The organism is Vibrio cyclitrophicus, assembly GCA_023206055.1.
In the GTDB taxonomy this organism is placed as follows: Bacteria; Pseudomonadota; Gammaproteobacteria; order Enterobacterales; family Vibrionaceae; genus Vibrio; species Vibrio cyclitrophicus_A.
The window spans coordinates 288357-346027 of the sequence record CP065367.1 but is presented as its reverse complement, the minus strand read 5'-3'; the positions used below and the strand labels follow the sequence as shown (position 1 = coordinate 346027).

The following is a 57671-nucleotide window of genomic DNA, read 5'->3' as shown; positions in this document are numbered from 1 at the left end:
TGAGTTTAGTGCCAAACAACCAAGTGTGGATTGAAGCCAACTTTAAAGAAACACAGCTAAGCGGCATTCACAAAGGTCAGGCGGTTGAAGTGGAACTGGATGCATTCCCGGGGCAACCACTTGAAGGCGTGGTAGACAGTTTCTCCCCTGCGACTGGCGCCAAATTTGCGCTCTTGCCACCAGAAAACGCGACAGGTAATTTCACTAAAATCGTTCAACGTGTCCCTGTGAAAATTACGATTCCAGATCAGCAAGAGTTGAAAGGTCGACTGCTTCCTGGTTTGTCTGTGGTAGCGACCATCGATAAACGAGGCTAGATCATGAGTAACACTGGTGTTGTCACCCAAACTAATGAAGATGGAGAGGTTTCAAGACGCCACTGGATTGCCCTATTTGGCGGCTTGATCGGCGCATTTATGGCGATCTTGGATATTCAGATCACCAACTCGTCTCTCAAAGACATTCAAGGTGCGCTGTCTGCCACCTTAGATGAAAGCTCGTGGATCTCTACGTCTTACCTAGTCGCAGAAATGATCGCTATCCCGCTTAGTGGTTGGCTTTCTAAAGCGCTCGGTAAACGACGTTATATCACGTGGACGACGGCCATTTTCACCATTTCATCTTTGTTGTGTTCGTTCTCTTGGAACATGACCTCGATGATTGTATTCCGTGCGATGCAAGGCTTCAGTGGTGGTGCTTTAATCCCGCTTGCTTTCTCGCTAGTGATTCAGTTATTGCCTGTCAACAAACGCGCTGTCGGCATGGCACTGTTTGGTGTTACCGCGACGTTTGCTCCATCGATCGGCCCTACCTTTGGTGGTTGGCTGACCGAGAACTTCTCGTGGCACTATATCTTTTACATCAATATTCCGCCCGCTCTGCTCGTGATCACCATGATCCGCTATGGCTTAGACGATGAAAAACTCGATCTTGGTACGCTGAAAAAAGCAGACTGGTTCGGTATTGCGACCATGGCGCTAGGTTTAGGTTGCTTGGAAGTCGTGTTAGAAGAAGGCAACCGTGAGGAGTGGTTTAGCTCAAGCTTTATCGTTGGCTTGAGTATCGTGTCTGCGGTGAGTTTAGTTTACTTTGTGATAAACGAGTTACAACACAAGAAGCCATTGGTGAATTTGCGGCTATTGCGGGATGGGCAGTTTGCTATGTCTTGTATTGCCTATTTGATTTTAGGGATGGCGTTGCTCGGCTCTATCTATGTGTTGCCAATGTATCTCACTCAAATTCAACAATATAACGCAATGGAAATTGGTGAGGTGTTAATGTGGATGGGTTTCCCACAACTTCTGATATTCCCAATTGTGCCCAAGCTGACGAAAATCATTAAGCCTAAGTATTTGGTGACTTTTGGCTTCGCGATGTTCGGCTTCAGTTGTTACGTAAATACACACATGACAATCGATTTTGGTGGCCAACAGCTGATTTTATCTATGATTCTGCGTGCTATCGGTAGCCCATTTATTATGGTTCCGCTGTCTTTGGTTGCCATGAAGAACATCAGCAAAATGGACACGCCAGACGCATCAACCTTAACCAATGTGATGCGTAACTTAGGTGGTGCTTTTAGTATCGCGATTATTGCAACGCTACTTGATAACAAAACTCGTGAGCATCTTGCCCATATCAAAGAGTCTTTACCTTCAGTGAGTCAGTTAGGTTGGCAAACACTCAAAGATCAGCAAGCGTTCTTTATCCAATCAGGCAGTGATGCCGCGACAGCGATGCAACAAGCACAAGCGAGCCTGTTAGGAACAATGCAACGTGACGCCGCTATCATGGCCTATAACGATGTGTTCTTAATGATGACGGCATTCTTGGCTCTAGCTGCAGTCTTAATATTGACTATGAGGGATTAAACCTAAAACCAATGTCATTCTAGATTTAACCATACAAAAATATGAAGCCCGGTAACCAATCTGTTACCGGGCTTTTATTGTTTGAGTTGCCGTTTCTTAAGAGAAAACAGTTAGTACTTAAACAGTACTTTCACATCACCGCTCAACGCAGATTCGTCAACATAACCAATAGCATTGACGTTTGAAGAAACGTGATTAATAACGGCGCTGTAATCTGCAACTTGAACCGGGGCTTCTGCTTTTCCAGTAAATACCAAACGAGCCCACGCTGATTGCAGTTGAGATTCAGAGCGTCCCGTTGCTACTTCATGGAAAGCTATACGACCCGCAGCACCATCAACAAGCTCTACGATTTGCGCTTTGCTACCATTACCCAGTTGGTTTGATTTACCCATGAATAATTTTTTTACATCCGCGCTCGATAAAGCATCAACACCTGCGCTATTGCCGATAACAACCATACCTGCAGAAGCATTAAACGAAATGAATGTTGCCGCCATAAGCGTTAGTAACTTTTTCATACTGATACCTTAGAATACGAAGTCTAATTTAGCTGAATACAAGATTGAATCATCTTCAAAGAAATTGCCCGTTGCGACGAATGGATTTGCGGTAGTTTCTATATTCTCTTGGAAGCCACCACTGGTACCTTTGTAATCAACATAAGTCACATCGACTTTAAGCGACATGTTCTTAGCAAAGTCCCAGCGAGAACCAACTGCATAAGACAATCTCTCGTAGTTCATTGCTTCTCTTAGAGATGAAGAAGGTAGATTCACACGCTCTTCGTTATCTGTTGTTTCGACCCAGTTAACAGTAAAGTACGGGGTAAACTCATTCACTCTATAACCAATCAATGTTGAGATAGATTGGTAATCATAAAACTCACCATCAAGCTGTACATCCGCACCTTCGATGTTTGCGATTAAATCACCGTTATCATATTGCGCACCAAGTGAAATAAACTGGCCGTCTTTGCTATCCAACATCTCAGCCATTTGGCAGTAAGGATCAGAAGATGTCTTAAAATCACAAGATGGATTTGATTCAGCAACAAAGTAAGAACCACGGAATGTGAAATCGTTGATGTTCCAGTTAGCACTTAAACCCATCAATTTATCGAGCTTAACTTCACCAACCATCGAATCATCTTCATCGATCGTGCCGACACCCACAACAGGTTGAATCAGTAAGCTTGAATTTTCTAACTCCACAGGGATCAATAAATCAACACCGGTGTAGTTTTTTAGAACGATGTTTTCATATAGCTCTTGAGACGGGCGAATCATAGGATATGCGTAACCTAGATCTGTATAGTCAGAATAGAAAAACAGAGGCAAACGCAACTTACCAGCGCGAGCTGTAAAACTTTCAAAGTCGTATGATGCATAGGCCATCTCGATCTTTGGTTCATAATCATAGCGGCTGTTCGCAACGATCTGAGTAACGAATTTCGCTCTCTCATTCACCTGGAAGTCAAACTGAAGGCCAGCAAGCGTTTCTTGCTCCCACTGAAGGTTTTCACTCGTGTACCCCGCATAATTAACATCATTGTTCGCTTTGCCGATACCTACGGAACCAAAACCACTGATATTAATATCTTCCATACTTGCAGCATTAGCACCACAAGCAACACTTACTAGAGCAGCAATTACTGTCTTTTTCATAACGAACTCCACAGTTATGTTTTCATTTTTATAATTAGTAGCCCCAAATTCGAGGCAAACTCCCGCTGTCTTTCTTGGTTAAAATCAAGAAAAACGTGACTTAAAAAAACAGCGGGAAGAATTGAGGAAAGTTAACGAATCTTAAAATGACCCGTTAATTCAGTTAGGTTTCGTGTGATTTTTTGAATATCTTGAGCAACAGAATCAACTTGTTGAACGCTATCTGTCGTACCTTCAGCCATATCACGTATATCAGTGACAAAAGTTTCGATTCGAGAAGACGTTTGTTCTTGTTCTTCAGTCGCAGACGCAATGCTGTCATTACGTTGGCTAATATCCATAACATCATTAGTGATCTGTATAAGGGATTTTTCAGCAACTAACGATTGTTCAACACAATTTTCAGCTTTAATTGCGCTTTCGGAGATGATTTTCGACGCCATTTTCGCTTGCTCTTGTAGCTGAGAAAGCACTAACTGAATCTCTTGTGTAGAGCTTTGTGTCCTTGAAGCCAACGTGCGAACTTCGTCAGCGACCACAGCAAATCCTCTACCTTGCTCGCCAGCTCTAGCCGCCTCGATTGCCGCATTAAGAGCCAACAAGTTGGTTTGTTCGGCAATCGCACTAATTGAATCCAATATTGACCCTGCACTTTGAGTGTTTGTATCCAACTGACCTACAACTTGAGAAGCTTGTCGTACATCGGTAGTCAGCTCTTGTACCGCGAGAATAGTGCTTTTTACTTGAGACTCACCCATCGAAGCTTGTTCACTTGCACTGGTGGCAGATAAAGATGCGTCATTGGCATTCACGGCAATGTCTTTTGCCGCCATGAATAGCTGTTGTAATGATTGGGATACTTCTTCAATTGCCAAATGTTGATTCTTTGACAATGTGCGAGTGTTTTGGCTTGTACTAACTAAAAAACGCGATATAGAGTCTAGTTCGACAACGTTTTCTATGGTCTCTGACACATTACGCTGTAAATGAGAAACGAAAGAGTTGAACGAATCAACCAGAGGCTTTAGTTCGTCATTTTTTGCATGTACCAGGCGAACCGTTAAATCCCCCTCACCTTCGGCAATGTCTCTCATTTTGTCACTGATGTTCGCCAAATCTTTACGAATAGCATGCACAACGAACCATCCAAACAAACACAGTGCAATCAACGCCGTGATGCCAAGCACTGTCATTATTTTGTTTGAACTAAGGTTATTTTCCTCAAGTACCGTGACTGAGTTTTCAAAATCTGAGATTCGAGCTTCCGAGAAGTGGTTTATATCTTGGGTAAGCACTTCAAGCATGTCGCTATTTTGCTTGGCTAGTTTACCAACCTCTGTCAATGAGAGATCTCCATCGATCATGCCTTTAGCAATGCGATGTGCTAACTCAAAATATGTCGTGGTATTTTTCTGAAGTTCTATGATTGAATATTTGATTGATGGATCTAATTCTACCTGCATCTGAAAGTTAGCTACTATTTCCTTGTAGGTAGCAGCATTCATTTGAAGTAGTTCTTCGTCACCTAACGTGACGGCTAAATTAAATCGTTCGGCCAATTGAGAGATTAACACTCTGTTCATTGACGACGAATCCATGATTGGATAAAGAACTTTATCGATTCGATTTACTTGTTCGTTGTTATTACTTAAGGCCCCCTCGCCCACAAATAAAATACTACTGAAACCAGCAAAAGAGAAAAGGCACAATGCCAGAACTTTATTTTTTATAGAAAGCGAAAACATGAAACATCCTTATAAACGGAATAATATACCGTCGTTTATCTATAAGAATACTTTTAAGGCCAGCCGCCCACAATTCAGATTAAATATGATTACAATAAATAATTTCGATTAAATACATAAATACGGTAAATCGCAAATGTTTCAAATCTACTCCCTCAAATGCGATTAATCTTATTCCACGCTCTGTGTTACAACAAGCCAAGAACCTAGCCTAATGGTTTATCTTTAACTCCCAAAAATCTAATGAACAACAAAGAGTTAAACCTCAACCAATTTATGGTACGCAACCTTGACAATGTGCAACCTGACACCTAAATTAAAAATAACATTTGGTATTGAGGAAAATGGATTTGACCTTACCACCAGACCTACGGGTTTTGATTGTCGACGACTCTAAAAGTGCAACGATACTTATCAAGCAACAATTGGCGAGCCTTGGCATTTCGCGTAACTGCATCTTTATTGCAACCGATTATCGACAAGCCATAAAAGCGGTCGAGACGCACTCGTTTCATGTTCTCCTCATTGATTACCACTTAGAGCAATCATTCACAGGGTTTGAGTTGTTGGGCATTCTTTACCGAAATCGACTTATCGATCATACGGTTGCGACGATTCTACTTTCCGGTGACATGCGCCAAGAAACAGTACTAACCGCCCTATCTGGCGAAGCGCATCATTTCATTTCTAAGCCGATTCATACACAGTCGTTGGGTAAGAAAATCCAAAATGCAGTGTTCGAATCTCAGCAAATTGATCAGCTAAACCGCCTCTACCCGATTAACACACCTGAAGTGCTGAAACAGGCGCTAGCGCTCCCTAATAACCAAGTGAACGTACAATTCGAAGCGACACTGATCGAGCACTTAATCGCGGGTAAAAAGTGGGACTTGCTTTCAAATGTCCTCACGACTTCAAAAACAAAAATGCACCCGACCAAGTTGGTTGCAGAGGCATTAATTTTAGACAGCTTAGGTAAACCGAATCTCGCGATCGAGAAGCTGCACAGTTACTTGATTGTTCAGCCGTTGTCACTAAACGTGATTGATTGCCTAAGCTGCATCTATGAAAAACATAAGATGTTGCTGCCTGCGCTTAAGCTTGCGATCCGAGCATTTGAAATGACACCGAGTATCAGCCATCGCGCAATCAGAGCGATCGACTTGGCCGAGAACGTCGACAATACGCACATGTTGATTAAGCTTGGGGAAATGTACGCAACCCACATTTCGTCTGCTGATATTGATGTGATTAATTCGATAGGCACGCACTACGACTCTTTAAAAGCAACTTACCAACGAGAAACTCAAACAAGTAACAAACGCATGTTGCTTGAGCACGCTAACCAATTCACTGAGTTGGTGAATTTAAAGCTCCCAGCAAAGCTACAACAACAAGTTTTAGCCAGCCTTGCCCTATTCCAGAGCAGTATATTGCTGATAGAAAACAGCCCATTGGTTGCTCACAAGAAGGTGATACGAGCCACTAAGCTATTATCGAATAATTTTTTCAACCAACCGACTTCGCTGCTAGCTCAACTGTTGCCTTTGCTTAGTCACTTTGGCGAATACTCGTTGTACCATCTTGTAGCGGAATGCCTCAAATCTCGTGGTGAGCCAGTACAAGAACAACTGGCGTCAAACACAGCCGACCCGTCCACTTGCATCAATATCGGAAATTCGGGGTCGATCCAAGAATTAAAAGGTTACATTCACAATTACCCTTATTCAGTCGCCGCTAAGCTTGACTATCTATATGCCGTCAATAACGCTCACATAGAGGTAAACCTTAGTGACGAATACGTAGAAGAACTGACACAGCTAGAACTTCCACCAAGATGGAACCAATGGATCAGTGATTCATCAAGGTATGGTTTTTCCACTAAGCCACCTAGCCCATTCTCAACAAGCAGCCGACAGGAGTCTATATGCTAGATTTTGATGCTTTAAATGCCTACTTAGATAATGACAGAGAAGTGATTTACGCTGTGCTGTCGACTTACCAAGAAGACCATGGCAATTCACTCGAAGAGATAGAAGAATTAGTACAACAACAAGATTGGGGTAAGCTTCATTTTACCGTGCACACCTTGAAAGGCATCTTAGCCAGCTTTGGTGAAGGGACAGCAACTATTGCGTTAGAAAGAGTAGAACAAGACACACTCAATAAGCTTGCGCCACAAGATGATGACCTTTCCGTTATCTACAGCGAAGTGAAGATAATCAACCAGCAAATCGATGAGGTTCTTAGCACTTATTAGTCGATAGAATTAAGACTTTCGTGGCGATACTGAATAGCAAAAACAGCTGAAAGAGTTGAGGTACTTAGAAACATTGAACCTCAACTCTTGCCATTTCCTTCATCACTTCACGTCTATAAATTCATAACATTCATCTAGGTAAACCGATGCATAACACATGCTTTACAAACCCGCTATATTGATGTTTTAAATAAAAAAACAACCCACTTGATGAGATGCAAAAAGGTTAAATATTTGTAGACACTTTTGTGATATGAACATACAGAATCTCATTTTATTTGTTGGTAAAGAAGAAACTATTATCTACACTCTAATGAAACCAAGCCTTAATCACTTGGTGGCATAACAATAAAATAAAACGTTCAGTCGGCTAGATAAGGACAAGGAAATGAACAACAATAGTTTTGCTGCGTTTCAGGGGCTCACGGAAGAAACACCCATTAACGAATCATTTTCTACCAGTGCAGAACCTTATGCTCATTATCTGAAGGATATTGTAGGCATTGATCTGCTGTCACGTGAAGATGAGGTGTATTACGCAAAATTGAATCGCGCGGGTGATACAAAAGCGCGAGATGTGATGATCGAATCAAACCTACGCCTTGTTGTAAAAATCGCAAAGAGATACCTAAAACGTAAAGGCAATAATTTCACCCTGCTCGACCTGATCGAGGAAGGCAACATTGGCTTAATTAAGGCCATCGACAAATACGATCCAGAACCAGGCTATCGTTTTTCAACCTATGCTGTATGGTGGATCCGCGAAAACATTGAAGCCGCTTTAATGAACACGGGTCGTACCGTTCGATTGCCAGCTCACGTGTGTAAAGAAATAAACAGCCTCGCCTCAAAGAAGCTCGATGTGAGCAAAAAAATGAATAAAGAAGTTTCTATTTCTGAGTTATCAGACAGTTCTGGTGTTAAGGCCGAACGCGTTGATCAACTGGTGGCATTAAGCGGATTTATTGACGTGACGATAACAGTGGGAACTAGTCAAGCTCCTATGGTGCTTGATCAATGCGAAAGTGAGTATATCCCCGACCCTCAGCAATATTGTGAAGACCAATCCTTTACCCTAGCTCTAGAACAAATCATCAATACCCTTCCTCCAAAGTTACAAAAGGTACTCATCCACCGTTTTGGTTTCTTTGATAACAAGGTGAAAACGTTGTCTGAGATTGGACAAATGTCGGATGTGAACGTTTCTAATGAACGAGTTAGACAAATGCAGAAAGAAGCGGTCGAAAGAATTCAAAAACGACTCAAATTTGATGGTTGGGTGTAATTCGCAACCCTCTTTAGAATTAAGTGAAAATAACGCGAAACCAAAACAACAACGTTAAGTAAAACAAAGAACTTTAAGGGAGAGCCTCAAAGCTTGCCCTTTTTGTTTGCCTAGTTTCCTGGAAAAAGCTCGTAAGCACAGAGATGCTAAGTCACTAAGCTGAGCCATTAACGGGCCATTCGACAGTATTAACTTAGAGAAGTGACTCGCTCACTGCGTAAAATGAGGTAATTAATATAAGAGGTTTCAAGACAATCTTGTTCCCACACCGATAAAATCCGTTTGGCCGCAAAATAATAATCTTTGTTTCTCAACAACATCCCAACGGTGCGACTGAGCTTTTCAAATCGAACGTGATCGCTCGCTGAGATGTAGTCATCTTCACTTTCAATAATCGGTGCTAAACCATCAGCAAACCAATTGTTCAATATTTCTCGCATTTCTAATTCAGACTCAGGAACATCCACACTCGACAACTCTCGATGCTGAGGTGGTGGCACGATGTACTTCGATGCTAGCGGTGAACTGACATAACGATACATGTCGTCCCTCCTTTCTAACTGACTCTTCTAATAATTAAGGACATTTTTACCTGTTCTCAAGTTTATTTATCGAAACAAATAGCCAAAAAAACGAATAAAAAAGCCATGTATCAATGACTCTACATGGCTTTAGTGAGGGCAACTTTTTGCTACCCTATCTATTTGTCGGTTTAGACTAAAACTAAGCCCTCTCGATTAGATCGAGCTTTGGTCGAAGTCGTTGCTTTGGTCTGTTCCAGTTTGAGAATCTGAATCAAAGCTTCCAGAGTCGTCCGTGAAGTCAACACCTTGCTCTTGACCACCTGAACTTGTCCAGTCGCTGCCACCTGATTCCATACCTGCCATGTCTGTTTGCTGCTCTTGAGTAGAACCTTGCATGGTGTATTGATCATCAACTTCAACTTCAACAGAGCCACTTGCACCGTCTATCGAACTGCCCAACTCGTCGTAACCTTGGAATTGGATCTCGCTAATGCCCTCGTAACCTTCAGGAAGCTCAACCGATACCGGCTGCTCAAGGTTACCACTTATAGTGAAGCTACCATCACCGTTATCCAGCGCATTACTCACGCTAGAACCTTCAGGTAAACCGGACATTTCCGCGTAATCCACCGATTCGTTACCACTTACCTCATCAGGAATCGAGATAGAGATCGTATCACCAGGTGCGGCTGTCACATCTGCACTGCTTTCTTCTTCATCTACAGAATCACTTTGCGATTGCTCAGCTGTCTGTGTTGTATCAGTTTGTTGCTCATCGGTTGACTGTACTGTTTGATCCTCATCATTTTGCTCAAAATCGCCGGCAACTTGAATACTCAGATCATGACTAGACGTTACACCATTATCGTTAATTTCAACACTCATGGTTAAATTACCATCAAAGTCATCATTCGGCCAATATACCCACTCTGAATCACCTGACTCTGCAAAGAAGCCTGCATTGTTAGAATCCGTAATATCTAATATCTCTGATGAAGTATTAACACCTAGCTCATCTAATAGTTGCTCTGATGCAAATGTTAATGAACCATCATCCGAGATAATATAATCTTCTACAATATCCGAGGTTTTAACCAGAATGTTCTGCTCAAGTGTATTAGTACCATCGCTGACGGTAACCGTAAGATTGGCCAAGTTACCTTCACCACTTCCAGTCATAGTAAAGGTGCCGTCACCATTATTGGTAATGATTAATGAGCTGTCATCTGTCGTAACATCAGTTATCTCAATCTCATCACTTTCTACATCAGTAAACATACTCAGTAGTTGGTCGGTCTCGAGCGTAACAGAACCATCACTAGCGATATCCATGGTAACGTCAGGTTCAGGCGTTACATCAATAGCAGGAACTGCGCGGGTTGCTACTTCAGATGCACCGTTACTATTAGATGACCAGGTACCAATTAGCTGATCTCCATCAAAATGAATAACTGGACTATTTATACTTGAAACTCCATCTAGCATTGTAATGGTCTGAAGCGTTTCGCCATCATTGTATTGATTTACATAGAAACCATACTCATTTGAGCCTTGCGACCAACCGATTGCAAATGAACCATCACCCGTGTCAGCTAAGGTGTGGCTATTGGCATAACCTGTCACGCTGTCAGGTGGAGCTATCGCATAACTGGTTTCTGTCCCATCAGGATCAACCTGAACAGCTGTAAAGACTGTTTCACTTCCAATCCATTCACTAAAGATAGTTACGCTAGAGCCATCCTCTAACATGTCAGAGATGGCAATATTCGCACTCGAGCTCACACTGTTAATAGCACCAGTGTCGGTAATAATACCGGTTCCTGCATCAATACTTGTGATTTGCATTTGACCATTGTCAGATCCTACCATCGTAACATTGCCATCAGAACCAACAGAAACTTTAGTTGTCCAGTTCATCGCTCCCACGGGTATTTCTAATACAGAACCTTCTGGTTGGCCGTTGGCATCGAGAGTTTGCACATTGACGTGGTTACTCGCGCTTGATCCCCAACCTTCACTCGTTCCAAAGACCAAACTACTACCACCATCATTTTGTATCGTGATGTCTATTCCGTAAAAGCTACTAGATGTAGCAACGGTAACTTCTGGCGATGCCACAGCCATGTTTTCGTCGAACGACATGTATTTAAGCGCCTGACCACCTGTATCACTATCCCAAGCAGAATAGGCTACAGAGACCCCACCTGATTCGGTCGCGGCAACGGTTAGGTTTGAAGGCCAATTTTCAAACTCATTCACAGAGACAGGTGTCCCTTCTGATGTACCATCAGCAGCAAAATTCTGAGCCACCAATACCTGGTTATTGGTGACAGGATCAGATTGCAAGGTTAAAACCATCGATGAACCGTCGTCGAACGTGACCGTTTGAGGACTGCTTAAGGAAAAGTCTGTTAACACCTCTGTACCAGTCTCTGTGACATTTAATGTAGTATTAGGCGAAACAAATACAGGGGCGTCATTCACCGCTTGTACTGTCATAGTAATATCGACAGTCACACTATCAGCGATGCTGTCTGTTACCGTAAAGTTGATAGGTAAATCACCATTAAAGTTCTCGGCTGTAGTAACAGTCCAAGTACCGTCGCCATTGTCTTCGATAGTGGCTTTAGCCGCATCAGCAGACTCAACATTGAGCACTGTCATCGCATCATTTTCACCATCAACAACCGTTGCTAAGAGGTCTTCAGCGCTAATGATTGTTGCAACATCCTCTATACCGGTCAAGGTTACGCTATCGGTATCTTCAGGGGTTGTATTGACACGAATATTCAGATTTGCATCACCTTGAATAACCTCTACCCCATCGCTTATATCAAAACTCAACGATACATCACCAACAAAGTCAGCATCAGGTGTAAATGTCCAAGTACCGTCACCGTTATCAGACAAAAGGCCGTTACCATTTGCAGATACATTGCTTACCGATAACGCATCACCATCAATATCTGTCGTACTCGCTAGCAGTTGAGATTCATTTATAATAAAGGCAGCATCTTCATAACCTTGTAGGTTCAGTGTATTAGTAATCGGCGTATCGTTAACAGGGTCGACCGTTAAACTCATCGATACAGGGATAGAAACAGTGCCATCATTGACGTCAAAATTAAAGATGGTTAAACCGTTAAAGTCTGGCTCAGGGGTATAGTTAAATGTGCCATCCTCATTATCTTCAATCGTCCCATTACTACTAGAAATATTTTCAATGGTAAATGTATCACCATCAACATCTGTTACCGATGATGTCAGATCCTCAAGTGTTAGTACAATTACAGAGTCTTCTGCACCACTAGCATCCATTTGCGCGTGCTCTGGTTGCGGTTCAGCTAACGACACTGACTTAGTATAAGTTTGATTACTAGCACTCAAGCTGTCGTAAAGTGACCAGGTGGCTGTAATTTGGTCGCTATCGGAACTAAATGTAACACCATTCGGATAGTTACTGAGCTGAGCGACGGTCGACTCTTGTAAAACATTACCATCAGCATCATAGCCTGTCGCATAAACGGTTGTACTTTCGTTCCAACCAACTGCGAAGTTACCGTCACCAGTATCAATAAGGCTAAGGTTAGACATAGAGCCACTAGAACCATTATGCCCCTCAACGACAAGAGTGGTTACATTTAGATCTGGATCAATTTTAATTATGCCATTTTGTGTGCCTACTCCTGATACCCATTCACTAGTTAATAACAGCGTTGACCCATCTTCTAACTTAAGCGTATCGTTGATAGAAGCGTTGCCGCTAATAGCATCTAAAACAACAGTATTTTCAATGGTTCCACTATTTGTATCAATGACACTAAGTTGGGTTTCTTGTCCTGATTTACTCAATACTTGTACCGAGTCTTCATTGTTTATCAATAGTTTAGTATTCCAGTTGACATTCAAACCGCCAACTTCAGTAACAGAACCTATAACCTCACCTGTATTACTCAATGAAACAACATTAATTTCAGCTACTCCATCACTATCAGATCCACCGTAAGCCATTAAGAATGTACCATCCTCTTGGAGACTTACAGCAGGAGAGCCGTAAATGCTTGCTTCGTTATCAACAACAATAGGATCGCTAGATGTTTGTGTGTTCACATCAATCATTTGAACCTTAACAGAACTACCTCCAGAACTATCCCACTCTGTAAAACTTACTAACAGATCACCATTTGATGAAGCGGTTACATCTATGTTTGAAGGAGAACCGCTAAAATTCATAAGCGTTATGGTTTCTCCTTGCGGAGTACCATCTTCACCAATTAGCTGTGCTTTAAGTGATTGTGACATCGACATTGAGTCGTAACTCTGACTCACTATTAAAGTTTCACCACTCGGTAGTTCAACCCCTTGGGCATTATAGGTATTTAAACTGCTTGTTAGCTGCTCAGTATCTGTATAAGACTCACTGAACGTTACCTCTGGTACATTAAATACCGGTACATCATTAACATTCTGAACCAACATAGTGATATCAATCGATTCACTGGCACCAATATTGTCTGTCGCTGTAAAGCTGATTGGCACATCGCCATTAAAATCATCAACTGGCGTGAAGATCCAAGTTTCATCACCATTATCAACCAAAGAGCCGACTGAATTATCGACCAAGTTGAAATCGCTAATACTAATCGTATCGCCCTCGGCATCCGTTAACATAGACAAGATTTGCGCCTGCTCAATGATAACTGCTTGGTCTTCCGTTCCGGATAGCTGATCCGCTGAATCATGAACTGTTGGCGCGGTATTGATACGTATATTAAAGTCCGCGTCTGCAGGTGTTGTCGCCACGCCATCCGATACATCGAACGATACATTTAGGTCACCGTAAAATCCTGGTTCAGGTGTGTATGTCCAAGTACCATCGCCGTTATCTACTAGATCACCAGCACCTTCAACATCTAAATTGACCACACTTAGGTTGTCATCATCAACATCACTCGCTTCCGCAAGTAAATCGGCTTCAGTGATCGTGAGTGACGCATTTTCATAGCCTTGTAGGATTGCATTGCCGTCAACATCTGGCGCATCGTTGACGGAATTAATGGTCATCGATAGGTTAGTTGTCGAGCTATCATTGCCATCACTTAGCGTATAAGTGATATCAAAGTTGCCGTTATAATCAGCGTCAGGAATCAACTGATAACTACCGTCTTGATTGTCAATTAACGTCGCATTATCTAATGTCAGTTGTGGCTTCCCGTCATCGTTCGCAACTGCGTCACTCATATCTATAACGGCACTGATCGCATCGCTTTCAACATCTGTTGCATTGCCAATCAAGTCTGCTTGAGTAATTGTGATTACGCCATCTTCATCAACGTTCAGGCTGACACCATCACTGGTTGGTGCATCATTGATTGGCGTAATCGATAGATTAATCGACGAGGCAACCGTGTCAACGCCATCAGTAACATCAAAGCTAAGTGTAACATCACCGTTAAAGTCTTGGTTAGGCGTTAATGTCACTGTACCAACACCGTCGGTTGTAACCGTGCCGGCAGCGAACTCTACATTAGTTGCTTGTAGATTATCGCCATCAACATCACGGGCCTGACTTAACAGCTGCGATTGTGTCAGAGTCAGACTGTTGTCTTCATTGATTGTGTACGAAAGGTTCCCCGCAACAACCGGAACATCGTTCACCTCCGATACACTCACATTAATATTAGCATCCGTTGTTCCGGTACCGTCACTCACCGTAAAATCAAGTGCAACATCACCATTGAAGTTGTCATTCGGAGCAAAGCTGTAAGTGCCATTACCATTATTAGTAAACACACCATCGGTACCGTTGTAACTGACCGACTCAATCGACAGCGTTTCACCATCGGCATCTGACGCCCCCGCTAGAAGCTGCGCATCAGTGAACGTTAACGTACCATCTTCTTCAATGGTGTAACTAACATCACTCACCACCGTTGGGTCACTCATCGGATTGACCGTTAGGTCTGCCGTTGCGATCACCGTATCGGTGCCATCCGTTAGGTCGAAGGTGATATCAATATCACCATTAAAGTTCGCATTCGGTGTAATAGTGAAACTGCCATCATCGTTTTCCGTCACTGTCGCGTTACCACTAACAGACAAGTTTGCGGCCGTTAGGTCATCACTTTCCACATCGGTCGCTTGCGCTAATAGTTGCTCTTGACTTAACGTAATAGAGTTATCTTCATTAACGGTGTACGCCAAATCACCACTCACTGGCGCATCATTAACCGCCTCGAAATTAATATTGATGATATTGCCATCAGTGGCAACACCATCGGTTACTTGATAACCCAGCTCAACCTCACCGTTGAAGTTATTATCCGGTGTAATTATCCACGTACCGTCACCGTTATCGGTTAACGTGACGTACTCCGCGTTATCACCCACCAGTTCTATATTTTGAATCTCAAGAATGTCTCCATCGATATCACTCGCTTGTGCGAAGAGCTGTTCTTCTGTAATAACCACAGAGGCAAACTGCGTAGCCCCTCCGGTATCAATGGTCACATTTGGCAGGTCAGCGGTCAGTTCGATTTCATTGTCACCTTCACGGATATTAAGTTCTACCATTTCGGTCATTTCAGTGCCGTCCACACCAATAGATGTAAACACCGCTTCATCGTGAATAGTTTGAGAAAGCGTGATGTTTTGAAGTACGTAGTCACCATTACCTATATTCGAACCTAACTCAAAGTAAGACACTGGTTCGTTTACAGTTAAAGTAGCACTTGCCTCAAACCCTTGATAACCCTGATCTTTTTCTACAATCATTGAGTCGATCAAGTCACCATCTGAGTTAAATGCTCTAACTTCTACCTCTGTATAATAAGGAGATCCTTTATTATCAAAATATCCCCCCATACCGCCTAGCTGGAGGCTGATTTCGTTAATCTCCTGACCTTCAACGGTCATAGTAAGTTTTTCGTTTCCATTCAAACCAGTTTTGTCGTTATCACCGATACCATGACCAGTAGCGCCATCAGCATTCCACGCACTGAGTGGACCATCATTACTTTGGATAGTGACCTTCAAATCACCATCAACGAGTTCACGCGTATTAGGATCAACGGCAATGCCCCAATCATCAAGGCTAGCATTGTCATCAAAGGTACCGATTTGGCTAGTATGTGTAATATCATCATTATCATTTGGAATGAAGCGTACTTCCGTGTCCACAGGGACTTCTTGCCCTACCTCTAGCTCTACCCATTCGTCGTTCAAGTTCGCTTCAATGACACCGTTTTCAGGAGCTATGTCGAAACGTAACACAGGCTCTTCACGCAGAGAAACGCCCACTGTTTGATCTTCTTCCGCTTGGATAGAGATTTCATCGCCTGCTTCTGGCGTGTCATTCACTGCGACAACCGTTAAGTCAAGACCCGTAGCCACCGTTGCCGTGCCATCACTGACATCAAAGGTTAACGTCAAGTCGCCATTAAAGTGCGCTTCCGGCGTAACGGTAAAGCTACCATCCCCATTATCGGTAACCGTACCTCCACTCGCTAATTGCAAGTTCGATGCGGTCAATGCATCACCATCGATGTCACTGGCATTGCCCAACAACTGCTCTTGGCTAAGCGTGATGGTGCCATCCTCGTTCACATTGTACGCCACATTACCCGACACTATCGGCGTGTCATTCACCGCTATGACACCTACATCCGCAGTGGTTGTCGCAGTCGCCCCATCATCATCGACGACGGTGACATTAATCGACACATCGCCGTTGAAGTTGTCATTCGGTGCAAAACTGTAAGTACCATTACCGTTATTAGTGAAGATACCGTCTCCACCTGTGTAACTCACACTCTCAACAGTAACTGTACCGTCAATATCTGAACTGTTTGCCAATAGTTGTTCATCATTGAAGGTGAGCAAACCATCTTCATTTGCTTGATAACTGGTCGAGCCCGCAACAGGTGCATCGTTTACATCTGTCACGCTGACATTGATGTTCGCGTCCGTCGTGCTAGTACCATCACTCACCGTAAAATCAAGCGCAACGTCACCATTGAAGTTGTCGTTCGGTACGAAACTGTAAGTGCCGTTGCCATTGTCGGTAAACACACCATCGGTACCGTTGTAACTGACCGACTCAATCGACAAGTCGTCGCCATCAATATCTGTCGCGTTAGTAAGCAGTTGCTCGTCCGTGAAGGTCAACGTGCCATCTTCACTGACGGTATAGGTAGCATCACTCACCACGGTTAAGTCATTCACCGCGGAAACATCAAGCGTCACAGAACCTTCGGTCTCTGAAACACCATCAGTCACAACAGTATTAAGACTTAGTGTACCGTTAAAGTTAGGGTTCGGTGTGACAGTAAAAGTGCCGTTGCCATTGTCTACTACTGAACCATTTTCATTGATGTCAATTCGTACTATTGAAAGAGCATCACCTTCATGATCGCTAGCAGAGAGTGCAGTTAGAAGTTCATCGGAGCTAATAGTCACGCTACCATCTTCACTTACTTGTGATGTAGCGGCAACGATATCAGCAGAAACTTCAGGTGCTTGATTGCTGAAATCGAGATTAATGTGGCTAGAAATTGTTTTTGTACCATCAGAAGCAACAAACTGGATTTGTGCTAATGATTCAAATCCATCTTGTGGAATAAAGTTATATTCGCCTTCCCCTGTTATTTGCAATGTACCTTCACCCGATACGAGTTGAACAGACTCTATAGTCAATGTGTCACCATCAGCATCAGTAATCTGTGATAGCAGGTCTTGATCGGTAAAGACTAAGCTTTCTCCAGGTGTAAGCGTGGTGGTTGCAATACCCGAACTTTCAGGAGTTGAATTACCAGTAGCGTTAGGCTCCTCTGTAGCATGTACGGCAATTGAACTTTGTACATCATGCATCTCACCGTTTTGTATTACTACAAATGCAAAATCAACTTGGCCGTTAAAACCATCTGCCGGACTAAAAGTAAAAGTACCGTCACTATTTTCAGTTAATGACCCCTGACTTGGATCGACCAAATGGGCAAGGTCGATACTAACTTCGTCACTTGATGCAATTTCTAAGTCATCTGCCTGAGCGAGAAGGTCTTCCATGGTTAAGGTAATATCCTGACCGCTAGACGTATCGAAGTCACCTACCAAGTTATCGAGATCAGGTGCGACTAGGGAGCCTTCATCGCCATAATCTACTGTAGTGGCAGTTACCGTTACACTGAAATCACCGCTCCAGTTTTCGGGTGGCGTCATTTCAATTTGGTCAATATTCCATTGCGTAATATTGATTACTTGATCTGGAGATGTAATCGTAATTGTGTAATTACCATCGCTAACCGTAAATCCTACGGGGTAGCCTGTCATAATTAGATTACTTAGCATCTCAGAATCGTCTAACAGGTCTACATTTAAGCTTAATAACCCAGACGAATCTTCATTAAAGACTAGTGGACCTGAATGAGAAGAGGTTATCACTGCACCGTCGGCGTGTGGCCTAACAAAGACAGGCATATCTAAGACTGTCTCTGTTTCACCGTCGGTTACAACTAATTGAAGCCCAGATGTACCCGAGAAATCACCATTTGGTGTATAAGTCCATGTGCCATCACTGTTATCAACAATATTACCTTCATCAGGTTCACTTGCAATAACCCTAGATAAGGTAAGAGTGTCACCGTCAACGTCACTAAAGAGATTTAACATGTCCACTTGGTTAAACGTAATCGAGCCATCTTCGACTGTCGTTAAATGGGCGTTACCTGAACTAAATACAGCGTCATTAACGGGTGTGACATCGACCTCTAATGTACCCTCAACAGATTCGACCCCATCATTAATGATATATGCTAGCTCAACAAGCCCGTTAAAGTCGGCTGCTGCTAACATTTGATAGGTGCCGTCAGACTGCTGCGTAATCGTCGCGTTTTGAGGTTGACGTACTACGATTGACTCAAGTGTTAAATTATCACCGTCAACATCGGTAGCATTTGCAAGAATGTATTCTGGTTCAATGACTAACGCCTGATCTTCTTCACTAGTAAAGGTAACCGTAGGTGCTAATGGTAGATCGTTAATGGCATCGACAGTAATAGTGCTAGTAGCATCGGTAACACTGACACCATCTGAGACTGAGAAATCAAGATCAACTGTACCGTTAAAGTTTTCATTCGGCACGAAACTATAAGTGCCGTTGCCGTTGTCAGTAAAATCACCATCACTACCTGTGTAACTGACCGAAGAAATAGATAAGTCGTCACCGTCTACGTCAGCAGCACCAGCAAGTAACTGCTCGTCTGTAATGGTAATCGTATCATCTTCATTCATATCAAATGAAGGTGGTGAAACAATGACCAAGTCATTAATCTGATTCACCGTTAAATCAAGACCCGTAGCCACCGTTGCCGTGCCATCACTAACATCAAACGTTAACGCCAAATCACCGTTAAAATCGGCCGTTGGAGTGACGGTAAAGCTACCATCCCCGTTATCGATAACCGAACCACCACTAGCAAGCTCTAAATTCGAAGCGATTAAATCATCACCATCAATGTCACTGGCATTGCCCAACAACTGCTCTTGGCTAAGCGTGATGGTGCCATCCTCGTCCACATTGTACGCCACATTACCCGACACTATCGGCGTGTCATTCACCGCTATGACACCAACATCCGCAGTGGTTGTCGCAGTCGCCCCATCATCATCGACGACGGTGACATTAATCGACACATCGCCGTTGAAGTTGTCATTCGGTGCAAAACTGTAAGTACCATTACCGTTATTAGTGAAGATACCGTCTCCACCAGTGTAACTCACACTCTCAACAGTAACTGTACCGTCAATATCTGAACTGTTTGCTAATAGCTGTACATCGCTAAACGTTAACAAACCATCTTCATTAACTTGGTAACTGGTTGCTCCCACTACCGGTGCATCGTTAATATCAGACACTGTAATGTTTATAGAGTTCTCTGCCGTTGTAGAGCCATCACTGGCTACATAACTTAGCTCGATATTACCGTTAAAGTTATCGTTCGGAGCAAAGCTATAAACTCCTCCAGCAATCTCTGTCAAGACACCATCAGAACCTGTATAACTCACCGACTCAATCGAAACAGAGTCGCCATCAATATCGCTAACGTTAGCAAGAATGTCGTTATCACTGAGTATTAAAGTACCATCCTCACCCACATCGACATTAAAGCTATCTGCAACGACAGAGTCATTAACCGGATTCACCGTTAAATCAAGACCCGTAGCCACCGTTGCCGTGCCATCACTAACATCAAACGTTAACGCCAAATCACCGTTAAAATCGGCCGTTGGAGTGACGGTAAAGCTACCATCCCCGTTATCGATAACCGAACCACCACTAGCAAGCTCTAAATTCGAAGCGATTAAATCATCACCATCAATGTCACTGGCATTGCCCAACAACTGCTCTTGGCTAAGCGTGATGGTGCCATCCTCGTCCACATTGTACGCCACATTACCCGACACTATCGGCGTGTCATTCACCGCTATGACACCAACATCCGCAGTGGTTGTCGCAGTCGCCCCATCATCATCGACGACGGTGACATTAATCGACACATCGCCGTTGAAGTTGTCATTCGGTGCAAAACTGTAAGTACCATTACCGTTATTAGTGAAGATACCGTCTCCACCTGTGTAACTCACACTCTCAACAGTAACTGTACCGTCAATATCTGAACTGTTTGCCAATAGTTGTTCATCATTGAAGGTGAGCAAACCATCTTCATTTGCTTGATAACTGGTCGAGCCCGCAACAGGTGCATCGTTTACATCTGTCACGCTGACATTGATGTTCGCGTCCGTCGTGCTAGTACCATCACTCACCGTAAAATCAAGCGCAACGTCACCATTGAAGTTGTCGTTCGGTACGAAACTGTAAGTGCCGTTGCCATTGTCGGTAAACACACCATCGGTACCGTTGTAACTGACCGACTTAATCGACAAGTCGTCGCCATCAATGTCTGTCGCGTTAGTAAGCAGTTGCTCGTCCGTGAAGGTCAACGTGCCATCTTCACTGACGGTATAGGTAGCATCACTCACCACGGTTAAGTCATTAGTAGGGTTAATCGTTAAGTCAAGACCCGTAGCCACCGTTGCCGTGCCATCACTAACATCAAACGTTAACGCCAAATCACCGTTAAAATCGGCCGTTGGAGTGACGGTAAAGCTACCATCCCCGTTATCGATAACCGAACCACCACTAGCAAGCTCTAAATTCGAAGCGATTAAATCATCACCATCAATGTCACTGGCATTGCCCAACAACTGCTCTTGGCTAAGCGTGATGGTGCCATCCTCGTCCACATTGTACGCCACATTACCCGACACTATCGGCGTGTCATTCACCGCTATGACACCAACATCCGCAGTGGTTGTCGCAGTCGCCCCATCATCATCGACGACGGTGACATTAATCGACACATCGCCGTTGAAGTTGTCATTCGGTGCAAAACTGTAAGTACCATTACCGTTATTAGTGAAGATACCGTCTCCACCTGTGTAACTCACACTCTCAACAGTAACTGTACCGTCAATATCTGAACTGTTTGCCAATAGTTGTTCATCATTGAAGGTGAGCAAACCATCTTCATTTGCTTGATAACTGGTCGAGCCCGCAACAGGTGCATCGTTTACATCTGTCACGCTGACATTGATGTTCGCGTCCGTCGTGCTAGTACCATCACTCACCGTAAAATCAAGCGCAACGTCACCATTGAAGTTGTCGTTCGGTACGAAACTGTAAGTGCCGTTGCCATTGTCGGTAAACACACCATCGGTACCGTTGTAACTGACCGACTTAATCGACAAGTCGTCGCCATCAATGTCTGTCGCGTTAGTAAGCAGTTGCTCGTCCGTGAAGGTCAACGTGCCATCTTCACTGACGGTATAGGTAGCATCACTCACCACGGTTAAGTCATTAGTAGGGTTAATCGTTAAGTCAAGACCCGTAGCCACCGTTGCCGTGCCATCACTAACATCAAACGTTAACGCCAAATCACCGTTAAAATCGGCCGTTGGAGTGACGGTAAAGCTACCATCCCCGTTATCGATAACCGAACCACCACTAGCAAGCTCTAAATTCGAAGCGATTAAATCATCACCATCAATGTCACTGGCATTGCCCAACAACTGCTCTTGGCTAAGCGTGATGGTGCCATCCTCGTCCACATTGTACGCCACATTACCCGACACTATCGGCGTGTCATTCACCGCTATGACACCAACATCCGCAGTGGTTGTCGCAGTCGCCCCATCATCATCGACGACGGTGACATTAATCGACACATCGCCGTTGAAGTTGTCATTCGGTGCAAAACTGTAAGTACCATTACCGTTATTAGTGAAGATACCGTCTCCACCAGTGTAACTCACACTCTCAACAGTAACTGTACCGTCAATATCTGAACTGTTTGCTAATAGCTGTACATCGCTAAACGTTAACAAACCATCTTCATTAACTTGGTAACTGGTTGCTCCCACTACCGGTGCATCGTTAATATCAGACACTGTAATGTTTATAGAGTTCTCTGCCGTTGTAGAGCCATCACTGGCTACATAACTTAGCTCGATATTACCGTTAAAGTTATCGTTCGGAGCAAAGCTATAAACTCCTCCAGCAATCTCTGTCAAGACACCATCAGAACCTGTATAACTCACCGACTCAATCGAAACAGAGTCGCCATCAATATCGCTAACGTTAGCAAGAATGTCGTTATCACTGAGTATTAAAGTACCATCCTCACCCACATCGACATTAAAGCTATCTGCAACGACAGAGTCATTAACCGGATTCACCGTTAAATCAAGACCCGTAGCCACCGTTGCCGTGCCATCACTAACATCAAACGTTAACGCCAAATCACCGTTAAAATCGGCCGTTGGAGTGACGGTAAAGCTACCATCCCCGTTATCGATAACCGAACCACCACTAGCAAGCTCTAAATTCGAAGCGATTAAATCATCACCATCAATGTCACTGGCATTGCCCAACAACTGCTCTTGGCTAAGCGTGATGGTGCCATCCTCGTCCACATTGTACGCCACATTACCCGACACTATCGGCGTGTCATTCACCGCTATGACACCTACATCCGCAGTGGTTGTCGCAGTCGCCCCATCATCATCGACGACGGTGACATTAATCGACACATCGCCGTTGAAGTTGTCATTCGGTGCAAAACTGTAAGTACCATTACCGTTATTAGTGAAGATACCGTCTCCACCTGTGTAACTCACACTCTCAACAGTAACTGTACCGTCAATATCTGAACTGTTTGCCAATAGTTGTTCATCATTGAAGGTGAGCAAACCATCTTCATTTGCTTGATAACTGGTCGAGCCCGCAACAGGTGCATCGTTTACATCTGTCACGCTGACATTGATGTTCGCGTCCGTCGTGCTAGTACCATCACTCACCGTAAAATCAAGCGCAACGTCACCATTGAAGTTGTCGTTCGGTACGAAACTGTAAGTGCCGTTGCCATTGTCGGTAAACACACCATCGGTACCGTTGTAACTGACCGACTTAATCGACAAGTCGTCGCCATCAATGTCTGTCGCGTTAGTAAGCAGTTGCTCGTCCGTGAAGGTCAACGTGCCATCTTCACTGACGGTATAGGTAGCATCACTCACCACGGTTAAGTCATTAGTAGGGTTAATCGTTAAGTCAAGACCCGTAGCCACCGTTGCCGTGCCATCACTAACATCAAACGTTAACGCCAAATCACCGTTAAAATCGGCCGTTGGAGTGACGGTAAAGCTACCATCCCCGTTATCGATAACCGAACCACCACTAGCAAGCTCTAAATTCGAAGCGATTAAATCATCACCATCAATGTCACTGGCATTGCCCAACAACTGCTCTTGGCTAAGCGTGATGGTGCCATCCTCGTCCACATTGTACGCCACATTACCCGACACTATCGGCGTGTCATTCACCGCTATGACACCTACATCCGCAGTGGTTGTCGCAGTCGCCCCATCATCATCGACGACGGTGACATTAATCGACACATCGCCGTTGAAGTTGTCATTCGGTGCAAAACTGTAAGTACCATTACCGTTATTAGTGAAGATACCGTCTCCACCAGTGTAACTCACACTCTCAACAGTAACTGTACCGTCAATATCTGAACTGTTTGCCAATAGTTGTTCATCATTGAAGGTGAGCAAACCATCTTCATTTGCTTGATAACTGGTCGAGCCCGCAACAGGTGCATCGTTTACATCTGTCACGCTGACATTGATGTTCGCGTCCGTCGTGCTAGTACCATCACTCACCGTAAAATCAAGCGCAACGTCACCATTGAAGTTGTCGTTCGGTACGAAACTGTAAGTGCCGTTGCCATTGTCGGTAAACACACCATCGGTACCGTTGTAACTGACCGACTCAATCGACAAGTCGTCGCCATCAATGTCTGTCGCGTTAGTAAGCAGTTGCTCGTCCGTGAAGGTCAACGTGCCATCTTCACTGACGGTATAGGTAGCATCACTCACCACGGTTAAGTCATTAGTAGGGTTAATCGTTAAGTCAAGACCCGTAGCCACCGTTGCCGTGCCATCACTAACATCAAACGTTAACGCCAAATCACCGTTAAAATCGGCCGTTGGAGTGACGGTAAAGCTACCATCCCCGTTATCGATAACCGAACCACCACTAGCAAGCTCTAAATTCGAAGCGATTAAATCATCACCATCAATGTCACTGGCATTGCCCAACAACTGCTCTTGGCTAAGCGTGATGGTGCCATCCTCGTCCACATTGTACGCCACATTACCCGACACTATCGGCGTGTCATTCACCGCTATGACACCAACATCCGCAGTGGTTGTCGCAGTCGCCCCATCATCATCGACGACGGTGACATTAATCGACACATCGCCGTTGAAGTTGTCATTCGGTGCAAAACTGTAAGTACCATTACCGTTATTAGTGAAGATACCGTCTCCACCAGTGTAACTCACACTCTCAACAGTAACTGTACCGTCAATATCTGAACTGTTTGCTAATAGCTGTACATCGCTAAACGTTAACAAACCATCTTCATTAACTTGGTAACTGGTTGCTCCCACTACCGGTGCATCGTTAATATCAGACACTGTAATGTTTATAGAGTTCTCTGCCGTTGTAGAGCCATCACTGGCTACATAACTTAGCTCGATATTACCGTTAAAGTTATCGTTCGGAGCAAAGCTATAAACTCCTCCAGCAATCTCTGTCAAGACACCATCAGAACCTGTATAACTCACCGACTCAATCGAAACAGAGTCGCCATCAATATCGCTAACGTTAGCAAGAATGTCGTTATCACTGAGTATTAAAGTACCATCCTCACCCACATCGACATTAAAGCTATCTGCAACGACAGAGTCATTAACCGGATTCACCGTTAAATCAAGACCCGTAGCCACCGTTGCCGTGCCATCACTAACATCAAACGTTAACGCCAAATCACCGTTAAAATCGGCCGTTGGAGTGACGGTAAAGCTACCATCCCCGTTATCGATAACCGAACCACCACTAGCAAGCTCTAAATTCGAAGCGATTAAATCATCACCATCAATGTCACTGGCATTGCCCAACAACTGCTCTTGGCTAAGCGTGATGGTGCCATCCTCGTCCACATTGTACGCCACATTACCCGACACTATCGGCGTGTCATTCACCGCTATGACACCTACATCCGCAGTGGTTGTCGCAGTCGCCCCATCATCATCGACGACGGTGACATTAATCGACACATCGCCGTTGAAGTTGTCATTCGGTGCAAAACTGTAAGTACCATTACCGTTATTAGTGAAGATACCGTCTCCACCTGTGTAACTCACACTCTCAACAGTAACTGTACCGTCAATATCTGAACTGTTTGCCAATAGTTGTTCATCATTGAAGGTGAGCAAACCATCTTCATTTGCTTGATAACTGGTCGAGCCCGCAACAGGTGCATCGTTTACATCTGTCACGCTGACATTGATGTTCGCGTCCGTCGTGCTAGTACCATCACTCACCGTAAAATCAAGCGCAACGTCACCATTGAAGTTGTCGTTCGGTACGAAACTGTAAGTGCCGTTGCCATTGTCGGTAAACACACCATCGGTACCGTTGTAACTGACCGACTTAATCGACAAGTCGTCGCCATCAATGTCTGTCGCGTTAGTAAGCAGTTGCTCGTCCGTGAAGGTCAACGTGCCATCTTCACTGACGGTATAGGTAGCATCACTCACCACGGTTAAGTCATTAGTAGGGTTAATCGTTAAGTCAAGACCCGTAGCCACCGTTGCCGTGCCATCACTAACATCAAACGTTAACGCCAAATCACCGTTAAAATCGGCCGTTGGAGTGACGGTAAAGCTACCATCCCCGTTATCGATAACCGAACCACCACTAGCAAGCTCTAAATTCGAAGCGATTAAATCATCACCATCAATGTCACTGGCATTGCCCAACAACTGCTCTTGGCTAAGCGTGATGGTGCCATCCTCGTCCACATTGTACGCCACATTACCCGACACTATCGGCGTGTCATTCACCGCTATGACACCAACATCCGCAGTGGTTGTCGCAGTCGCCCCATCATCATCGACGACGGTGACATTAATCGACACATCGCCGTTGAAGTTGTCATTCGGTGCAAAACTGTAAGTACCATTACCGTTATTAGTGAAGATACCGTCTCCACCTGTGTAACTCACACTCTCAACAGTAACTGTACCGTCAATATCTGAACTGTTTGCCAATAGTTGTTCATCATTGAAGGTGAGCAAACCATCTTCATTTGCTTGATAACTGGTCGAGCCCGCAACAGGTGCATCGTTTACATCTGTCACGCTGACATTGATGTTCGCGTCCGTCGTGCTAGTACCATCACTCACCGTAAAATCAAGCGCAACGTCACCATTGAAGTTGTCGTTCGGTACGAAACTGTAAGTGCCGTTGCCATTGTCGGTAAACACACCATCGGTACCGTTGTAACTGACCGACTCAATCGACAAGTCGTCGCCATCAATGTCTGTCGCGTTAGTAAGCAGTTGCTCGTCCGTGAAGGTCAACGTGCCCTCTTCATTAACGGCGTAGGTAGCATCACTAACCACTGTGGCATCATTCTGAGCATCAACTTGAATATCAAACGTTTCGCTTGTTGTCTCAGAATCGAAGCTTTCTTCTTGTAAAGTAGCTTCGTCCCTATCTTGTACGTGAACATCAAAAGTTTCTTCTATTGTCTCTGAATCAATATTATCTGAATCATCATCACCTACAAGTTGCTCAGATGATTCTGAAGAGTCGGCGATAGCCGACGTTGACGTACTTGAGGCTTGCTCTTGTTCTTCGTTACTTTCTTCACTTACACCGCCATCTGAACCTTCCGTGTTTTCGCCACCTACCGCTTGAGCACCTGCTCCCGAATCTCCGCCATTGCCCACCGCTTCACCAGCTTCTGCATCAGACGCTACGCCGCCAACTATATTCGATTGAGCATCACCAGAGTCGCTACCAACTTCCGATGTCTCTTCTTGAACTGCACCACTCGAAGTCTCAACTTCTTCTTCGTTACCAGCTCCACTTGGATCATCTGCTAGGGCTTGGTTAACTTCGTCTGCTGCATCCGTATTTTCAGCACCCGTCGCTATTGTCGACGCTATCGTATTCTGTTGATTTTGTTGATTCTGCTGCTGGGAGGGCGTACCCGCGTCGCTCGTGTCCGTTTGTTCTACCGCATCATTTAGGTCTTCATTTTGGTTATTTTGGTTATTTTCGCCTGCCATTACAGCCTCCGTTGCTACTAGCTAACTGATCGTATTTAGAATCATTAAAGGACACCATTTTGAAAAACCAAATTTTTATACACCATTTTTTATATTTTTCTTTTTATGCATAAAGAATCAAAAAAAATTTGAAAACCACCTTTAAAGATCCTTAGTTATTGTGATTAAAGCAATTAAGGCAGTGGAGCGATGATAGACATGACGAATTTGTTGCGCTCGGTTGACAACAACCACAAGGGGCTGCAATTGTTATTGGGCGACTTTTACAATGACTTTTCTGACGCAGCCATAAATATAGAAGAACTTCATAAAGGTAATCGTTTTGATGAACTCAACCGTTACTCAAAAAAACTGAAGACCATCTTAACGCTGCTTTGCGATCAAGACCTTCCGCCCAAAATGGCTAAATTGGAACATTTGAGCAGACACGAGTTCCCTGCGCCGGAAGAGCTTATAGAGGATGTAAAAACTGAATTGCACAACGTCAATCGGCAAATCAACCACTTGTTGGGTGTTAAGGAAGTAATAGATGACAAGTAACCGAGGTCAGTCATGAGCAATAACCAAATAGAACATCACCTCAGAAAAGCACTTGTTTCCAATAACGAGGCTTCTAAGGTCACAGCTGATGACACTATTGTGCTTGCTAGTGCCATGACCAGCGTTCACAAAACGTTGCTCATTATATTCTTACTCGCTTTGGTCGCTATCGCCGTGGCATCACAAGCACGTATCGACATTGTTGTTTCTGTACGTGGCGAACTGCTATTGGAATCGGATGTTGAGAAGGTTCAACACCTAGAAGGCGGTATATTAGAAGAATTGTTAGTCAGAAAAGGGGAAGTAGTTTATGAAGGCCAACCTATTGCTCGAATACGCTCACTCGACCGCAACACCCAACTTGATACCGTAAATACTGAAATTATTCAGATCGAACTCGATAAGATTCGTTATGAGAGTTTACGTGACATGGTAGAGCCTAACTTTGATGCGTTCATTGAGAAATACCCTGAGCAAGTTCAGGTCAATATGAATACGTGGAAACAAGAATTCTCTAAAAACCGTTCAAACGAAGAACTCATCACACACGATATTAAGCACAAGAACTCGCTAATCAGTTCAATGCTAAAGCGTCGCAAAAGTTCAGAGAACCAACTCTCGCTCATTCGCAAACAACTCAACATCAAAAACACGCTTTATAAAGAAGAGATGGCGTCATATGTCGACGTTCTAAATATGAAAGTACAAGAATCCAATATGGTTCGTGAGATTGAGAACCTAGACGAGTCTGTGATGAATGAGCGCTTTCAACTCGACAAACTGGAAAAACAACACCGTGACTTGGTTGAGAACAGGAACTCTGAGTACCAAGCGCAAATCATTCAAGCGAATAAAGACCTCAAGCTGAAGCGAATCTTACAACCACAGCATTCCGACAAGGTTGATCGCCTAATCGTCTACTCTCCAGTGGACGGTGTGGTCGACAAACTGCACTTCAACTTCCGTTCTGCTGTGATTCCACCAGGTGAAAGTATCGCAGATATTGCGCCGATCAATAACTCCCTTCACGGTGAAGCGAAGATCCCACGTAAAGACATGGGCTTCGTTGAGATTGGTCAGGCGGTAAAAGTAAAAATGGACACCTATAACTTTGCAAAATACGGATTTGTTGAGGGCACCATCGCTTCAATCAGCCGTTCATCATACGAAGAAGAAGACGCTGAATTCTATTTAGCAGAAATTGAAATTGACCGAAACTTTCTAGAGCGAGGAGGCACTCAATACAAATTATCACCTTATATGGAATTTACCGCCGACGTAAAAACAGGCTCGCGTCGCGTGATCGAATACGCTGCGAAACCTGTGATGTCAGCTATCGAGGATGCTTTTGATGAGAGATAATCAATGAGCGGAAAACCTTCGTACAATATTTCCGTACCCGCTCTGCGTCTAAGCATACTATTTAGCGTGGTATTGGCAGCGTTCGCTTTCTATTTATACTTTTCTTGGTCAAAAGTAGATTCGGTTGCGCAAGTCCAAAGCGCCCCCTTGATCATACAAGCCCAGAAACTTAATCAGACAATAGAACTTGATATACAAACTTTGCAGCACTGCTTAAAAGAGCATAATTGCAATACCAATGAGTTTGATCCATCGACTTTGAAAAGTGAGATAGATGAGTTTCGTTCTTTGGCTTCGTTAAACAAAACCGAGTTCAGCTTGGTTGGAGCAACTGAATACACGCAACTGGAATTAGCGATTAATCGTTTCTCCGATAGCCCTAAAACACGTAACGACGTATTAGGCTTGTACCTTTCATTGACGAATAACTATCTGCAGATGGATGACAACTATCGCACCATGTTTAACAACCATGCGAACGACTTGATGTCTGAGAAAAACGAGTTCTTTATCTGGTTGTTTATGGTAGTCGTGATATTAGCTGTGATTACAATTTTGTCCAACTCAGTTGCTATGTTGAAACTGAAGAAATCCAGCTCTAACGAACGCGAAATCGACTATGAATTCGATGCCCTGTATCAAGAGCTGAAGCAGCTCGATTTACAACGTCTTGAAGAGCTTCTTAATGAAGTGAGCATTAATCCAAAACAGCGTCAGATCTACTCTCATCTCAAACTTATCTTCAGTAAATTGGAAGACCAAAAGCGCAATAACGATCTCTACAAACAACTGTATGCGCTGATCGGCTATGAGATTCGCGGAATTACAAACACCATCAACGGCGGTGTCCAATATCTTGTTCAAGAAACCGATGAAAACGGCGTGTTGATGGCGAAGGATATTACCTCTGCGTGTAGCACATTATCTGAACTAGCGGAAAACTATAATCGTTTGATTTCACAGGGTACGGAGAGTAAATCGAAAGAATTTTCACTGCTCAACGTACTGTCGGAATTGATGATTCACATCAGCGCAAAGATTCAACGAAATGAAAGTGAGCTTGATTGTTTTATTTCAGACAATTTACCGAATCGTGTTGCAGGCCAATCCACCAGCTTATTCTGGATACTGTTCCTTCAACTATCTAACGCTATTCAACTCAAATCAAATAAGAAACTGTTTGTGACGATTGAATCGGGTGCAGCATCAGACATGGAAAATACCCGTGTCACCATCAACCTCAACTTCTTATCAACGCTGGATGTTTCTGTTGCCAAGCTCAATAAGCTCCATTGGAGCGCACACAAAGACCATACTGCGAACACCGATGACTTGGCTAAAAGTGTTCTGAAAGATTACGGATATTACGAGAGTCACTGGTTCCAATCCGGCGCTCAGGAACGTTTTCAGATTGAACTCGATCTTAAGGCTAAGAACTTCCACACAGAGAAAACTCGCTTTGATGGCAAGCGTTTACTCTTGTGTGCTAATACTCAAGTTCGTATCGATGTGATGAACAAAATGCTCAGTAACTTGGGGCTAGACATCACCGAGATTCGCACAGCAAACGAGCTTTTCTCAGCAGCTAAAACGTTCGGTGATTACGATGCGATCATGCTGACCGATACCTTTGAACCCAACAAACTGCCCTCACTGAGTAAAACAGTGAAATCCCAACTTAAGAACCACCCAAATACCAAACTGCTGTTGTCAGTGACCAACACTCAGCAAGCACAAGAGTGTCATAGCTTCGTCGACAAGATCATTAACGCCCCTGCAATTCCTTACGAATTCATTCCAAACCTACTCACCATTATGGAAGCGGAAGCATCGGAAGAACAGATGGAGAACAGCTCATTCCTTATCGTAGAAGATGATCGAGTTCAGCAGATTTTACTTAAGCGAATCCTTACCAAACAAGAATATGAACCAGACATGGTCGGCGATGGCGCTGACGCAGTGAAACACTTCATGAATAAACGTTCTGACATCATCTTTATGGATTGCATCATGCCGGGTATGGGCGGCATCGAAGCAACAAAACGCATTCGACAATTCGAACAAGAAAACGAGAAGAACCCTTGTACCATTATAGGGGCAACCGCATTGACCAGCAGTAACGAACACCAGGCTTGTATTGAGGCCGGAATGGATTACGTGATCAGCAAACCTTATAAAAGCGACCAAATAATCAAGGTGATCAACAAGTATGTGGCGGTACAAAAACTTAACTAGCAGCATCATGGCTGCGCTTGCATTCAGCACGACACCTTTAGCATCGGCGACTACCCTGCTTGAAGCGGTAGAGCTCGGCCTGCAAAACAGCCTGTCTCTTCGCGCCAGTGATAAAGGTGTGGAAGAAAACGAGTACAACATTGGTATCAGTCGCTCGAAATTTCTGCCGTCACTCAATGGTGCTGCCGATACCACATGGAACGAGAATGAAACCTTGCTATCGAGCGTGCCGGATGAAACCTCTAGCTATAACTCAAACAGCTACAGCCTTTCGTTATCCCAATCCATATTCAATCTTGGCGACATTTTTAAATATGGGACGGCTAAGCTCGACTTCAATATCGAAGAGATTAAACACGAGAACAAAATCCAAAGCACCATTTCGGAAATCGGTTCTCAATACTTTGAGTATTTGAAAAACAACGCCCAAATTAAAGCGACCAAGGTTGAGCTTAAATCGTCTGAAACGCGTGAACATCAAATGCGACGCAATGTAGAGTTAGGTAATACCGCAGCCAGTGAACTTTACGAAGTGATAGCTCAGAAAGAAGGCGTGTCGAACCGATTAAGAACCTTGCAAAAAGATCGACGTGTCATTCTCAACGGTTTATCGATTCAAATTCAATACCCTATCACTCCGTCGCAAGACATATACGAAAGCGTGCCTTTAAAAGAGATCAGCGAAAGCGAGCAACGCACGATCATGGATCAGGCGTTAAAGCTCAATAACGACTTGTTGGTGGCAAAGAAAAACGTAGAGAGAAGCCGACGAAGCTTAAAAGAGAGCGGTTCGAACTTCTTACCGACCGTGTCGCTTTCGGCCAGTTATCGACATGATGATACCAATAACTACAGCACGGCGAGTGATCCAACCCAAACTGGCGAAAGTAACTCAACCAGTGTGGGATTAAACCTCGCCGTGCCTCTCTTATCCGGTGGCTCTGATTACTACGGCTATCAGAAGTCATCAACGGCCATCGAGCGTACTGAACTGCTTTACCAAGATTCGCTTTACACCACACGTAACAGTGTGAATACCTCAGTGCTCAACATTAACGATTTCTCGCAGTCTATAAGCAGTTACGAAAACATCATTCGCGCCAACTACGCATCTTATAAAGGGATCCAAAGAGCCTACCAATTAGGAACGCGTACCATCACCGACTTGCTGGCGGCGGAAAGTAAACTGTTCAGCGCCTTAAGAGACTACGAAAGCGCACGATACGACTACATCATCGAGACCATCAAACTTGAGCAAATTAAGGGTTTACTCTCGATTCAATCTATCGAAAGCGTGATGCAATTAATGAGCGATATTGAAGGTCGCGACAATCAAGATTTAGTGCCGAAACATCTTCTCTCAACGGAGTCGTTGAGGAAAGGAGGTCGTAATGCAAACTGAGCAATTTTCGCAAAAGATCAATATGGCAGATAAGTGTTATCTGACTTTTTCAACGATAATATCAACCCTATTTGGCTTGGTACTGCCCTTCTCTATTCTGGTCATTTTTGACCGAGTGTTACCCAACCAAGCGCAAGATACCTTGTTCTTATTGTTCGCTATTATTTTGATTTCCATCTTCCTCGACTACCACTTAAAAAGTCAGGAAGAGAAGATATCTTCCGTCATCATGAGGCAATTTGAAACCAACCTAACCAATAAGGTATTCCAATCCATTTGTTTAGCGGAGATCTCTAAATTCCGCCGTTTAGAGCCGGGCGAATATCTAGAACGAATCGCAACTATCCCTGAACTTAAGACCTTCTTTGGCGGAGAATCGGTTCGAGCGCTTATCAACCTTGCGGTTAGCGTGATTACCATTCTTATCATCGGCCTCATCAACATATGGGCTGGCATTACCCTTCTAATTGCCTCGGCCGTCTTAGCGATTTTCGCGTGGAGCCTTTCCAAACAGAAAATTGGCAGCTTGCAAAATAAGTCTGATATCGAAGGCTTAACCACCTCCAAAATTATTGAGATCATCTCTAGCCCACTGGATATCAAGGCGCGAAATATGGAATACCGCGTTGAAAGTTTGATGACACAAATGGTCGAAGAGCGCGAAGTTGAGAACATCAAATATGAGCAGATCGAATCGAACTTTGGCTTGATTTTGACGCTCATCCAACAGCTATCCATTGCTTGCGTTGTGGTGGTCTTGGCGACTGCCGTAATTAATATGGAATCGAGTCAAGGCATCATGGCCGCCATCATCATGCTAACCAACCGTTATTTTGCGCCTTACCAACAAGTGATGCGCACCGCGAGCCGCTGGGAATTAAACAAACTCCATATCCAACGTATCGCTGACCTCCTTGAATTGGCCGCCTCTGTTGAGCATCAACATGAAACCACAGAAGTAGAACGTATTTCAATCAAGTACTCTGACAAACAACGTATCGAGTTTGAACTGGGACAAGCCTACCTGCTCACAGGTAAGAGTGGTTCAGGTAAGACACACTTAGCCAACTGTATTACGCGACAAAACAATGATAACAAACTGGATATCATGATTAACGACACGCCTCTCGATGACGTCAATTACAACGTTTGGCGTAACAGCGTGCTCATGGTTGATAAGACCAGTTCGTTCGTGGAAGGAACCATAATAGATAACCTCACTTGCTTCCGACCAAGCTTGAACAACACGGCATTTGCACTGTGTCAAATCATGAATATCAAGGCGCAAATTGACGGGCTTCCGGCTGGATTTTATACCGAACTCAAAGGCCATATGCGAACCCCATTCTCACGCCAAGTAAGTTACGCCTTATTATTGGTTCGCGCTCTACTCGCCAATAAACGTGTATTGATATTCGACGATATTGATTGTGTATTTGATGAGGAGTTTGCACAAGTGGTGCTTACCAGTGCCGCTTATCGTGCCAATGATAAAATCCTAATCATTGCCAGCAATAAAATGGATAAACTTAACCATCGCCTCAAACGCGTAAACTTAACGGAGGTGACCAATGAGTATCTTAATAGACTTCAATAATGTTCCACAGCGAATTTTGGACTTTGAAGCAAGCGGTTATGATGAGCGTTACAACCACTCACCTCTGATTCGCGGCTTAGCTTACACTTTAATAGCATTGGAATGGGAAGGTACACCTTCTATCCTCAGCGACGCCTTTATTCCAAAGCCGAAAGATGGCGACAGTTTTACTGCGACGATAGAGCGTCTTGGATACCGTTGTGATGTGACCAAACTAAAGACACTCGAGAATATCGATCAGCACCCTTACCCATGCTTTATTGAAGTAGAAAATCTAAGTGCGATCTTCTTAGGTGTTAAAGATGGAAAGTTGCTCTTGTTTGATTACACGAACAACAACACCATTGAATATCCAATGTGCAAAAAGCCCTGCTTGTTGATTTCTCTTAACGAATATTCTCGTCTGTTCCGCGAACCACCACCGGAATCGCAAGATAGAAGTAACTGGATTAAATACGCGTTCTATCGTTACAATAACGAATTCAAGAGCTTAATCATTCTAAGTTTTGTGATCAGCATTCTCGGTGCGCTACAGCCCTTATTTATTATGAGTGTTTATAACTTCGCGCTCACTTCGAGCTCTGAGGCGACACTGTATTGGTTAACATTATTTGCCATCATTGTCGGTTTCTCTGAATACTTCTTTAAGAAAATGCGGGTCAACATCATTGCCACTTCCGGTAAAGATCTCGCCGTACATATATCTCAAGCCGTTATATCTAAGCTACTGTGGCTACCCTACGCGATGACCTCAACAGCCGGAGTCTCTTCACAGTTAGCACGTTTGAAAGATATCGATACGTTCCGACGTTTAGTGACCGCAGAATCAACCCTCAGCTATTTTGATATGCCGTTTGTTATCGTATTCATCATCGCCATTGCTCTGATGTCTGGTACTGCAGCGTTAGTAGTGATGGGTGGCTTAATACTGATGCTCGTCTTCTGTATTTACTCACGTTATATCTACTCGCAAGCCACATCCAAAAGCTCGCGCGCCAATGCGATGGTCTCGTATCAATGGAATGAGATTCTTCGTGGTATCAAGACGATCCAAGGTCTGCCTTTACTGCGCGTGGTTCAATTTCGCTTTAGTGCCTCACATTTGCAAAGCACCAGTGACGCAGAAAACGTTGCCGTTACTAACAGTAAGATTCAGGCCGCTGGTGGTAGTTTGATTCAAGCGATTGGTACTGCAAGTATCGTGACCGCCGTAATTGGCGTAATGGAAGGCACATCTGATGCTGGTGCAATGCTCGCGACCGTTATATTGGTTTGGAAAGCGTTAGGCCCAATCATGGGTATCTACAACTCAATTTCTAAGTTTCAATCGATCAAAGCTTCATCAGCACAGATAAACAACTTGATGTCGATGAACGATGACAAATCAACCTTAGAGAAAAGCCCGCCTATTCGCCTATTCCAAGGCAGCATTGTGGGAAGTGGTGTCAGCCATCGTTACACAGGCGCAGCGACTGGATTAACCAACCTTGGTTTCAAGATACCTCCTAGCGCAAAAGTCGTTATTTGTGGCCCTACGGGTTGCGGCAAAACCACGCTCATATCGATCATTGCTGGGCTAGAAGACCGCTATCAAGGCGCTGTATCTGTCGATGGCTACAACATCAAACAATTCAATAGCTACCGTTATCGCACGTCGATTAACTACATCCCTTTTAATCTGCATATTTTTGAAGGCTCATTAGAGACTAACTTCATACTGCACAATGGCTTGATACCTACCGAGAAGATGCAAGAGATGGTCAGCTTCTTCGAGTTAGATGAATGGCTACCAGAAGGCTTAGCGACTCAATTAAGTGTCGACAAATGCAAAAGCCTTCCCAATGGCATTCAACAAAAATTACGTCTCGCGCTTGGCCTGGGTAACTGTGAGCAATCTCTGATAATCATTGACGAACCGTTCAATGGTGCAGAAAACGAAAATGCACAATATTTTAACCGTTTGTTCAGCGATAAGTTGCTGAATAAAACTGTCATTTTTTCAACCAATGACCCCGGTTTGATCGCGACATCAAACATGAGTTTGGTATTAGAGCCGGATGGAAATTTGAAATATTTTGGCTTAACAGACAAATACTTAAACAGTTTGAGTTAAACACAACGATGCTTATTCACAAATTACTCGTTTAATAAATGGATGTAATTGACAAAAACATAAGTGAGAGAGATGATTCGCTCTAGAACCACTTGTAACAAGGAAGCAAATGTACACATTCGTTGCAGACAAGCTTGATGTAGCCTACTTATCCGCAATTCCTGAAAACCACCAACTTCAGGAGTGCGATGTGCCTGAAGAAGAGATGGAGCTTCGAGAAATCGTTGAGGTTTGGTATGAGTCTGCCTTCCTACCCGCTTTCAATCTTCAGAATATAGACATCGAGAACAAAGCAAAACTCACCGTCGTACAAATGCACGTGTTCAGCAATGATACGAGCACGCTCGCCTTCCTACTAAAAAACAGAGTGTATCGCGCTGCACTTAACAGAATGCTCGGTATTTGGACATTGGAACCCTCTGCAAAAACCGTATTAGAGCAGCTTCTTTTCGAATTAAGCCTAGATAAAAAACGCCCACATTAACTTTCTTTTAAGTCATTCATCAATAAGCATACAAACCAAACCGACCGGCAAACGCTATAAATTACTAATAAAAGAACGTATTTCAAAATAAGCTCTGGAATCACAAGAACTTATACCCCTCCCACACTTACATAAAATTTACCATTTCAAAGTTTCCATATCTGCATTTTTATTCTACTGTTTTTATATAAAAACAGTTGGATGGATCCTTATATGGCGATTACGGTCTGGAATAACCTTTCAGTCAAACATAAACTCTTTGGCTTAGTTCTACTTCCCATTTCACTACTGCTCTTCCTTGCTGGCAGACAAGCTTATATCTTAACGACACAGTTAACCGATTTTGAACGGACCAATCAGTTATCTGTGTACCTTCAAGATATTTCAGTCTTGTATCGAAGCACCCTCGCTTCTAGCCCTGAAGAGTTCGCAACACAAAGCAGCCAAGTAAAGGCAGAATTAAAAACGCTGTCACCCATCATTTTTTTAGGCGCTTCTGATGATATGAATCAACTGGTTTCAGATTTCAGTGAAGCGACCCTATCAACGATGGAAGCGACTGACACTTACGATAAATTGGACGCCCTCGAATGGCAGAGTGATTTATACAAACAACTGTTACTTGAAGTCGAAAAAGTCCCTTTCGAAAACACCAAGCGTGAAATTCAACAACACCTCACCGCATTACAACAACTTGAATGGTTGATGTTCTGGTCAAACGAAGAGTTCAAGCTAGGTACCTCATTGATTGAGATATTCCAAACTAACCAAGAATACGACCCAGAACTCGCTGAACAAATTGAAACACTTAGTGAAAGACAACAGTTGTTCCTAGAACGCTTTGTATCGTTGAATGCCAACGAACATCAAGTGTCACTGATGGTTGAGGTGTTTAGAAACGACGTATTTGCTCAGAGCCAAGAGATCAGAAACGCGCTACTCGATCTAAACGCAATCAGCCAACTGACACCTCAAGAGGTATCTATAGGGTTGGAGGCGATGAGTGCTCGACTTAATTTATTGCAAAGCCTAGGCAATGTGATCAAGCAAGAATTCCAACAAGAGGTTGAGCAAGCCATCTACGACGCGCAAGTACAACGAACCTTGTTTATTTCCATTGTTGCTGTGCTCGCAATGATCGTTATGGGACTAACCTTAAGCTTGGCAAGACAAGTCACCAACAACCTAAATTTGGTGTTAGCTTTCTTAAAAAGCGAAAATGATGACACTCGCCCTTCTTTAGACAAATTAATCCAAGGTAAAGATGAACTCAGTCTGTTTGCTCAGCAGGTTGAACGATTGACCATCGAACGAGAACTCGCGAAAGATAGACTGACGGTAGCAAAAGAAGACGCCGAGCGAGCTAAAGAAGACGCTGAAGAAGCAAAAGATCACGCGATACAAGCCAGTAAGGCCAAAAGTAGCTTCTTGGCAAACATGTCACACGAGATTCGTACTCCATTGAATGGGGTTATTGGTATTTCTGAGATCTTATCTGATACACCGCTGACACCAACACAACGCGATTATGTCGATACCATTGAGACCTCTTCTCAACTGCTATTAAGCCTTATCAACGACATTTTGGACTTCTCTAAAATCGAATCTGGCATGTTGTTGATCAGCCCTCATTCAGCATCAATTCGAGAGTCGATTTACGACATAGCTTCTATTGTTGCACCAAAAGCCAAAGAGCAAAAAATATCAGTTAACGTCGATATCAGCCCTGATACACCAGCACGCGTGATGATAGACGATCACCGTCTAAGACAGATCTTGATGAACTTTATGTCGAACGCGGTGAAGTTTACTGCAGAAGGTGGCGTAACACTGTCGATCAAAACACTCGAACAATCTAACGATAATGTCACCATTCGATTAGCCGTTCGCGACACAGGTATTGGTATCGACAAGCAGCAACAGAAACAGATATTCGAACCGTTCGCTCAAGAGGACGATTCGACAACCAGACAATTCGGTGGTACGGGTCTTGGTCTTGCTATTAGTACTCAGTTGGTTGAACTGATGGGTGGCCAAATCCAACTCGATTCCGTCAAAGGTGAAGGTAGTTGCTTCTACTTCGACCTAGCATTGGCCGTTGATTTGATGTTACCAAAACCAAGCACAGCCTCAACAAATATCTATATTCTAGGTAACGAGAATATACTTACTGAGCGAATCGAAAGCGACCTTAATCTCTATGGCTTGAAAGTCACTCAGCAAACAAACAGCGCGGATACAATTAACGAGCACATTTCTGCGAAAAAACACGACAAACCAACCACCGTCATTTTTGCTGAAGACGATTCATTCCAAGCGATCGACTATTCAGACAACCTAGACAAACTCCACAAGAATGGCGCAACAATTTGTTTGATTCGTTCATTCCTAAGTGACCCAGCAGATATTGGGCACTGTATTACCGCTCAAGTATCACAACCCCTACTCGGCTTGCGCTTAATAAAAGCCGTTGAACTTTGTGACTCACAAGGTCTAGCCGAGCTGTCAGAAGCCAACCAGCAAATAGTGACGATTCAACACAAAATCCTGATCGTCGAAGACAATAAGATCAACCAGAAAATCGCGGGGCTTCACGTTGGAAAAAGCGGTTTCGAATTCGAGTTCGCTAATAACGGACAAGAAGCGGTCGACATGTTTACAGCCAACCCACATTACGCCGCAATTCTTATGGACTGCATGATGCCAGTGATGGATGGCTTTGAAGCAACAGCTAATATTCGCCGCGTTGAAAAAGAGGCCAATTCCACTCGTCGTATTCCTATCATCGCTCTTACAGCGAGTGTGATTGATGATGATATTCAAAAATGTTTCGACGTAGGCATGGACGATTACGTGCCTAAACCATTCAAGTTCGAGATGTTGAAAGAGAAGGTTCTCGCAGCAGTAGAAGCGATGCCACTGCCGACGACGCAAAACGCACCTGCAACACCTTCAAACTCAACGGTCACACCTATTCATAGCGCACAAACAGCCAAGCAAACATTACCGGAGCAACCTGAGTTGAACGTAGTACCAAGCAAGTCTGAAAAGATTCTCTTGGTTGAAGACAATCGCGTGAACCAGAAAGTTGCTTCAGTGATGCTTAAAAAAGCCGGCTACGCTTTTGAAATTGCAGACAACGGACAAATTGCCGTTGATATGTACCAAAACGACAGTAGCTTCGACATTATTTTGATGGACTGCATGATGCCTATTATGGACGGTTTCACCGCAACTAAGGAGATTCGCGAACACGAGAAAAACCTAGGCTTAAGCAAAACTCCTATTATCGCGTTAACCGCCAGCGTTATCGATGATGATATTCAAAAGTGCTTTGATTCCGGAATGGATGGGTACGTAGCGAAGCCCGTAAGAAAAGAAAAACTGTTCCACCAAATAGAAAGTGCGACTTGTTAGGAGAAACCAATGGATTGGATCAAAACAATTAAAACACTCTCGTGCAGAGCACTGCTACCCGCAGTGATTGGGTTGCTAGGAAGTTTACTACTTCTCAGCCCCGCTCATGCCGCAGAAGATTACGCCATATTTTCTTTAGACTCTGGGTTTGAAGAGATATCGATAAACAAAGCGAGAAAGCTATACCGAGGAAAAACAAAACGCCTCAATGGCAAACGTGTAGAACTATCAGATTGGCCTGAAAACAGCGCCGAGAGAGAACAATTTTATCAGCTTTTACTTGGCAAAAATGCCGCTCAGATGAATGCACATTGGGCTGGCTTGTCTTTTTCAGGAAAAGCGCGTTATCCAAGAGAAATCAAAACGGCGTCAACAGACAGTTTAGTGGACTGGCTTAATGACAAACCAAATCGTATTGGTTACTCCCCACTCTCTTCGGTTCCTCAAAATGCCAACGTTCTCTACGTTATAAGTTCGGAGAAATAATATGAAAAGAATAATTACGTCAGTGTTATGTGCCTCAATGGCCTCTCCGGCTTTTGCGATTATCGAGCTTACAGAAAATTTGTCCTTGAGTGGCTTTGGTTCAACGTCTTGGGCAACATCGGATAATGATAACCCATTAATCATCAACCACGGTTTTACTGATGAGAGCTGTTACGACTGTGATACCACATTCGGTGTTCAACTCGACTACTTCTACAATTCATTCAAAGCCTCCGTGCAAGTAGTCAAACCACCTCAATATGACTGGAGTGAACCGCAACTAGAGTGGGCTTACCTCGGATACGAATTTAATGACTTTGATGTCAGCGTTGGTCGATTGCGACTGCCACTATTCCTTGCCTCTGAGTACTACTATGTAGGCCAAGCCTATATGACAGCAAGGCCACCGACAGAAGTGTATGACAGCGTTCTCGGAATCACAGCTTTCAACGGCATTAAAGTGAGCTGGACTCACGATGTGAGTGATGAAGCCACGCTATTGCTCTCCCCTTTCTTCGGTGTAAAAGACAAAAACAAAGTCGACTTTAATTCGAGCACAGAACTGGAATTCGAAACTAATCGTATGTTTGGTGCCAACCTTCAGTTAAGTGGTGAAAACTATCGTTGGAATTTATCCTTCTTAGATTCAAATTTCGATCAAACAATTGACTCAGTGTTTCTGCCTAACCCAAGACTACTGAAAAACCAACACATCCAACTTTGGTCACTAGGTGCTGAGTACGAATTAGGTAAAGCGGTACTTACAAGTGAAGGGCAGATCAGTGACTTTTCATCCTCGATGTACGCTAGTTTGGGCTATAGGCTAAATTTATTCACTCCATACGTCGTTTACGGAGCAGAGTTTGATTCACACGAACACCTAACAGGAAACAGCTACCTAATTGGTGTGGATTACGATGTGTTACCAAACGTCTCTATCAATGGTGAAGTGCAATATTTTGAAGCTCGTAAAACAAACGGCGCCTTTGTTGAAGACTTCTATCCGCAGGGTACTTTTGACGATAAAGACGCTGTTCTCTACACCATCATGTTGAGTTTCGTTTTCTAATCATGCGTAAAGATCATCGTAAATAGAAATAAAAGCCCAAGCTAATCAAACAGTCTGGGCTTTTTTATGTCTTTGAATTGTCATGCTTAACAAGCCATAACATTGGTCTTAACTATCCTTTAATACAGAAACATTTAGGAGATCTGGCGATTAATGTCAGAGCTGTCAACACTGTGTAAAAAGGTCTTAAACTTACGAACTTCACTACCTTAATTTGGTCAACCTAAGAGCGAATAAACAGATACCTTAAACGGAGAACGCATGCGAATAGCTACTTTATCTTTAAGTTTGGTTTCAGCGGTCGGTTTCGCCGCTGAGCCAAATCCTTTTCCAATTACACCGGACGAAACTGGCGAAGAGTTTATGGTAAGTGCCACGAATCCATACGTAAGCAGCACAGGGTATTCGATACTCAAAAAAGGAGGTAACGCAGTCGATACGATGGTGGCGATGCAGATGACAATGTCGGTAGTTGAACCTGATATGACTGGGATTGGCGGTGGTACTTTTGCGCTGTTTTATCAAAAAGACAAAGATCAATTCCTCGCTCTTGATGGACGAGATGAAGCTCCTTCAAGTGCCACTCCAGACATGTTCATGGAAAATGGAAAAGCGCTTAGTCGAAACGAGATTCTAGGGGCTCGTTCTGTTGCCGTTCCCGGCACACTTCGCTTGCTCTATAGCACTCATCAACAATATGGAAAGCTGCCTTGGTCTGAGCTTGTTCAACCCGCGATTGAACTGGCAAGCAAGGGCTATGCGATGAACAGCTACACCTACGACATCGTGGTTCGTGAACAAGAAAGATTGATTGAAGATCCAGAAATCGAAGCCCTGTATTGGAATGACGACCAAATCAAACCAACCGGCACATTGATGAAGAACCCAAAGCTTGCCACAACATTGACCAATATTGCTCAACAAGGTGATAAGTACCTTTATGGTGGCGAGTTTGGTAAGCACATAGTTGAAACGGTGAACAGCCGAATCGACGCCGACCAAGCTAAACTCTCTATCGAAGATTTTGAACAGTACCAAGTGAAACAGCGTGAGGTTATTGAAAGCGACTACCGAGGCAATAAGATTGTCTCATTTGGCTATCCTGCCTCTGGTGGTGTAATGGTCGCTCAAAGCCTTGAAATGTTGGAAGCCTATGACTTAGGCAACATGTCTAAAACCGATGTTGAACCTTGGCGCTTGATGACTGAAGCTATGAGAATCGCCAAAGCCGATCGTATCTCTTATGCTGGCGACCCCGATTTCATTGAAGCGCCAGTTGCTGCCCTACTCGACAAATCCTACATCGATAAGCGACGTAAGCTCATTCCAGAGAGTGGCATTGCGAAAAAAAATCCGAAAGCAGGCAAACTATTAGATACTGATTACGCTCAGTATCAAGGTTTTGAGAGCCAAGATACCGGTCACATATCCATCATCGACAAAGACGGTAATGCCATTGCAATGACCAGCACCGTCGGCACAGGTATGGGTTCAGGAGTAATGGTCGATGGTGTAATTCTTAACGCACAAATGGCGAACTTCTCCACCAAACCCACCATAAGCGGTAAACCGACTCAAAATGCCATCGAAGCAGGTAAGCGACCACGCTCTGCAATCACACCATTAATGGTTATGGATAAAAAAGACGACCTGCGTTTAGTTGTCGGCTCTCCAGGTAGCTCGCAAATTCCGGGGTACGTGTTGAAAGCCGTGGTAGGTGTTCTTGATTGGGACCTGTCTGCGCAGGAAGCTATTGATCTTCCAAACATTCAATACGGCACTAAGATCGACCGCACCAAACCTTATGACCCAACAGGTTTACTCATCGAGAAGAAAACTTACGCTGAAATGCTAGTACCAGAGTTCATGCAGCTCGGTTATCCGGTGCATGTCATTCCAGTCGTTAGTGGCTTGAATGCCATTGAAATCAAAGATGGCAAGATATATGGCGCGACCGACAGACGCCGTGCATCAAGCTCTATGGGTGAATGATAAAACGAAATGGGCAAGTAATAGGCTTGCCCTTATTTTATCTTTAATAGCTTGAGCCTTGTCTAAGTGGTTCAAGGATGCGAAAAAGCCAGTCGAACGTGTCGACTGGCTTTTCATTACCGGCTTCGCTGTTTACTCATTAGAATATTATGAGCTTGGCGCGACTCGTTTCTCTTTCAACTGCTCAATAACATAATCAGGAGCCACTTTACCTAGCTCACTTAAGCAATCATCGGTCTTTTCATTGCCATAGCGGACATAGATATCGCATACCGCGTATAACTGCTCTGGAGACCCCGAAATCAGATACGCTTTTTCGAATGATTTAGTCGATTTATCGATGTCCAACTCTTCTTGTAATACCCCATTGAGGTACCAGTAGTAGCTGTTATCTTTCGCTAACTTCGCGGCTACTTCAATCTCATTGGCTGCAGCGCTCTTGTCTTCAAGGCGAACTAGAGTCAAAGATTTAGAGTAATGCATTGCTGCGTTATCTGGCACACTCTTCAAACCACGATCTAGCACTTCAACCGCTTGCTGGTCTTTATTCTGTGCACGGAAGTTATCGGCATAGCTCAACCAAACTTGTGGCTCTTTAGGATGAGTTTTAATGAGCTCTAAATAAACAGTTTCGGCCTTGTCCCACTCATTGTGCCAACGAAGCACATCAGCAAACAGCAGTTGAAATTTTTCAGATTCTTGCATTTCCAAGAAGCTAATCAACTCTGCGACTGGTGGTTCAATTTGTGCTTTCTGCTCGTCATCTAAAGCATTAAAGTCACGAATTAGATTGGATGTTGCCGTGTGGCGAACCATGGTATCGCTGTCTTTTAGCAACGGAGATACCAATGCCCAGCGATGTTCCAGTTGATAAGGTTCAGAGCCAATCACCGATGCTTCACGAACTTCAGGATTTTGATCTTTTAAGCCTCTTGCAACCGCCACCAATGCATTTTGACTTGGGTATGAAGCAAGTGCTTGCAATGCACCAGTACGATTTTCAACAGATTGATTCTGATCTTGTGCCATGTAAGACAACTGCTGAATACGGGTTTGAGTGTCCGTTATTTCAAGAACTTGATTGATATTTTGTGCTGGCGCGTCAACCGTTTGTTGAACGCTATTCGTAGCCATCGCAGACGTTGAAATCAATGCGGACGTTGATATCAACAAAGCAACAGCCGTCGCTAAACTCTTCTTGATCATAGTATTACCTTAAGCTGGAGAACTTAGCCTGTCCTTAGACTCGTATCTAATTAAATTTGCATTGGATCTGTTGACCCAAAAAACGAGTTAAAACTTCGTCTCAAACGTAGCTTGTTGCGCCTGTTTTGCTCGATGCGCCAACAATACTGAGTCGCTGAATTTGCCATGAGCCACTGGATGCCCCATCGCGCGAGCGATATAAGCCATTGATTTATCGACATGAGAAAAGAACTTGTGCCAACCTGCACACAAGTAGTTCAAGCCCGGTTCGCCTGCACGAGTTTTGATAAAGCGGTTCTTAGGACACTCACCATGACAAGCGAACTTGTAATCACACTGCTGACATTGATTGGTCAGTGTGCGTGATTTAGCAAAGCCAAACTTTTGCTGTGGTGCGCTGTACGCCAAATCATCAAGCTTCTCGTGATGAATATTGCCAATCTTGTATTCAGGGTAAACATAGTGGTCACACGAGAACACATCACCGTTAGGCTCCATCGCTAGGCCTTTGCCACATATCTCGTTCAAAGTACAAAGCGGGTTCGGGCGACCAATCCATGTTTCTACGCTCGCTTCAAAATATTGAACAAACACCTTACCGATGTCGTTCTTAGCCCACTCATCAAATACAGAGATAAGGAAATTACCCCAAGCCAAGTCCGACACACACCAAGATTCCATGATCGAATCTTTGTGGCCGGGGATCAGGCGTTTGTCGCCTTGTTTGAGCTGCTCACTCACTTGGGATGTTTGTGGTGCAACCGTTCTGAACGTTTTCTGTTCAACGATAGGAATAAACTGCATTTGCGGTGATTTGACCACATCACGTAGGAAACGATACACCTCAAGTGCATTTTGACTGGTGAGGTTATTCACACAAGTCAGCGTTGCGAATTTCACTTGGTGTTTGTGCAGCAGCTCCACAGCCGCCATCACTTGTTTGAATGTGCCACGGCCTGCTCTGTTGACACGATAGGCATTGTGCAACATTTCAGGACCATCAATACTCAAACCGATCAGGAAGTTATTCTTCGCAAGAAACTCAGCCCAATCATCATTCAGCAAAGTGCCATTGGTTTGTAAATCGTTTGAAATCAATACACCTTTAGGTTGGTACTTTTTCTGTAGCTCAACCACGCGTTCAAAATATGCCAAACCTAGCATGGTCGGTTCACCGCCCTGCCATGAGAAGATGATTTCTGGCGTGTTTTGACCTTCAATGTATTGTCGGATGTAGGTTTCTAGCGTCTCATCATCCATTCTTGGAGAACTGCCTTTTTTGTACTCCAACAAATCTTGCTTACTTAGGTAGTAACAATATTTACAGTCAATGTTACATGCAGCGCCAATCGGCTTAGCCATGACATGCAAGCGCTTAGACGCTTTACCGTTATATTGTGGACCTTGAGTAATATGCATGATTTACCTACCTATTTTAGTATTCTGGACCCATCATAATTCCTATTCGATCAAGTGACATGTTATACCCTTTATAACCAATAGGAATGACCTTAAACGTTAGAATTAGACCCTATTTCGAACATCTGAGGCACGTGATGAAATTTTTTAATTACAAACAGTTAGCAACAATTAGCAGCGTCACCATGACTATTCTTCTGAGTGGCTGTGCAAGCGTGCCTACACACCCTATCGCCCAACAAATTGACCAAGAGATGGTATTGGTTGAAGGCGGCACATTCACCATGGGGTCGAACGATCCAGAAGCAACCAAAGCAGAGCGTCCTGCACGTAATGTAACTGTAGATAGTTTCTATATTGCGAAGTTTGAGGTGACTCAAGAATTGTTCGAATCGGTGATGGGTTCATCTCTCAGTTATTTCAAAAACCCACAAGTTCCAGTCAATAACCTTAGTTGGCAACAGGCGAACTACTTCGTTGAGCAATTGAATGAACTAACGGGTGAAGAATACCGTTTACCAACTGAAGCAGAATGGGAGTTTGCAGCGAAAGGTGGTAACAAAAGTAAAGGCTATACTTACAGTGGTTCCAATAACTTAGATGATGTTGCGTGGTACTCAGCAAATTCTAAAAATAGCGCACATCCCGTCGGGCTAAAGAAACCAAATGAACTAGGCTTATATGACATGACTGGAAACGTGGGCGAGTTTGTTATTGATGCCTTCGATGACACCTTTTACCGATTCGGTCCAACAGACAACCCTAACAACGCAAAACACAGCGACGTTGGTTTATCGCACAAGTCGGTTCGCGGTGGCAGCTTTGCTTATGACGAAAATGAATCTGAAAGTTACCGTCGTGACTTCGCAAGCCAATCGATCACCATGTCAGATATGGGTCTGCGTTTAGTTAAGGACACGTACTAGCTAAAAAATACGAGCTAGTTAAAGATGCGCACTAACTAAAGATGCCGACGGTTATGGTTCACTAATCTTCACCAACAATACTAAAAATACGATTCGCACTGTACACACGTTAGAAATCTGACCAAACATTAGAAATTTGACCAAACGTTGGAACGCTACGGCAATACTGAATAAGGAAACCCTATGCAATACACCAAGCTTTCAGGGCTAACACTTGCGTTACTCTGCGCTCTCCCAGCTTCAGCTGCGGAAAAGCCAAATCTAGTCCTTCAAATCACGGTAGATGGCCTGCGCGCAGATCTAATCGAACGATATAAGCACAACTTCGGTGAAGGTGGTTTCCGGTACTTAATGGATGACGGTACTTACTACACCAACGCGAACTACCAACATGGCAACACGGAAACGATCGTAGGCCATGTGTCGCTTGCAACCGGTGCTCCGCCGAGCGTACACGGCATGGTGGGTAATGTTTGGTATGACCGTAGCGAAGAACGTTTGGTGTATAACGTAGAAGACGGTAACTACCAAATGCTGACCTCTGGTGCGGGTGTTGATAAAGCCACTGAAATTGACCCAACGCAGAAGACAGCACAAGGCGATGGCCGCTCTCCGGAACCAATACTCTCTACAACGTTTGGTGATGAGCTCACGATTTCCAATAGTGGCAAATCAAAAGTGTTCGGTGTATCAGTGAAAGACCGCGGCGCAATCTCATTGGCGGGACACAGTGGTAAAGCCTTCTGGTTCTCCAAAGCACAATCTGAGTTTGTCACCAGTAACTATTACTACGACGAGTATCCAGATTGGGTATCACGCTGGAACGAAAAAGCGATTGCTGCTCAGTATTCCAAACAGAAGTGGGAGCTCTCATTACCGCGTGAGAAATACACGTTGCAAGAACACGATACCGAACACAAAGTGAAACTCGGTGATTTCCAACGTACCTTCCCTCACCCATACGGCCCGGCAAGTTACAAGTACTACAGCACAACGCTAACCGTGAGCCCTGCTGGTGATGAAATCACAGAAAACTTCGCTAGCACCTTGTTAATGCAAGAGAAGCTTGGCCAAGGTGACGTTACTGATTATCTATCCGTGAGTTTCTCATCAAACGACTACGTGGTGCACCTATACGGCCCTGAAAGCTTAGAGACTGAAGACAACTTAATCCGCCTGGATAAGACACTCGCTAAGCTTTTCAAAACCGTTGATAACCAAGTCGGGCTAGAAAACACATTAATTGTGCTGTCTGCCGACCATGGTGTTCCTGAATCTTCACCTGCGGCAAATGCGCTTGGTTTCAATCAAGCTCAATACTTCAATAAAGACACACTACTATCGAGTGGTGTTGAGAAACGATTGAAGGATGAATTTGGTCTAACCAAAGACGCAATTCGCTTGTATGCACAGCCTTATATCTATCTGAATCACGACTTAATCGCAGAGAAGAAGTTGGATTTGGCTAAGATACAAGAAGCCATTGCAGATGAAATTGCCAAAGTGAAAGGCGTTGCGTTTGCGGTATCAAGCAGTGATATCGCAGCCAACCGAGTCCCTGACACTCATGTGATGCAGTTAATCAAGAACAACTATCACCCTGCACGTTCAGGCGATGTGTATGTGGTATTTAATCCGCGTAGCTACATTAACGACATGGAAGGTCTACAAATTGCCTCGACTCATGGTTCTCCGTGGAAGTACGACACACATGTACCGGTTATCTTCGCAGGCTACGATGTTGAAGCTCAGAAGGTCTCGCGTGCAATCACGCCATACGATATTGCCCCGACGCTTTCAAACAAACTGGGGATCACACAACCAAGTGGGTCAATTGGAGAGGTACTACAAGAGATCACTGAGTAGACTCAATCTCTAAGGTTTCCTGATCTAGGTTTCGTCATCTAGATTTCGAATCCAGCACCCACTCAAGAAAAGAGCCGTTTATCATATTCAGACTGATTCAGTCGAAACAGATAAGCGGCTCTTTTAATCAATAGCGGATAGATTGAATCAATATAAGTTAAGTGCCTTCACTGGTTCTTCACCAAACAAGGACAGCTATCGGGCAGCACCAAACAAATGCTGGATGGCATGACCTCCAAACGTATTTGGTTGGATCGATAAGGTTCACCGTCAAGGTTAATGGGCAATGGCTGAGGGAAATCTATCTCTAACCAACGCGCTTGGGTGTGAACAATGTACTTGCCGTCGTCGATTGGATGCTTGAGCTCTTCGATGACTTTTTGCAAGTCAGAAGCAACGAAGGCTTTTATTAAAGTAAGATCCATTAAGCCGTCATCAATCAGCGCATTCGGTGCTAGTTCTTGTCCACCACCCGCTAAGCGACCATTGCAAAAAGCACCAACAAGGATCTCCCCTGTAAAGCTGCCTTTATCTATGGTCAAGGTACCGCTGTAAGGTTTAAAGCCTAGCGCTTTGACTACACCTGTTAGCGTGTATGCGCCACCACCAAGAAAGTCTTTAAGTTCAACGGGCGTTTCGGCCGTCACTTCGGCGCCAAAACCCGCTGCAGCAACATTCATGAAATAACGATCATTGGCACGAACACTGTCGACCGCAAACGCATTCCCTTCTAAAGCAAGCGTAAACGCCTGAGCAATATCGCTAGGAATTCCGATTGCGGTCGCAAAATCATTCGCGGTTCCCATGGGAATAATAGCAAGCTGCGGCCTCTCGCTAGCACGAAACTGGTTAAGCGCGTTAACGGCCTCATTGACCGTTCCATCGCCACCCGCCACAATCAGACGCTTAACACCATCGCATATTGCCTCGCTTACCAAACGAAACATATCCGACGATTCCCAAGTCACTCTAACTTGCAGGTCAATATCATTGTCCCTCGCCGCAAAGATGACTTGTCTTAATTCCGGGATGTTGGCTTTCTTACCGTTTAAAATCGCGCGAATGCTTTCCATGGCAATGTCCTTGTATAGGCTAACTTGATATTTCTTTTGCTGCCGCTTTGATCTTAGCTCGTAACCATTTATGGCTTGGTTCATTGGTGCGACTAGGATGCCAAATCATACACATATCGAGGTCTTCCAGTTCGAATGGTAATGGCAGTGTCTTTACAGCGAATTTTTCAGCGAAACAGCGCACCGATGACATAGGCAGCACTCCGATGTAATCAGAGCCCTCAATAACTGGCAGCATCTCAACCACGCCAGCAGCTCGATACACTATCTTGCGCTTTTCCAAATCGCTAAAATGTTCAGAACTCAATAAACTTTTACGTGCATGCCAACGAGATACAACCACATGATCGAGTGCCAAAAACTGTTCCATATCGATCGTATCGCCAATCGTAGGATGGTCTTTGCGACACACCACCACCAACTCTTCTCGAGAAATCACCTCATGCTTAAGCATGGTTCTTCCTTTTGGCGTCATATCGACGATCACATCGTGTCTTTGGAGCCTTAAATCGGACTCGTAGTCTTCAGTAAACAGAGGATGAACTTCGAGTGCAATACCGGGTGCAACCTGGCTGATTAGCTGCATCACTCTTGGCATCATTTCATAGCTCGCGGCCGAGACGCAGGCGATTGAAAACACACGGCCTGAGGTTTTAGGATCGAAGTCTCTTGATGCGGATAAGGTAGACGTAAAGTTTTTAAGCGCAGCGGCCATTGCAGGATAGATATCCATAGCGAATGTAGTTGGCTCTACACCAGACGTAGTTCGATGAAACAACGGCTCGTCATAGATATCTCTCAACCGTGCAAGCGCTTTGCTCACTGCTGGTTGGCTTATATCCATACGATTAGCAGCCCTAGACAAGTTCTGCTCTTCATAGATAGCGACAAATATAGGAATTAGATTTAGCTCGGTACTTTTCATACAGTTCCATATTAAAGAAGCAGGTCCCCCATAGTAGAGAACCTGCCGATTATGTTCGATGCGAATAACTAAAGTTTGCTACTTAGTTCTATCTTTTAAGTCTGGCAAGGCTTTAGGGATTTTCAAGCGGGCGAAAATCGAACGAGAATGACTTGAGTTTGATTGGTCACTAGGCAGATTAAGCAACCCTCTCCACAAACGAGCGAATACGTTTTTATCTTCACGCCCTTGTTGAAGGGCTTCGCTGTCTTCCACCCAACGTTTTTGTCCATTCAGTTTACCCAGTTGCGCTTTACCTAGTTCTAGCTGACTAGTTTGAGTTCGCAACTCACGATAGACAAAGGTTCTCAATGCAGACCAATTCCCTTGTTTAAGCAAACGACGGAATACCAACCAACTCGGCGTTGGTCGGTTCTTGTAATAACGCTTCAAAGAAACAAACAACGCAACACACAACACTAATGCTAAGCCAACGCTGATAAAGACCGACATGTAAGCCTTGATGAAAGATTGGAGTGTGTGTTTTGCTTCAAACACTTCGCCTTTTATCACCACGCTTTCAAGACGCTGATTTTTGCTGTCCCACCATTGGAATGAAAATTCTGGCAAGGTGAATTCACCACCTTGCTGAATCACATAAACCGTTTCTTCCAAACGGCTAGATCGGTAATCACCACGTTCTTGTGTATCGTCTAAACGATTAGGTTGTGGGTAAGCTTGATATTGCTGAGTCGATTCATTGGACAACACATCTGGCAGTAACACAGACAAGCTGTCTTTGGCTTTGATCGTCACGGTGCGCGTAACCACATCGCCAACTTTCAAGTTTTCATTCGAACGTTGCCATTGCTGTTCAACATCCACATCGGTTGCAGAAAACCAAGGTGATTCATCACTTAATAAACCTGAAGGTAATGAAGCTTCAAACTTAATGGGTTGCGTATAAAGCGTGCCACCAACGTTTGATCCATCAGGAGCAGAGACCTGAATACGAACAGGCACAGTAGGAATCACGAATTCGCCCGACGTCATCGGATATAGCGTCACTTCCCAACGTTGGCGTGACCATGTTGTGCCACCTACTCGCTGTGTGTAATTCGTCGCCAGTTGGTTGCGCTGCTTAGAGATCACGTTAGGGATTTCAATACTGCCGATTCGAGTACCACCCGTTAACCAACGCGGCGTCGCCACCTCAATATTCAGAATTACCTGCTCATTAACGCTGACTTTTACAGGCGTAATTTTGTCACCTGATTTTGGTTTTTCTCCGACCCAAGCGATCAACTCTACATCACCACTCTTCTGTAGATCATAAATATCAGCCGCAGAAGCAAATGTAGAAATAGCAGCGCTAAACAACAGAACCATCGTCAAAAGCAAGGTCTTGGTTAATTTAAAGGACTCTGAGCGCCCTGCCTTTGCTTGAACCGCTGCAAGAGCTAAATCATATCGACTCATTGTGTTTGCTCCTGTTTTGGCACCCGTTCCTGTTTAGACGGCGGTTCGATAGAAGGTGCAGGGTCTCTTAATTGAATTTGGAACTTGGACTTTAAGAAGAACTTAGGGTCCGCTTCTACTCGTTTTAACCACTTGTCGGCAAGCTCTTGGCTACCCAAAATCTCATTGGCGTTAAGTGTTTCCTTGAGCATCAATTCCGCTACCGTTTCTTCTTCTGCACCATCACCCGTGCGCGGCTGGTCGTCATCCAATTCTAAAGATTCTTCAGGGCCATCAGTTGTGCCTGATTGGCTTTCACTGGTGCGATTAACCTCTTCGACAATGCCACTAAGCACAGCAAGATTGTTCTCCACATCCGTTCTTAGTTCTGGTGACAGACCCTCTTTCTCGCTTAATGACTTCAAAAGGTCTCGCGCGGCAAGGTATTCTCGCTGTCGAGCTAAAGCACTCGCGGCGTTATACAAACCATAATCGGTTTTGGCTTGTAAGAAGGCACTGTGAGCTAACTTAAAATCACGAGCATAGTAATAAGCTGCGCCCTTTCGCATTGGATCCTTAAAATGTTTAGCCGCTTCAAGGTATTCCTTTTGATTCAATAAACGTTGTCCTTGTTGATCAGGCGTTAACCATAAGTCCCACCACCACTGGGCTGTTTTATCCCAAACCGTCACGGGCTCTTCAACCACGGGTTTATCGGCGGTTAAGCTCACCGTTTTCGCCAAAGTGTGCGGGGAATACACGCTGCCTGTAATCAAAACACCAACCACACACCATTGAACCAACCACCCTTTTCTAAACCACAACAACATGATGATCACCATTGGAATCAGCAGACCGTATCCCATGTCTTTCCAAGGCATTGAAGACTCACCGTTAAGTTGCATGTTTCTTTCAACCGCTTTGTTGAGTTGTTGGATATCGGAATTATCAACGGTCACTTCGATCAGTCGTCCACCCGTCTTGCTCGCTAGGCTACGCAATGAATCGAGATCGACTGGATTATCGCTCACCACATTACTGTTTCCTGCAGCTAGAATAAGCAGTTGATACTGATTGTCGTTAAAGAAGGTTTCGAAAGCTTTAATAGTACTTGGGTTGACACCATCTGATATCAACAATACTGACGAGCCTAACTCACCAGACAATTGCTGATTAATAAGTGGCAGCGCTTCTTCTGCTGACTTACCAGAAATAGGCATGATATCAGGCGTTATTGCCGCAAGAAATGGTTCAAACACCTTGCTATCTTGAGTTACGGGCATCGCAACATGCGCGCTGCCTGCATACACAACCAAACCTGTATTTCCGCCTTTACGCGCTGCGAGTAAGTCTCTAATTTTCTGTTTAGAACGTTCCAAACGACTCGGTGGTAAGTCTTTTGCCAGCATGGAGTCACTGTTATCAAGCACCACTAACATTGATGCTTTGTCTTCACCAAAAGGCGAAGCTTCTCGCTGCCATGTTGGACCTGAGCAGATAATAATGGCAATCGTCACTATCACCATTAATAGCTTTAGTGGTAACTGTTTGCGCCAGCCAGTTTCACCAATGGTTAATGCATCACGTAAATGGGCAGGCAGGATGTCTTTCCACGTTGGTTTGGTCTCTTCTCTCCAGCGAATCCACAATAGGAAAAACATCGGAACAAAGGCCAACAACCACAATGGTCTGATAAAGTGAAACTGAGTAAAGAACTGTTGCAACATGAGAGAATCAGGCATCGTTCTCTCCTTTCAAATTTTTCATTGGAGAAGCCAAAAGCGAGCGTCGGCGGATTGTTGCTAAACTGAACGCAGTCAAATACATCACAACAACAATGGCCATCAGGTAATGGTGTAAACCCTGTTTAGGACGATAAGTCGTGCTCTCATACAGCTGAGGCTCTAGTTCACCAATTTGAGCATAAGCTTTAGTCAATTCATCGCGGTTAAGTGCTTCAAAGGCTTCACCACCAGACTCTTGAGCCACGCGGTTGATGGTCTCCATATCCAGAGCCACCTCGCCGACGGTTTGCGGATCACCCATGGCGATAACGTGAATACGAACGCCTTTCGCCTTAGCCACTTTGGCCGCATCGATAGGTTCAACAAAGCTTCCAGTATCGTTGCCATCGGTTAGTACAATCACTACTTTCTCTTTCACGTTGGCATCGACGTTTGAGCCTTGAACGGCAGCGCTTTGCTTCTCACTCTGTTCAAACACCTTAATCGCTAGACCAATCGCATCACCTAAATGCGTGCTTTGCCCTGCCATTGCCACGTCGGTTTGATTGAGTAGTTCAAGCCACACATCTTGGTCGGCAGTGAATGGCGTTTGTACAAATGCCGCGTCACCAAAAAGAATCAATCCTAATCGGTCGCCCTTTCGAGTTTTAGCAAAGTCAGCTAACACCTCTTTAGTCGCATCTAAACGCGAGATTTTGTCCCCTTGTTTCGAGGTAAAATCTTGTTCAGCCATTGAGCCTGACAAATCAACAACAACCATCACATCGCGACCCAATTGTTCACGAACTTGTGGCTCTCCTAAGATGGTTGGTTTAGCTAACGCGCAGACCACGAGTACCCAAGTGATAATCAGTGTGGTGCGTTGCCACCAGCTTGGTGTTAATTGGCTTGCACCTTCGGATGGCGCCTCGCCAATCGCTTCTACCAACTCACTGAAAAATGGCACCTTAATGGCCATTTGTTTGGTGCGATAAGCAGGTACAGCTAAGTAGACCAACAAAGGCAATGGTAACGCGATAAACCACAATGGATGCGCGAACTCAAAGCTGGCAGATAAACTATCAAACATTATCTTGCCCCTCTGTTGTCGCTTGTACATTCGGTTTTATTTGTACATCGGGTTTATGAAGTTTTAGCCACATCATCGCAGTTTGAATCACCTCTAAACGCTGTTCAAAGGTCAAACGTACCTTTGGATCAATTAAGCTTTGCATCCAAAGCTCCGAGACTTCATCGGTAAAGAAAGCATTACTCTTCGTACTCGTGTCAGCGCTAACAGGTAAGTAAGCATTCAAGCGGTTTACATAGGCTTGACCAAACAACTTAGCATTGCCGCTGTCTAGATAACGAAGCACCACTTTGAGTACCTTGAAGGTTCGCTCGGTTGAGTTTTTGTCTCGAGCATCCAATACCATCAGCTCTTTAAGCGCTTCTTTTCGATATCGGTTATTCCACCACCTTAGCGACAAACGGTAAGCCAAATAAAAAGCGCCCAATAACAAGGCAACGCCGAGGATCTTCCAGCCGATCGTTTGGGGAACCCAACTCACGCTCTCGGGAATGGCGACATCATGTAGGTCGCGAAGGATATAAGTACTTGGAGGCGTATGTTCAACGGCCATCTAGCGCCCTCCCACTAACTTTTGAATCTGTGAAATATGATGACCAGATGTGTCTAATTCGATATAAGGGAGGTTTTTCATCGCCATCAATTTAGCAAGAGATTGTTTTTGGAGTGCCGCTTTTTGAGCAAGGCTCTCGCTCGCAAGGTTGACCTTAGATTGGCTATCAAGATTAAGTTGAAAGCGACCATCACCCACCACCCAATTTGCGCTCGCAAGATCATGAGGCAGTGATTGTTCTAATGGATCAGTCACCATAATGGCTAGGATGTCATTGTGTTGTTGCAGTTGCTTTAATCGATCAAGGTGCTGCTCTTGACAGTCACGCCAGTCACTAATAAAAATTAAGGTCGACTGCTTGAGTCTCATTCGTTTTATCAGTTCAATCCACTGATTAAACCCAACACCCTCGCTGTCACTCACACTCACGTCTAAGCTTTGATTAGCCTTGGTAAGATGCTTTAACTGAGCCAATAAATCAGACTGTGAACGTTGTGCTTTGGTATGAAAGAGCTTTTGATGTGAGGCTAAAACAAAGCCGACACGGTCACCATCTTTCAGCACTCGCCATCCACACAATGCAGCGACTTCGGCAGCCACAACGGATTTCATTGTGTTTTGAGAAGCAAAGAACATCGAGCTGC

32 protein-coding genes (2 of these 32 cut by a window edge) are annotated in these 57671 nt (G+C 44.2%); 18 read left to right on the top strand and 14 right to left on the bottom strand.

All coding sequences use genetic code 11. The annotated features are described in order from the left end of the window. Positions 1-317, top strand: the end of a protein-coding gene (locus ITG09_17325; protein ID UPR54716.1) for an HlyD family secretion protein. The gene continues 748 nt to the left of window position 1, outside the view; 317 of the gene's 1065 nt are visible here — the last part of the coding sequence; the start codon falls outside the window, past its left edge; the stop codon is at positions 315-317. 3 nt (positions 318-320) lie between these two features. Further along, on the top strand, positions 321-1871 hold the full coding sequence (locus ITG09_17320; protein ID UPR54715.1) for a DHA2 family efflux MFS transporter permease subunit: 1551 nt from the start codon (positions 321-323) through the stop codon (positions 1869-1871). A 110-nt stretch (positions 1872-1981) separates the two neighbouring features. Here ITG09_17320 and ITG09_17315 read toward each other — a convergent pair whose 3' ends face one another. From ITG09_17315 to ITG09_17305, 3 genes are all read right to left on the bottom strand, one after another. After that, entirely contained in the window at positions 1982-2392 is a 411-nt protein-coding gene (locus ITG09_17315) for a phosphate ABC transporter substrate-binding protein (protein ID UPR54714.1), read from the bottom strand. Positions 2393-2401: 9 nt separating this feature from the next. Beyond that, complete coding sequence (locus ITG09_17310; GenBank protein ID UPR54713.1) at positions 2402-3538, bottom strand: hypothetical protein; 1137 nt, start codon at positions 3536-3538, stop codon at positions 2402-2404. Positions 3539-3669: 131 nt separating this feature from the next. After that, positions 3670-5283 (bottom strand): methyl-accepting chemotaxis protein, encoded by a 1614-nt coding sequence (locus tag ITG09_17305; protein UPR54712.1) that lies wholly within the window; start codon positions 5281-5283, stop codon positions 3670-3672. A 344-nt stretch (positions 5284-5627) separates the two neighbouring features. On the opposite strand from ITG09_17305, the gene ITG09_17300 reads away from it, so the two are divergent. From ITG09_17300 to ITG09_17290, 3 genes are all read left to right on the top strand, one after another. Continuing rightward, on the top strand, positions 5628-7217 hold the full coding sequence (locus ITG09_17300; protein UPR54711.1) for a response regulator: 1590 nt from the start codon (positions 5628-5630) through the stop codon (positions 7215-7217). Beyond that, positions 7211-7543: an Hpt domain-containing protein gene (locus ITG09_17295; protein UPR54710.1), complete on the top strand. Its 333-nt coding sequence runs from the start codon at positions 7211-7213 to the stop codon at positions 7541-7543. Before ITG09_17300 ends, ITG09_17295 begins: the two co-directional genes overlap by 7 nt. A 388-nt stretch (positions 7544-7931) precedes the next feature. Next, complete coding sequence (locus tag ITG09_17290) at positions 7932-8828, top strand: sigma-70 family RNA polymerase sigma factor (GenBank protein ID UPR54709.1); 897 nt, start codon at positions 7932-7934, stop codon at positions 8826-8828. Between the two features lie 188 nt (positions 8829-9016). Here ITG09_17290 and ITG09_17285 read toward each other — a convergent pair whose 3' ends face one another. Further along, the gene (locus ITG09_17285) at positions 9017-9370 is read right to left on the bottom strand and encodes a hypothetical protein (protein ID UPR54708.1); all 354 of its coding nucleotides are present in this window, start codon (positions 9368-9370) and stop codon (positions 9017-9019) included. A gap of 195 nt (positions 9371-9565) precedes the next feature. Next, positions 9566-28111 carry a tandem-95 repeat protein gene (locus ITG09_17280; GenBank protein ID UPR54707.1) on the bottom strand — a complete coding sequence of 6182 codons (18546 nt, stop codon included), beginning with the start codon at positions 28109-28111 and terminating at the stop codon, positions 9566-9568. A 189-nt stretch (positions 28112-28300) separates the two neighbouring features. Between ITG09_17280 and ITG09_17275 the strand changes: the two genes are divergently transcribed. The 11 genes from ITG09_17275 (at position 28301) to ggt (ending at position 44808) form a co-directional block, all read left to right on the top strand. Next, positions 28301-28651 carry a hypothetical protein gene (locus tag ITG09_17275; GenBank protein ID UPR54706.1) on the top strand — a complete coding sequence of 117 codons (351 nt, stop codon included), beginning with the start codon at positions 28301-28303 and terminating at the stop codon, positions 28649-28651. 12 nt (positions 28652-28663) lie between these two features. Then, entirely contained in the window at positions 28664-30013 is a 1350-nt protein-coding gene (locus ITG09_17270) for an HlyD family type I secretion periplasmic adaptor subunit (protein ID UPR54705.1), read from the top strand. 3 nt (positions 30014-30016) lie between these two features. After that, positions 30017-32248 (top strand): response regulator, encoded by a 2232-nt coding sequence (locus tag ITG09_17265; GenBank protein UPR54704.1) that lies wholly within the window; start codon positions 30017-30019, stop codon positions 32246-32248. Further along, positions 32223-33650 carry a TolC family protein gene (locus ITG09_17260; GenBank protein ID UPR54703.1) on the top strand — a complete coding sequence of 476 codons (1428 nt, stop codon included), beginning with the start codon at positions 32223-32225 and terminating at the stop codon, positions 33648-33650. The genes ITG09_17265 and ITG09_17260 overlap by 26 nt, the downstream gene beginning before the upstream one ends. Next, on the top strand, positions 33640-35247 hold the full coding sequence (locus tag ITG09_17255; protein UPR54702.1) for an ATP-binding cassette domain-containing protein: 1608 nt from the start codon (positions 33640-33642) through the stop codon (positions 35245-35247). The genes ITG09_17260 and ITG09_17255 overlap by 11 nt, the downstream gene beginning before the upstream one ends. After that, positions 35222-37360, top strand: coding sequence for an ATP-binding cassette domain-containing protein (locus tag ITG09_17250; protein UPR54701.1), 2139 nt, complete (start codon positions 35222-35224; stop codon positions 37358-37360). The genes ITG09_17255 and ITG09_17250 overlap by 26 nt, the downstream gene beginning before the upstream one ends. 109 nt (positions 37361-37469) lie before the next feature. Next, positions 37470-37844 (top strand): hypothetical protein, encoded by a 375-nt coding sequence (locus ITG09_17245; protein ID UPR54700.1) that lies wholly within the window; start codon positions 37470-37472, stop codon positions 37842-37844. 213 nt (positions 37845-38057) lie between these two features. After that, complete coding sequence (locus ITG09_17240; protein ID UPR54699.1) at positions 38058-41261, top strand: response regulator; 3204 nt, start codon at positions 38058-38060, stop codon at positions 41259-41261. A 9-nt stretch (positions 41262-41270) separates the two neighbouring features. Further along, the gene (locus ITG09_17235; protein ID UPR54698.1) at positions 41271-41747 is read left to right on the top strand and encodes a hypothetical protein; all 477 of its coding nucleotides are present in this window, start codon (positions 41271-41273) and stop codon (positions 41745-41747) included. A 1-nt stretch (position 41748) separates the two neighbouring features. After that, positions 41749-42816 (top strand): sulfate ABC transporter permease, encoded by a 1068-nt coding sequence (locus ITG09_17230; GenBank protein UPR54697.1) that lies wholly within the window; start codon positions 41749-41751, stop codon positions 42814-42816. A 261-nt stretch (positions 42817-43077) separates the two neighbouring features. Next, a complete protein-coding gene (ggt, locus tag ITG09_17225; protein UPR54696.1) occupies positions 43078-44808 on the top strand; it encodes a gamma-glutamyltransferase in 1731 nt (576 codons plus the stop codon). A 147-nt stretch (positions 44809-44955) separates the two neighbouring features. On the opposite strand, the gene ITG09_17220 is transcribed toward ggt, so the two are convergent. Beyond that, entirely contained in the window at positions 44956-46014 is a 1059-nt protein-coding gene (locus ITG09_17220) for a hypothetical protein (protein ID UPR54695.1), read from the bottom strand. An 87-nt stretch (positions 46015-46101) separates the two neighbouring features. Next, entirely contained in the window at positions 46102-47433 is a 1332-nt protein-coding gene (locus ITG09_17215) for an anaerobic sulfatase maturase (GenBank protein ID UPR54694.1), read from the bottom strand. A 137-nt stretch (positions 47434-47570) separates the two neighbouring features. On the opposite strand from ITG09_17215, the gene ITG09_17210 reads away from it, so the two are divergent. Together ITG09_17210 and ITG09_17205 are read left to right on the top strand one after the other, a co-directional pair. Next, the gene (locus ITG09_17210; protein ID UPR54693.1) at positions 47571-48359 is read left to right on the top strand and encodes an SUMF1/EgtB/PvdO family nonheme iron enzyme; all 789 of its coding nucleotides are present in this window, start codon (positions 47571-47573) and stop codon (positions 48357-48359) included. 183 nt (positions 48360-48542) lie between these two features. Continuing rightward, positions 48543-50225 (top strand): alkaline phosphatase family protein, encoded by a 1683-nt coding sequence (locus ITG09_17205; GenBank protein ID UPR54692.1) that lies wholly within the window; start codon positions 48543-48545, stop codon positions 50223-50225. Positions 50226-50392: 167 nt separating this feature from the next. Here ITG09_17205 and yegS read toward each other — a convergent pair whose 3' ends face one another. The 7 genes from yegS to ITG09_17170 all read right to left on the bottom strand — a co-directional run. After that, positions 50393-51298 carry a lipid kinase YegS gene (gene yegS / locus ITG09_17200; protein ID UPR54691.1) on the bottom strand — a complete coding sequence of 302 codons (906 nt, stop codon included), beginning with the start codon at positions 51296-51298 and terminating at the stop codon, positions 50393-50395. Positions 51299-51317: 19 nt separating this feature from the next. Next, the gene (locus tag ITG09_17195; protein UPR54690.1) at positions 51318-52223 is read right to left on the bottom strand and encodes a LysR family transcriptional regulator; all 906 of its coding nucleotides are present in this window, start codon (positions 52221-52223) and stop codon (positions 51318-51320) included. A 78-nt stretch (positions 52224-52301) separates the two neighbouring features. Further along, positions 52302-53681: a BatD family protein gene (locus ITG09_17190; GenBank protein ID UPR54689.1), complete on the bottom strand. Its 1380-nt coding sequence runs from the start codon at positions 53679-53681 to the stop codon at positions 52302-52304. Further along, positions 53678-55402 (bottom strand): VWA domain-containing protein, encoded by a 1725-nt coding sequence (locus ITG09_17185; protein ID UPR54688.1) that lies wholly within the window; start codon positions 55400-55402, stop codon positions 53678-53680. The genes ITG09_17190 and ITG09_17185 overlap by 4 nt, the downstream gene beginning before the upstream one ends. Then, positions 55395-56474 carry a VWA domain-containing protein gene (locus tag ITG09_17180; protein ID UPR54687.1) on the bottom strand — a complete coding sequence of 360 codons (1080 nt, stop codon included), beginning with the start codon at positions 56472-56474 and terminating at the stop codon, positions 55395-55397. The genes ITG09_17185 and ITG09_17180 overlap by 8 nt, the downstream gene beginning before the upstream one ends. Beyond that, a complete protein-coding gene (locus ITG09_17175) occupies positions 56467-57027 on the bottom strand; it encodes a DUF4381 domain-containing protein (GenBank protein ID UPR54686.1) in 561 nt (186 codons plus the stop codon). The genes ITG09_17180 and ITG09_17175 overlap by 8 nt, the downstream gene beginning before the upstream one ends. Further along, positions 57028-57671, bottom strand: the 3' portion of a protein-coding gene (locus ITG09_17170) for a DUF58 domain-containing protein (protein UPR54685.1). Its footprint extends 319 nt past the window's final position; only the last 644 of its 963 coding nucleotides appear in the window; the start codon falls outside the window, past its right edge; it ends in the stop codon at positions 57028-57030.

Bases quoted from the DNA above. Each gene is read 5' to 3' on its own strand.
- ITG09_17265 (UPR54704.1), top strand. From the start codon at position 30,017: ATGAGCGGAAAACCTTCGTACAATATTTCCGTACCCGCTCTGCGTCTA.
- ITG09_17310 (UPR54713.1), bottom strand. From the start codon at position 3,538: ATGAAAAAGACAGTAATTGCTGCTCTAGTAAGTGTTGCTTGTGGTGCT.
- ITG09_17295 (UPR54710.1), top strand. From the start codon at position 7,211: ATGCTAGATTTTGATGCTTTAAATGCCTACTTAGATAATGACAGAGAA.
- ITG09_17240 (UPR54699.1), top strand. From the start codon at position 38,058: ATGGCGATTACGGTCTGGAATAACCTTTCAGTCAAACATAAACTCTTT.
- ITG09_17315 (UPR54714.1), bottom strand. From the start codon at position 2,392: ATGAAAAAGTTACTAACGCTTATGGCGGCAACATTCATTTCGTTTAAT.
- ITG09_17260 (UPR54703.1), top strand. From the start codon at position 32,223: ATGTGGCGGTACAAAAACTTAACTAGCAGCATCATGGCTGCGCTTGCA.
- ITG09_17300 (UPR54711.1), top strand. From the start codon at position 5,628: ATGGATTTGACCTTACCACCAGACCTACGGGTTTTGATTGTCGACGAC.
- ITG09_17185 (UPR54688.1), bottom strand. From the start codon at position 55,402: ATGCCTGATTCTCTCATGTTGCAACAGTTCTTTACTCAGTTTCACTTT.
- ITG09_17290 (UPR54709.1), top strand. From the start codon at position 7,932: ATGAACAACAATAGTTTTGCTGCGTTTCAGGGGCTCACGGAAGAAACA.
- ITG09_17285 (UPR54708.1), bottom strand. From the start codon at position 9,370: ATGTATCGTTATGTCAGTTCACCGCTAGCATCGAAGTACATCGTGCCA.
- ggt (UPR54696.1), top strand. From the start codon at position 43,078: ATGCGAATAGCTACTTTATCTTTAAGTTTGGTTTCAGCGGTCGGTTTC.
- ITG09_17195 (UPR54690.1), bottom strand. From the start codon at position 52,223: ATGAAAAGTACCGAGCTAAATCTAATTCCTATATTTGTCGCTATCTAT.
- ITG09_17215 (UPR54694.1), bottom strand. From the start codon at position 47,433: ATGCATATTACTCAAGGTCCACAATATAACGGTAAAGCGTCTAAGCGC.
- ITG09_17270 (UPR54705.1), top strand. From the start codon at position 28,664: ATGAGCAATAACCAAATAGAACATCACCTCAGAAAAGCACTTGTTTCC.
- ITG09_17280 (UPR54707.1), bottom strand. From the start codon at position 28,111: ATGGCAGGCGAAAATAACCAAAATAACCAAAATGAAGACCTAAATGAT.
- ITG09_17180 (UPR54687.1), bottom strand. From the start codon at position 56,474: ATGTTTGATAGTTTATCTGCCAGCTTTGAGTTCGCGCATCCATTGTGG.
- ITG09_17255 (UPR54702.1), top strand. From the start codon at position 33,640: ATGCAAACTGAGCAATTTTCGCAAAAGATCAATATGGCAGATAAGTGT.
- ITG09_17235 (UPR54698.1), top strand. From the start codon at position 41,271: ATGGATTGGATCAAAACAATTAAAACACTCTCGTGCAGAGCACTGCTA.
- ITG09_17320 (UPR54715.1), top strand. From the start codon at position 321: ATGAGTAACACTGGTGTTGTCACCCAAACTAATGAAGATGGAGAGGTT.
- ITG09_17175 (UPR54686.1), bottom strand. From the start codon at position 57,027: ATGGCCGTTGAACATACGCCTCCAAGTACTTATATCCTTCGCGACCTA.
- ITG09_17230 (UPR54697.1), top strand. From the start codon at position 41,749: ATGAAAAGAATAATTACGTCAGTGTTATGTGCCTCAATGGCCTCTCCG.
- ITG09_17305 (UPR54712.1), bottom strand. From the start codon at position 5,283: ATGTTTTCGCTTTCTATAAAAAATAAAGTTCTGGCATTGTGCCTTTTC.
- ITG09_17220 (UPR54695.1), bottom strand. From the start codon at position 46,014: ATGATCAAGAAGAGTTTAGCGACGGCTGTTGCTTTGTTGATATCAACG.
- ITG09_17245 (UPR54700.1), top strand. From the start codon at position 37,470: ATGTACACATTCGTTGCAGACAAGCTTGATGTAGCCTACTTATCCGCA.
- ITG09_17210 (UPR54693.1), top strand. From the start codon at position 47,571: ATGAAATTTTTTAATTACAAACAGTTAGCAACAATTAGCAGCGTCACC.
- ITG09_17250 (UPR54701.1), top strand. From the start codon at position 35,222: ATGAGTATCTTAATAGACTTCAATAATGTTCCACAGCGAATTTTGGAC.
- ITG09_17205 (UPR54692.1), top strand. From the start codon at position 48,543: ATGCAATACACCAAGCTTTCAGGGCTAACACTTGCGTTACTCTGCGCT.
- yegS (UPR54691.1), bottom strand. From the start codon at position 51,298: ATGGAAAGCATTCGCGCGATTTTAAACGGTAAGAAAGCCAACATCCCG.
- ITG09_17275 (UPR54706.1), top strand. From the start codon at position 28,301: ATGATAGACATGACGAATTTGTTGCGCTCGGTTGACAACAACCACAAG.
- ITG09_17190 (UPR54689.1), bottom strand. From the start codon at position 53,681: ATGAGTCGATATGATTTAGCTCTTGCAGCGGTTCAAGCAAAGGCAGGG.